Consider the following 56192-nt stretch of genomic DNA (forward strand, 5'->3'; position numbering starts at 1 on the left):
ATGGCTCCTCAAAATTCGGAGATAATGTGAAATGGGGGTATTTCCCATCCATAAGTGGTTCCTGGCGTCTTAAAGAGGAGAATTTCCTGAAACAGGTAAAAGGAATTAGCGACCTCAAACTTCGTTTAAGTTATGGAGTTACCGGAAACCAGTCAGGTATCAGCAACTTCGCTGCTAAAGGCCTTTGGTCTGGTGGCTCAGGATATCCTGATAACTCAAGTGGCGACCAACCCGGTACAACTCCCTTACAACTGCCAAACCAGGAACTGCAATGGGAAAGAACCAGTCAGTCTAATCTGGGTATTGACCTTGGACTGTTAAATGGCAGAATAAATCTGACGGCTGATTTCTATAGAAAATATACCAGCAATTTATTACTTCAACTCCCCAAAGCCGGTGTAACTGGCTTCTCATCCTATTATAGCAATGTCGGAGAAATAAGTAATAAGGGTTATGAAATAGGCATCAATACAATCAATATTTCAACTCCACATAGTACATGGACCACCAGTTTCAACATTGCAGGAAATAAGAACAGAATTGAAAAACTACCAACACCAATTTACCAATACAACAGAGATTGGATCATTATGCAGGAAGGATCTCCAATGTATTCATTCTGGCTGTACAAGCAGATAGGGGTAGATCCTCAAACAGGTAACGTAATTTTTGAAGGGGCTAAAGATGGCAAGCTTCCTGTATCTGCCCGTCAGGTTATGGGTAATGCAATGCCTGATTTTTACGGTGGATTGAGCAATACAGTTACCTGGAATGGATTTGATCTCAGCGTATTATTTACATTCCAGTATGGCAATGAGATATATAACCTGAACCGATTCTTCGGAGAGGGTGGGGGAACCAGAGATGCCAACCGTGTTTTGTTTGCCAATCAGCTCAATCGCTGGCAGAAGCCCAACGATATAACTGATGTTCCCCGCCTTACTGCCTACGGGTTAAACTATACAATTGATCAAAACAGCCGTTTCCTGGAAGATGGATCTTTCGTTCGTCTGAAATCCCTCACACTTGGATATACCATTCCTAAGTCAATCACCGAAAAATGGAAGATTCAACAACTGCGTGTATACTTTATCGGTAGTAATCTTTGGTTGCTGACTAAATATACAGGTCTGGACCCTGAGTCGAATGTTACTGGACTGCAAACCGTTCAGGGCCTCGATTTGGGTACACCACCCCAACCACGCAGTGTTCAGTTCGGAGTAAATGTTACGCTTTAAAAATTAAATAATCCATTATGAAAATATATTGGAAATATCTGCTTATTGTTGGTTTTAGTGCACTATCGGCCTGCCAGAAATTTCTGGATGTTCAACCTAGAGATGCTGTTTCAGATGAACTGACGATCGTAGACAAAACCTCCGCCAATACTGCTCTGAGAGGGGTATATAGGAAGTTGGCTGCCGATAGTTATTACGGCACTTTGTTTCAGACCTTTGGTTATCTGCCGGGAGATAATGTTCAGTGGACAGGTTCTCAGTCTGTTATTCAACAGTTCATCACGCATAAAATAAATGCAGACAATGGCAATCTGCAAAGTGTATGGACCGCTATTTATGCAACAATCAATGCAGCTAATCATGTAATCACCAAAGTGCCACTTGTACAGGATGCTACATTTTCCGCTGCAGACCGCAAGCAGATCATCGGTGAGGCATATTTCATCAGGGCTTTGTGCTACTTCGATCTGGCACGCACCTGGGGTAACGTTCAGATTACTTTAACCCCCACCTTAAGTGCATCAGACAAGAGTGATTTAAAAAATAGCACCCAGGCGCAGGTGTATACCCAGGTACTAACAGATTTAAATGCTGCTGATAGCCTATTATTGCCTCCGGCAAGCCCTAATCCTGTTAGAGCAAATCAACAAACTGCATGGGCATTAAAAGCCAGATATTATCTGTACCAGAAAGATTATGTACAGGCAGCTAATTATGCTGGTAAAGTACTGGCCGATAAAAAGACCTATTCGCTCCTTCATCCCTATAGCGCATTTTTTACACCTGCCAGTACATTGGCCACTAAGGAATCTGTTTTTGAACTCTCTTACAGTGCTACTTATACCAATGGCCATCGTAATTCATGGCAGCCGCCAGTCAACAGTGGAACCAGGCAATGGGCTCCTTCAGACGCATTTATAGCATTGGTTAATGATCCACTGATTGGTGGCAACAGAAATGCACTTGTAGCTAAAACATCTGCCGGACTGTGGTATGGGAATCTCTATTACAGAAGTAGTCCATCCGTTGATCCCAGCTATGTAATCCGTATTGCAGAATTATACCTGATACGTGCAGAAGCATTGGCACAGCAAAACAAACTCGATGATGCAAGAGAGGATCTCAACGCCATCCGCGAAAGAGCGGGTCTGTTACCTAATACAGCTACGGATAAAGAGGCTTTACTGCTTGCCATTGAAAATGAAACAAGGATTGAGTTTGCTCTGGAACCCCACAGATGGTTCGATCTGGCACGTACTGACCGTGCTGGTGCCGTACTAAATGTAACGGATAAACGCTTGTACTTATTTCCTATTCCTGCAAATGAAATCGTATTGTCTAATCATTTGCTGAAACAGAATCCCGGATACGACGAATAATTCATTCGCTAAATGCTACAACTATGAGTAATAATCAAAAAATACTATTCAAAGTAGTATTTGTCTACTTCCTCCTGCAGGCGTTGCCACTGGATTGGAAGTTTTATCAGACTTTATTTTCAATCAATTTATTGCATCTTCAGTATGAGGATATTTTCAATCTTGCTAACTATACAACAAGATTCAGCAAGGGGCCTGCGACCTTTGAAGATTGGGGAATTCTGTTCCTGATATCCATTCTGATTGTTGGAATCTGGACATTCACAAAAAGAACTATTATTCATGATTATGATAAGGCGTTCTATTGGTTGAGAACCATTTTAAGATACCGTGTGGCATTGGCTTTGCTGACTTATGGATTCCTGAAGTTTTTTGTTTTACAATCTCCTTATCCATCTATCAGTAGTCTGAATACCCCATATGGAGAATTTAACAGGTGGAAATTGTTTTCATTAAGTCTGGGTATCGTTCCATCCTATGAATTGTTTCTGGGGTTGGTGGAAATTATTCTGGCGGGTTTGCTGATTTATAGGAAAACAGCCAGTATTGCGGCTTTTATAATCCTTGTGTATTGCGGAAACATCTTTGTTTCCAATGTTGCCTATGAAGGTGGTGAAGTTGTATATAGTTTATTGTTGATCACTTATGCGCTTGTGATTATCAGTCCGGATTTGGAAAGAATAATCAGGTTGATACTATTTCAGCAACCTGCAAAAGCTAGCACATTTAAACCGGTTTATAATCGTCGGATCCTCAGAATTGTTTTGAAAGGAGTATTTGTTCTGTTTTTTGTATTGATATATGGAGTGAAAACAGGCATCAGCGCCAAATCTGATCCTTATCAGTATCCGACGGTAAAAGGACTGAAAGACGCCGCCGGATTGTACAACGTTTCTACCTTTATCAGAAATGGAGATACATTATCATACTCCTTATCCGATACTGTCAGATGGCGGAATGTAGTGTTTGAAGAGTGGAATACAATAAGTATTCTCACCAATCTGCCTGCTCCAATTAATACAAATAATGAGCATCTGGTAACAACCAACTCACAGCAACGATTATACGAAACAGAAGGAACCAACGGCAGGCATTACTATACTTATAAGAATGATGAGGCTGAGGAAAGCCTACATTTAGTGAACCGCCTTCCTGGTCTGCAATCAGATAAGTTCACCTTACATTACTTCCGCCCCGATTCATCTACAATTATATTGAATGGAGTTTCTCCGGCGAACGATACAATTCAGGTAGTATTAACTAAACTGAACAAGGCGTATTTGCTGGAAGAAGCCAGGGGTAAAAGCAGAAACAGAAAATTAAAACTTTAAAATCTATTAAGATGTCACAAGTAATAGATGAACCAGTTATTGAAGAAAGCATACAGAACCATCAACCTACCGTAGTAGCTACAAAAGGTAATCTCCCTGTATGGAAGAACTGGCAATTAATTTTATTTAGAATAGGCTTTATCTTTTTTATTGCTATTTCTATTCCTAATTCCGTTGCATGGTACCAGCAATTGGCCCAATTGAATTGGTTAAAGCTAAATTACCGCGACTTGTATGATATAGCGAGATTTGGCTCAGGAATTAACTTTCTTGGGAATACAATCTTTGGCAGCAGTCTGTTGGGATATGCCAACTGGATTACTACAGCTTTGATAGCAGTAGCAGGGGCCGCTATCTGGACACTCATCGTTAAAGTCAGGAAATTACCACGTAACGAATATTATAGTGCCTGGTATTGGTTACGCGTAGTGGTAAGATACAGAGCTGGTATAGGAATTATTGGTTTTGGATTTACAAAACTTCTTCCGGTGCAAATGCCATATCCTTCATTTGGAATCTTAAATACCAACTTTGGAGATCTTACCGCCCAGAAACTTTATTGGCTATCTATTGGCATTGTGCCCTGGTACCAGGTTTTTGCCGGTGTAGTAGAAGTGGCAGCTGGTACTTTACTCTTCTTCCGTAAAACCACAACATTAGGCTCAATTTTGCTTTTGGGTGCATTGGGCGATATTGTATATGTCAATTTTGCCTACGATGGGGGTGTGCATGTTTACAGCAGCTATTTTGTATTGCTGGCAGCGCTTCTGCTGGTTAATGATATTCCTAAAGTCTGGAAATTATTGGTACAGGAGAAAGATGTTGTACCGGTTAATTACTATCCTGATTTGTCTAACAGCTGGATTAAATATTTACGTGTTTCACTCAAATCATTTACCATATTCTTATTTCTGGGAGTACTGTTTTATCTACAATTGATCAACTTCCTGTATGATCCGTATAAACAGCCATCAGTAGCCGGAGTAAAAGAATTGAGAGGAAATTATGCAGTTACAACCTTTAAGCTAAACGGAGAGGTTATTCCCTACAATCCTACGGATTCTGTAAGATGGCAGGAAGTAACCTTTGAAAACTGGTCTACACTGACCTTTAGAGTGAATAAGCCTCACTCACTCGATTTATCTAATGGAGGAGGAGATCCGCAAAGAGATGTAAACCGGACCTTTGAAATTACCGGCTTGGCAGGAGGGCAAAGAGCCTTTCATTACTATGCAGATGAGGTAAATAAGGTGCTTTATCTGGAAGATAAATATAAACCGGTACCGGATCGCAGAAACCGTACCGCCGGGGTAGGCGGAGATGGAGGAGCTCCGGTAGATGAAGTTGCAGAACAAGCTGCTGCAAAGGAAACAGCTAAGGAGAAGAAAGACTGGATCCCTGCTGAAGCCAGGAAGAATATTGGCGATGAAGAATATAAAATCGATCCAAAAGCCTATTCTGCAAGGAGAGCCAGAGAATTTGCCAAAGCTCCGAAAGGTGAGATCAGAAAGCGGTTTGTTGTAAAATATGAAACACTTGATGGGTCACATATAATTCTGACGGGTGAAGATGAAAATAAGAATAGTCTGTATGTAGAACTGGCCAGAATAGAGAAACCGTATGCGCTTTCTCCCAGTGCTTTACAAGCCGGAAAATATTAGTGTAATGTTGCGTAGTATCTCTATTATTGGAATGCTGTTTTTATTGGTTGCCTGTAAAGGAAATAACGAAAAGTTTCCGGAGCGATATGGGTTTGGCCGGTTAGCTTCACAAGCTGAAATAGACTCTCAAAACATTTCAATCAGGCCCGATGGCCATGGATTACCAGCTGGTAGTGGCATTGCCGCTACCGGCAAAGTAATTTATCTGGCCAAATGCGCCATGTGTCATGGTCCTACTGGTACTGAACCAACAGCAAACAGACTGGTAGCTCCTTTTGGAGATACAACCAAATCAAAAACCATAGGGAATTACTGGCCTTATGCTACAACCATTTTTGATTATATCAGAAGAGCCATGCCATTCAATGCTCCTGGCTCATTAACAAATGAAGAGGTGTATCATCTCACAGCATTTTTACTCTGCAGTAATCACATTATTGATAGTACAAAGATTATTAACCAGGTTACCTTACCTGAAATAGTAATGCCAGCAAAGCATTTATATGTAGATGACGATAGAAAAGGAGGCAATGAAGTAAAATAACGTATATGGATCAGGAAAAGAAACTTCCAAGAAGGGCTATGATAAAGGCAGCTGCTATTTCAGCAACTGCTGCTTTTGTAGGAAAAGTAAATCTTCCGGCTACAGAACAGCCAACCAACGACGATCCCACTAAAATTCAGGGAACTCCGCCCGGTAAAGTTGGAACCCGCTCGCCATTTGAACAACCATCAAAGAAGGCTTCCGATATTTCAGGAAGAACGCCGTTACAGGATTTGTATGGAATTATTACCCCTTCTGATCTCCATTTTGAAAGAAGTCATGCAGGCGTTCCGGCTATAAATCCCGACAAATATGAGTTATTGATTCACGGAATGGTTGAACGTCCAATGATTTTTAAACTTAAGGATTTAAAGCGTTTTCCGGCTATTAGCCGGATTGCATTTATTGAATGTTCGGGCAATTTCAGATCCGGTAAAGAAACGATGACACCACAGGAAATCTGTGGTTTAACGAGTCAGAGTGAATGGACAGGAGTAATGCTATCTACCCTGTTTCGCGAAGTAGGAGTTAGCCCAAAAGCAACCTGGTTTTTGGCAGAAGGTAGCGATGCTGCTGTGATGACCAGAAGTATTCCGGTTGAGAAAGGATGGAAGGATGCCATGATTGCATATGGGCAAAATGGGGAGGCTATCAGGCCTGAACAGGGGTATCCGGCGCGTTTGTTTCTGCCAGGTTGGGAAGGAAATATGAACGTAAAATGGATCCGCAGAATTGAACTTTCTGATCAGCCATTTATGACCCGTGAAGAAACTTCAAAATATACAGAAACGATTAAGGATCACAAGATCAGGCAATTTAGTTTTGATATGGATGCCCGTAGCATTATTACCTATCCGAGTTATCCTCAGGAGGTAGAAAAGGGCTGGATAGAGATAAGGGGTATTGCCTGGAGTGGAAGAGGGAAAATTGAAAGAGTGGAGATATCTACAGATGGAGGAAAGCATTGGCAATATGCAAGATTGCAGGAGCCGGTTTTGGACAAAGCCCATACTTATTTTCGTTATTTATGGCATTGGGATGGCAGCCCCACGGAAATCATGAGCAGGGCAGTAGACGATACGGGTTATTATCAGCCATTTTTGAAACAGCTGATAGATGCAAGGGGTGCCGAGATGGGAGGATACCATTTAAACCCCGTTACCTCCTGGCTTATAGAAAGAGGAGGTAGAGTATTGTTTAAACCTGAAAAATGGAAATAAAGCTATTCAAAGAGGGTTAACTCGTCTCTTGTCAGGGCATGAAAAAGATTTTGCAACTGATGAACATGAACTATAGGTCTTCCATATGGTACTAATCCATTCTGAGCATCTGCCATCGGCTGAAATGTATCATTGGAAAATCGAATATGCACACTATGTAAGCGATTGTATTTGAGGGAATAAACGCTTTCATCTTCACCGTATTCTTTTTCGCCTTTAATAAATCCGAATCTTCTGAGCAGGAATAAATCCAATACAACGGGGTTAGTTTTCTCAAGGGGTAATTTGCTTAATGGTAAACCAGAATTATATACGTAGCCATCAAGAATTCCTTCTACTATAAACGCTGTTTCTTCCATGTTGTAGTCGAAATACGACACATAATTGCCTATCCTTATATCAGATTCCAGGATCATTTGTTTTTTCTTTGATCATGCAAAGATAGGGGTAGGAGAAGGCATTTTCAACATTATTGAAGGGAAGAAAATGGGAAGAATAAATGGGTTAGCAAAAGAAGGGGTATCAAGCAATTGGTTTACGTATTTTATTTTTGGACGATTGGAACTTTTAATCTGTTTCCTGATATTAATAAAGAGTCTTTAATAAAAATCAGGCTTTAGTTTAGATGTTCCAACGTCCAAAAATAATGAGTTATAGTTGACCATTACTTTCAACGGGGTTAGAAGTACTAGCCATAGCATTTTTCTTTTTGCCTCGGTTAGTACCGCCTTTCCTTCCGATTGCAGCCATATGTTCACGATTTCTGCTAACAGCTATACCACCTTTTCTACCAGCAGCACGTGCTTCTTCAGATGTGAATTTGTGGGCAACACCTTGTTGATGCGCTGCTCTACCACCTTCTCTTGAAATTGCACGCTGTTGTTCTGGATCCATAGAGGCAAATCCACGTTTACTGTGCTTTTTCGGTTCAGTACTTTTGTCGTGCATGTCGGCAACAGTAGATGCCTGATTAAATCTCATGTCTTCCATAATACTAGTTTTAAATAGTGATAATAGTTAAACACTAGCTATACTGCAAACAAGTAACATGCCACCGCAGATTTTGCTCCTGAACAATATAATATAGATGGTGGATGGTTAACCAACAGGGCAATTCATTCCACACTCCATAGAAAATTCCACACACTATGCCGCAATTTTTATTAAAGAAGTGCCGGATTTTCAATGGCTTGTAATTTGTTTTGTCATGTATTGTTATTCTTTTTTTAACCCATCTAAATTTTTTGTCATGGCAAATTATTCAAAAGCCGCACAAAGAAAAGTAGAAAAAGTAATGCGCGAAATGAATGCAGGTAAATTGAAAAGTGGTAGAAGTGGTAAGAAAGTCACTAGCCGTAAACAAGCGGTTGCAATTGGTCTTTCCGAAGCTAGAGCGGAAGGGGATAAGGTTCCGAAAAAAACATCCACCAGAAAATCTACAGTAAAAAGCAGCACCACCAGAATGGCTACAGCAAAAAAATCCCCGGCGAAAAAAGCAAGTGCCCCAAAGAAAACTACTGTTCCTAAAGCCCTTGCTAAAAAATCTACAACTAAAAAAGCTACTGCCAAAAAAGCAACAGCTAAAAGATCCAACACTGCTATAGCAGCCAGAAAAAAAGCAGCTGCTAAAAAATCCCCTGCAAAATCAACTACCAGGAAAGTTACTGCCAAAAAATCCAGTAGTCCTAAAATGACTACCAGAAAGGCTGCAACCAGAAAACCTGCGGCCCGGAAAAAAACTACCGCCCGTAGAAGAATGGCTGCAATGGCATGACACTAAACTGGTAGAACTTACGGGTTACGAATAATGGTTCCTGGTTTATACTCCCCAAAAAACTACTTGTTCGTAATCCGTAATTCAATTCGCTGTTTATGGAAACGCACAGCATTACAGTGATCATTGATGGGAAACCATATGGTTTGATCATTACAATAGATAAAATAGCCCTGGAAACCGCCTTCCAAGTAGTTCCTGACGTGAGAGAATATGTGCTGGAAGAATACCAACCCCACACCACCTCCTTTACTGCCGATCATAAAGATACGCTCGAAGGAGCCATCAGAATTGTGGAAGCAGAACAAATTGCTCGTATCATCTGGGAAGATATCCTCAATAAAATGAAATAAAAGTAAGTACCTTCGCAGCAAAGCGACTGTGTTTATTTGTTATGATGGTAACCGAAAAAACCTATAAAAATACCAATAGAAAAGAACGGATTTTCTTTCTGATTAAACTACTGATTTACCTATCTGTTGTGTATTTTAACCTGGAACACCCCGCCGGTTATGATAAATTTGTATGGCTATTCAAACTAACAAATGCCCTTTCCTTTTTCCTCGGTGCTAACCTCGTTATCTCTCTGGCCTGGTTGCTCATCCTCTCCTGGTACACCAGACGACATAAAACCAAACCAATCGAAAAAGATAATTTTGTATTAGGAATAAACCGGATTTCCTCTGTTTTAAATACAATTTTTTTACTTCTTGCAATTACCTTTTTCTTCGGCGTAAACCCACTGCAATTTGTAACCAGTATTACCATCGTTGCTGCTGCTATCGCATTATTAACCAAAGACTATATCACCAGTATCATCAATGGTCTTATTATCATGTTTTCTGATCAGCTCTCCCTGGGTGATCATATCAGAATTGGTGATAATAAAGGTAAAATCATGGATATTACCCTTACTAATCTTGTGTTACAGAATGAAGATGACGAAATAGTGATTATTCCTAACTCAGTAGTCTTTTCTACAATAGTTGTGAATCAATCCAAACAAAATATCAGAAAACTTAGTCTCGAATTCGAATTAGATCATAAACGCCCTATCACCATTAGTGGTGTAGAAGAACGCCTCAGAAATTCAATAAGCGCATTTTCCAGAAGTTATGACCTCAATAGCTTCTCTCTCAAAACAATTGAAATCAAAAAGGATTTCGTACAATTTAAAGTACAGCTGCTGATGCCACTGGCCGACAGGGAAACAGAACGGCTAATACGCCGTGCTTTAAACACAGAGATATTAGCCATTGCTGATGGAATTTAATATTATACCATTACCATTTCCTTTGTTAGAGCAGCTATAAATTCATCTATTTGCTGCTTTTCTACGCCCGGCATGCAAATAATATGGGAAATCCCATTTTCAACTGCCAGCTGAAAACGTTGACAAATCTTAGCTGATGGTGCCGGAAATACCACTGTTATTGCATTGGTATTTCTCCAGGCCGCAATTCCAATCTCATTTAATCTTGCTTCTGCATAAGCGGCGGTTTCAAGGCTCTTTTCAGCTCTTGCTCTCAGTCCGTTAATTCCCATCTTTTTTAATGCATACCAGAGAAATAACGGGCTATGCCCATTTCTGGAACCCGTAATGGTGGTGTCTAATGTTCCAATATAGGCCACAGACCTTGCTATCCTGTCTCTATGCGATTTTTTTGCTATTACAACTCCGCAGGGAATAGGGCTACCTATGAATTTATGCCCGCTAATGGCTATACTATCGATCCCGTCTTCAAAATCAAAGGCTGGTCTGGGCGTGATAAAGGCGCTGTAACTACCCGATAAGGCCCCATCTGCATGAATATAATGATGTCTTATCGCCAGTTTTTTGAGGATATTTTTAATCTGATAAACGTCATCCCTGGCTTCTGTCATGGTAGTACCAATATTAGCAAGCACAATAACAGGTAAATGCCTGTTAAGTCGTATTGCAGCCTCAAGATCCTCATAGTCAATTTCACCACCGGGCTGACTTTTAATTATAATACCAGGCAGATTTAACAGATGAATATTCTTCTGTACACTATAGTGGGTGGATTCAGAATAATATACCATGCCTTTAGGGTAAATTTCTCTGGCAAGGTATAGTCCGTATAAATTACCTTCTGATCCTCCATTGGTTACATAACCCCACCAATCGTCGGTTTGTGCCCTGAATAATTCTGCAAAGAATTTGACCACATATTTCTCCATCTCTCTGGAACCAACGGCGTAAGTAGAAGATATAAAAGGATCTCCCAGATTATTAAGTGGGTATTGAAGGAATGGTTGTAATGGGCTATAATCGAAATCTTTGGAAACTGGATAACCTAAAAAGGAATGGGTACGTTCTTCTATATTGGCTAATAAAGCAAGCATCTCTGCACTATCTTCAGCAGATATCAGATTTTCATTCATAATCGTTGTTTACAGGTGTATGACACTGCTAAATTACGGTTTAATAAATGAACTTAACTTGCATTTGGGATTTGGTAGAAAAAATATACTATTTTTGTTCGAATAGTAGTTTAATTGAACTTTTTTATATTGATAGATGATTTTTATTTAGATAAATCTTACTGATATGGATACATTAGATGCGATAGATATGAAGATTTTACAGGCCTTACAGGAAGATGCCAGGCTAAATACAAAAGAAATTGCCCACCGGATCGGGCTTTCAGTTACCCCTACCTACGAAAGGTTAAAAAAAATTGAAAGAACCGGGGTAATTAAAAATTATGTCACTTTACTGGATGGTGAAAAAATTGGCAAAACCCTGACAGTTTTCTGTAGCGTAACTTTACAATTACATTCGCAACGCCTGATCAAGCAATTCGAAACCGCTATTAAGAAAATGGAGGAAGTGATGGAATGTTACCACCTTGCAGGCACTTATGATTATATGTTAAAAATAGTGGTAGACGATATGAGAAGTTATCAATTCTTCCTGACAAATAAACTGGCTGCCGTTGAAAATATTGCACAGGTACATAGCTCCTTTGTGATGACACCCGTGAAACAAACAACTGCATTTCAACTTAAACTACCTTCTTAAAATATGTACGCCGGTAATAGGATGATCCTGTACAATCATTGTTGAATAGGTGCGCGGTCCATGTTCCGGTTCCTCCGCCCTGGGAATGGTAAAGGAGAAGCTGCTTCCCGCACCCGGATAGCTTTCGAACCAAATTTGACCATGATTACGCTCAATGAAATCCTTGGATAGATTTAGGCCAAGTCCGCAACCTTTTTCATTCTGTGTACCGGTAGTTGAATAATAGATATTGGAGAAAATACGATGCTGATTCTCAACTGGAATTCCCATTCCATTATCCTTGACAGTCACTTCCACTCTGTATTTCTGAACCTGGGCACTGATACTTACTTCTCCTCCTGAAGGGGTAAATTTAATAGCATTATTGATCAGGTTTCTTAATACCAGTTTTATCATATCAGGATCGGCATACACCATAATGCTTTGTTCGAGATGATGGGAGAGGACTACATCTTTCTGCTTGGCAAGTGTCTGTAATAATTCAAACTCCTTATTTAATAAGATAGTAAGATCGAAATCATCAGGTTTTACTCCAATGCCCTTCATCTGATTACTGGCCCATTGCAACATATTATCCATCATGTAAGCAGTATTCTTTACATCCCTCCAGAGCTCATCTGTATACTTACTGAATTGTTGCTGGTCAATTTTCTCATCTTTTAATAAGAATAACAACCCTTCCAAAATGGCTAACGGACTTCTAAGATCGTGTGAGATTACACTGAATATTTTATCTTTTACCTGGTTTAGATTTTCAAGCGTAGTGTTCTGCTCCAGGATGATTTGATTTTGGGAAGAAACCTCCCTGGTCTTATTATTCAGTTCCTGGTAGAGGTCCTGTTGTTTTTTATACAGCCTGTATACCATTACTGTAATCAGCAATAAGGCAAGAAACAGGGCAACGGCAGACATAACCAGCACTTTTTGTTGCTGAATCGTAGCCAGATGCATATGCTGTTCTTTTTTCAGCATAATGTTTTCCCTTTGCTTTTTCTCAGCTTCATATTTTTCCTGGCTTCTCGAAATCTGTTTTCCTTTTTCTGCGTTGAAATAATCGAAGCTTCGGTTACTATATGCTTTATAATTTTCAAAAGCAGCTGCGTAATCCTTTTTGGCCGAATCTAATTCATACTTTACCTTATAATAGATCATTTCATTTTTGGCATTCTTTAACATAGCATTACTGCTATCTGCCAGCCCCAGATTCCTGGCAGCATCCTTAAGATTGCCATGCATGATCTGTACTTCAGCCAGGTTCATACTGGCTTTAGCAATACCCGGGAGATTCTGGGATTCTTTATAATAATCCAGTGATAAGGTGTGAAAATGTAATGCTTCTGCCATTCGCTCCTGCATCATAGCAATCATACCCATATTTTCGTAGGTATAGGCAAGGCTTTTATGATCCTGTAGTTCTAATTTAATTTTCTCAGCTTTTTCCAGGAAAAGCATGGCCGAATCCAGCAATCCCAGGGCAATATAAGCTGATCCAATATTGTTAAGGGTTCTACCGATTTCACCGTGCTCGTTCCGTTTTTGACGGATATTTAAAGCAGTGCGTAAATAAGGTAAGGCTTCACGCGGACTATTCAGTTCTGTATAAATATTCCCGATATCATTATTTAGGACACCAATCAAAAGATCGTCGAAATTGGATTCTGCAATCCTCAGGGCCGTTAGAGTAAGTTGCATTTGCTGATCCAGGTTTCCTCTGGAGTTTTCGGTGAGTGCAAGATTTCTCAGCGCCCAGATTTTTCCTGCAGTATACTGCAGGCTATCGCTGAGGTGTAAGGCTTCTCTTCCAAAAGCACTGGCTTTCGCCGGATTTTTAGTAAAGTAGTTCCGCGACAGTTGATTCAATACGTTTATCCTGGAGGTATCCCGATCGAGCCTGACAAGTGATAATTCTAATGAATCATTAACTGATTGCTGTGCTTTCGCCGGTAAAAGCAAAAGAAAGAAGAGAGGGATAAAGAGACAAATCTTCAGAGGACTGGCAAGCAGCATAGTTGATTAGATGTTGGCTGAGAAAAGAGTGAAGCTATGGGGCTGATTCACCCTAATACCCGTTAAAAATAAAGATAATAAAGGACGATTCAAAACCAAAGCGGCAAAAAAGTAGGCAAAAGCACTCATTTTATCGGTGTATGTTATTATAAATCATGAATTAGGATCGTATCTTTCGCAAAATTATTTTTTTCTTATGATAGTCAAAAGAGAGGCAGCTCTGGGATTTATTTTCGTAACCCTGCTTATTGATATTATCGGTTTTGGCATAATTATACCCGTTATGCCTAAGCTGATAGAGCAATTAACAGGTAAGGGCTTAAGTGAAGCATCACAATATGCAGGCTGGTTAATGGCCGCATATGCCATTACTCAATTTATCATGTCTCCTATAATTGGAGGATTAAGCGACCGGTATGGCCGTCGTCCGGTGTTACTTTGTTCCCTTTTAGGATTTTGCCTTGATTACATTTTCCTGGCTTTTGCTCCTAATATCGAACTATTGTTTGTTGGCCGCGTAATTGCCGGTATTACGGGGGCAAGCATTAGTACTGCTACTGCATACATTGCAGATATCAGCACTCCTGAAAAGAGGGCTCAGAATTTTGGGCTTATCGGAGTGGCTTTTGGATTAGGGTTTATTATTGGACCGGGCCTGGGAGGCTGGTTAAGCGATTGGGGGGTACGTGCACCATTTATTGGAGCTGCTGTGCTCACTTTCCTAAACTTTCTTTATGGCTTTTTCATGTTGCCGGAGTCACTTTTACCAGAAAACCGCAGAGCTTTCAATTGGAAACGAGCCAATCCAATTGGTTCCCTGATGCATTTACGCCGCTACCCGGTAATCTCAGGATTGGTTATTGCCCTGGTAATGATCTATATCGCTGGCCATGCCGTTCAGTCGACCTGGAACTTCTACACTATGGAGAAATTTGGGTGGACAGAAAAACAGGTAGGGAACTCCTTAATGTTTGTTGGGGTGATGGTAGCAGCAGTACAGGGAGGTTTAATCCGGGTTATTATCCCTAAAATAGGGCAGAACAAGTCGGTGGTTTATGGACTAATATTATATACTATCGGCTATGTTATGTTTGCGTTTGCAAGTCAGGGTTGGATGATGTATGTATTTTTAATACCTTATTGTGTGGGTGGAATCTGCGGCCCGGCACTTCAGGGTATCATGAGTTCTCAGGTTCCGCCTACCGAACAGGGGGAATTACAGGGTGCTTTAACCAGCTTAATGAGCCTTACCATGATTATAGGACCTTTGTTTATGACCAATATTTTTGCATTGTTTACAAGAACAGGGGCTACTGTTAAATTTGCAGGTGCACCATTTATTGCCGGAAGTGTATTATTACTGATTGGAGTATTCATTGCAATTGTATCTTTGTCGGGGCGCCGGTTAGCCACAGCAAAATAGACTGTTGATTTAATATCTTCAATATATACCGATGAAACCTGTAATCACTATAGAATATTGCCCGAAGTGTGGATGGCTGCTCAGGGCAGCCTACATGGCACAGGAGCTACTAACTACCTTTTCCGCAGAATTAGGTGGGGTAACCTTACAACCTAGTGAAACCAGCGGAACGTATATTATGCGTTTAGACGATGAGGTGATATATGACCGGAGGGAATCCGGACACTTCCCGGAAATAAAAGCCTTAAAGCAATTAGTGAGAGATTTGATTTGCCCGGATAAAAGTCTTGGGCATTCCGACAGGTAAGTATATACGAATTACGAACGTCAGAACCAGTAAATTATTTTACCTGATATTCGTAATTCGTATTTCTTTACATTTGCACCCTATGTATAAAAACCTCCATATCATGGCTTTACTCCTGATCCTGGGAGTAGGAGCCAAAGCTCAGTTTATTGTTCGGGATACATCTACTGCTCCTTCTTCATTAAGCGATACAGCGTGGTTGCGTAAACGTAGTTTTTTTCCATTACCGGTTCTTGGTTACTCCCAGGAAAAAGGGCTGGAAATTGGATTAGCTATGCTTTATTCATTTTATACAGATAATAAAAACCCCGACAGGCTAACCCGTAATTCAACCTTAAGCCTTATTCCGGCTATTACTACAGAGCATCAGTTTAAAGTAGATCTCAAATCTAATATCTGGACCCAGGGCAACAAATGGCATATTAAAAGTAACCTTCGATATCATAATTTTCCTTTGTACTTCTTCGGTATTGGCGATACTACGCACTATGCCGATCGTTCCCTGCTCAATAATACCCGTTACAAAGTACAGGTGGAAGGGGAACGCCTGGTAGGAGGAAATTTCTATGTTGGTGCTTCTGTGTTATATCAGTACGACACCTATAGTAGTAAGGACAACAAAGGAATATATAATACATTGTCGCTGGTTGATAAGGATGGTGGTTATGTTACTTTCATAGGCCTCACCGGCGTATTCGACAACCGCGATAAGGAAAATTACACTCGCAGGGGCTGGTGGTTGAAACTAAATGTTGCCTATGCACCATCTTTCCTTAGCAAACAACCCTTATTTAAGCTCGATGCGCAGGGAGCACATTTTATTCCTATTTCCCGTAAAAGTACCCTTGGCCTGAATGGTATTATACAAACCTTACAGGGAGATAACCTTCCTTTTTATTTATTGCCGGAAATGGGGAATGATAATATGATGCGAGGATACTATACCGGAAGATACAGAAATCAGAATTACATGGCAGGGCAGGCCGAATACCGCTACCTGATCGACCCGAAACTGAGAGTACATTTAGGTTTTATAGATCTGAAACCTAAGTTTGCATTAGCTGCGTTTGCCGGTACAGGTACTGTTTTCGCGAATCACGACTTTCATTTCTCTGGTTTGAAGCCTAGTGCCGGAGTTGGTGTCAGATACTTTTATGATGAAAGTTCCAGGCTTACTATACGTATAGACTATGCAGTTGGAGAGAAGCATACGAATGAGCCTCGTCAGAAAGGCTTTTATCTTTCTTTGGCAGAAGCTTTTTAATTAGTGTAAGGGTGATGGTTATGTGCTAATAATTTGTTAACTTTCAAGACATTAATCAGTACACCAAAACCATCGCATATGAAAAAGGTCTTCCTTTCTTGTGCTGTTTTGTTGCTATCCGCAACTACAATTACACTCAACGCACAGGATAATAGTGGCTCATCAACCCGCCCGCATTCCAAATTTTATCTGAAAGCAGCCGGAGGTTATTTTTTTAGCGTATCCCCAGGTCAATTTCCTAATGTTGGCCCATATCCTCCCCAGGATCTTAATACGCAATTTAACCCCTTAAATCCGACGCACCCCCTGGATACTATCTCCAGAAAAGTTCTTACAGGTTCTTATGGAGCAGGTGTCAGAGGAGGTTTATCATTCGGGTATAATATCAATAAATACCTGGCTATTGAAGGTACATTTAACTACTTCCATAGCAAGAAAAATCTGATGACCAGGCAACAAACTAAATTAGCTGGTGATACCAGAATTTTAGGCTTCGTAGAATCTCATGGTTATGTTAATGCCGTTGATTTTGCTCCTAGTCTTGTTGTAAGCCCGGGTTATGAACGAATCAACCCATATGTTCGTTTTGGTTTTGTAGTACCGCTATGGGGTAGATTATATATTGAAACTGAAGCTGCTCAAACTTCCAATCCACCTGCAGGTTTGCCGGTTCCTCCAGGATCCCAGGTTTATACCACCATTAGCCGTAAGGAAGAAGTTAAGCCTAATGTAACAATTGGCTTCCAGGGAGCATTAGGTGTTTCATTTATGGTCTCCAACAGGTTCGATATTTTTGTAGAAGCAGAATACAGAAATGTTCCTGTAAGAAGCAAATCAAAAGAGATTACCAGATATAATGAAGTAAATACACTGGTAACCAGCACAGGTACCCCAATCCAGGAATTATCCCACAGAGGGGTAAACGATCTTAGCGTAGCAGAAAAGAAAACTGATTATGTTACTACGCTCGATCAGAATTCCAACACACCAATAAACCAGCAAGGTACAGTTGTTATCTATAAGGATAATAATAAACCAGCCAATGACCTGAAATCATATATCAACATTGGCGGTCTGGGTGCAAATGCAGGAGTGAAATTCCGCCTGTAATCTAATATAAACGCAATTTATTTGTAAGGAAGAAAGGGTGTCTCAATACAGAGGCACCCTTTTAGTTTGTAAATAATTCAAGTGGATATCCGAAAGCAACTTCCAAATACCAATAATATTCTAAATAAGAGGTGTTGTTACTTTCTAACTGAACAGCCCTTCTGTAACTCAATTGTTAGCTTTCTAATCCTCCAATAGGTCTTGAGTAACCCTGAATTCTATGTGTTGTTAATAGGCACTGCAGGAGCTATACGTATTGCCACCTCAGGAGCATAATTAGTCCTAATATGCACTGGCATTATCAAGTAACTCAATAGCCTCAGCATTCAGATTCAATTGCACTCCAGCAATTAACTCTTCCAATTGCCTGGTGTTTGTAGCACTTGCAATAGGAGCAGCCACAGTCGGACGGGTTAATAACCAGGCAAGCGCTACACTACCCTGAGTAGTATTATACTGGGCCGTTACCTGATCCAGTGCATTTAAAATACGCATTCCTCTTTCATCCAGATACCCGGCAGCTTTCTGACCTCTCGCTTTACTTTTTGCTATATCTTCTTTACTCCTGTATTTCCCTGTTAGGAAACCACTGGCCAATGAATAATAAGTGATAGCGCTGATGTTATTTTGAACACAGATAGAAGCGTATTTCTCTTCATACCCTTTTCTATCATATAAATTATATTCGGGTTGAAGCGTTTCATATCTGGGATAGTGATGCGTTTCACTTGCTTTCAGGCTATCCAGAATACGTTTAGGGCTCATGTTGGAGGTACCGATAATTCTTACTTTACCCTCCTTTACCAACTGCTCATATGCCGAAAGTGTTTCTTCTACAGGGGTTGCTTCATTATCGTAATGCGTTTGATACAGATCAATATAGTCTGTTTGCAATCTTTTTAAAGAAGCTTCTGCTTCTTTAATGATATATGCTTTGGTTACATTGATGCCATCTCCCATGTCGGCACCCACTTTTGTAGCTACAACAATCTTATCGCGTTTGCCACTGGCTTTAATCCAATTACCAATGATTGTTTCTGATTCGCCACCTTTATTTCCTGGTACCCATTTGGAATAAACGTTGGCCGTATCAATAAGATCAAAACCTGCATTAACAAAATGATCTAACAATACAAACGAAGTGGCCTCATCAACAGACCATCCAAATACATTTCCACCAAAAGCAAGTGGAGCAACTGCTAACCCTGATTTTCCCAATAATCTTTTTTCCATAATTTACTTTTTATTGATTCATTAAATAGGGGATTGTACATCCTAATTTACCTACTTTATAAATGCAGAAACCAGATTAAAATTTGGTTAAAAAAATTATGACTGTTATCTTACAACCCGAGGTATTGAATATCTTTAGCTATAGATGAAATTGTTTAGGCATATACTTTTCCTGTTGGTTGTTGTATTGGTATCACCGCAATGGCGTGCCAGTAAGGATTCTGTGCCTGATCATCCTCAATTTAATCTTAAGCATCTCAACCATTTCTATTCCCACGCATGGGTTAAGCCATTACGTTATAAAGTTACCCTAACAAGATTAAAACGACGTCCTGTTGGGCTGAACGATTATTATAATCACGATCGCTGCTTAACTCCATTAACTACTAATATTCCTTATTTCATTCCTTCAGATGATAAAGTTCTGAACGGATATTATTTTAATCCTTACTTAAGCGTTCCCGTTGCCCTTCGTAGCTGGAGAGGCCCACCCACAGCCTGATTTAATATATTAATTTTTTATTTAATTTATTTTTTCTGGCGATTTTATGAACAAACATATTATCGCGGGGAAGCTGTGTTGTGCGTTGCTATGCCTTTTTATTTACACATCTTCTACCGCACAAACCGTAGCGGACAGCTTTTCGCTGCACCGGGCCATCGCGCTTACCTTAGAACATTACCCGGCTATTCAGGCTAAGCTCTCACAAGTGAAAGCCGGAGAGGCAAATCTTATAGATGTAAAACACAACTGGTACCCTTCAATGCGCTTGCATGAGCAGGTAGATGTGGGAACCGACAACAGCATCTATGGTTCCTACTTTACTATGGGAATAATCCCATCTACTTCCGGCGGTATCAGAGCTGCTAACAATAATGCTCTTATGAGCGGTAACATTGCGATGGCAGCCATGCAATGGGAGATTTACAATTTCGGTGCCTACGGTAGCCAGCAAAACGAAGCTAATAAAGCATTGCAGGTTACCAGGTCGGATCTGAGTAACCTGACCAACCAACTAACGGTAACGGTTATACAACAATATCTCGATCTTCTGCGATACAGCGCATTGCAGCAAATTGCTGCAGACAATGTACAAAGAAACGCAGCTGTTGTAAGAGCCGTAACAGCTATTGTATTGCATGGACTTAAACCAGGAGTAGATAGCGCCGTAGCAGGAGCTGAACTTTCAAAAGCAAGATTAAATCTGCTCGATATAAACAATAAATATCAGCAGGTAAGAGTGCAACTCTCTACTCTTACCGGCCTGGATACATTGGAGATCAAACCCGATACACTTAATACCGGCAGGCTAATAACCTTGTTAAAACATCAGTTGGGCGATACGGTTAGTCAGCATCCCATGCTCCAGTACTACAAGTCCATCCTCCTGCAACAACAGGCAAAAGAAATAGTTATCCGGAAATCGACCTTGCCTAAACTGAACCTGATGGCTGCAGGATGGATGAGAGGATCGAGTGGTTCGTTCAACGATATTTATGATAAGAACCTCTGGAGCGGTTTAGGATATAGCAGGTATAACTATCTCCTGGGTATGGGTATTACCTATAACCTGGTAGATCTAAAACGTACAAAGGAAAAAGTAGCAGTTCAGCAATATCAGTCTGAAACAGCTGCTAAACAACTGGAAACTGTTAAGACTAACCTTAATGGGTTGCTGCTACAATCACTGACCGACTTACGTACTTCAGAAGAAAAGCTTAAAGAACTTCCTGTGCAGTTGTCTGCAGCTCAGGCCGCGGCAAAGCAGAAAATGGCTTTGTATAAGGGGGGGCTCACAAATATCATAGATGTAACTACTGCCTTATTTGTTCTGAACCGGGCAGAAACTGATCTGATCCAGACCCGCGATGCTGCATGGAAAGCACTATTTAGTGCTGCTTACGCCAGTAATAGCATAGAACAACTTTTACCGGAATTGAACTAAACGTTTTATTATGTCTCTTGTCTCTTCAGCATTGAAAAAGCCAATAGCTGTAATAGTTATTACAGGTGGGCTTCTGCTTTTTTCAGTGCTCTCAATATTTAAAATTCCTATCGATATCTTTCCAAAGCTCAACCTCCCAACCATTTATGTAATTGAGCCCTACGGTGGAATGTCGCCTCAACAAATGGAGGGCTTTTTTGCCACCCGTTTACAGGACCAGTTTTTATATGTGAATGGAGTAAAGAATATTTCTACCAAGAATATTCAGGGGTTAACACTCTTAAAACTGACATTCTATGAAAATACAGATATGGCGGAAGCCTCAGCCCAGGTAGCTTTGCAGGTAAACAGGGCTATGAAGTTCTTCCCTCCGGGTGCTTTACCCCCACAGGTAATGCGCTTCGATGCCTCTTCTTTACCGGTTGGAGAACTGGTATTCAGTAGCCCGAATAAATCCTTGAAAGAGATCTACGATCTGGCTGCCACACGTATCAGGCCAATGTTTGCTTCCGTACCCGGACTCTCAGCTCCTCCGCCATTCGGAGCTAATTCCAGATCTGTTGTTGTGAATGTTGATCCGCAAAAGCTGCGAAGTTTTAATCTCAGTGCCGATGAAGTAGTGGAAGCCATTGCCAAAAATAATGTAATGACCCCTTCCGGTAACATTCGTATCAATAATACAATGTATGTAACTACCATCAACTCCCTGGAAAAACAGGTTGCAGATTTTGGTAATATTCCTATCGTTACAAATGGCAATAACACTGTCTTTATCCGTGATGTGGCGAAAGTGGCCGATGCTGCTGACGTAACAGTCGATTATGCATTGGTGAACGGTAAACGATCTGTATATATTCCAATCGTGAAAACTGCAGATGCCTCAACCTGGGATGTTGTAAAAACACTGAAATCGAAGATCCCGGAAATGCAAAGCCTTTTACCGGACGATGTAAATATCTCATATGAATTCGATCAGTCTGTTTTTGTAATCAATGCTGTAAAAAGCCTGATTACTGAAGGGGCTTTAGGAGCTTTACTTACCGGCCTGATGGTACTATTATTCCTACGTGATCTGCGAAGCTGCCTCGTAGTTGTTGTAACTATTCCGGTGGCTGTACTTTGTGCCGTAATGGGATTAAAGATGGCTGGTCAGACTATCAATATCATGACACTTAGTGGTCTGGCATTAGCCATTGGGATTTTAGTAGACCAGGCAACGGTAACGATTGAGAATATTCATCAGCACATGGAGATGGGAAAAAATAAACGCCGGGCAATCTATGATGCCTGTGAAGAAATTTCATTTCCGTTAATCCTGATTTTGCTTTGTATCCTGGCAGTATTTGCACCGTCCTTTATCATGAATGGGGTGCCAAAAGCGATGTTCCTGCCTTTATCGTTATCTATCGGCTTTGCGATGATAGCCTCTTTTTTTGCTGCTCAAACTTTAGTTCCGGTAATTGCAAACTGGTGGCTCAAAGATGTTAAACATGCACATGCTGGCTTAGCCCTGGATCATAATGAAGTGGTGGAGGTAAATCAACACCTGAAGCATGAACACCAGCATAATTTTAAACCATCCGGATTTGAACGCTTCAAACTATGGTTTATGGATGTTCTGGAAGGTGGAATGAAAAGGGCCAACCTGGTAGTAATAGTTTATCTGGTAATAGGACTTGGTTTAGCGGGGGGATGCTACTTCTGGATTGGAAAAGATCTGATGCCTCATGTGAATACCGGCCAGTTTCAACTACGATTGCGAATGCCTGATGGTACAAGGTTGGAAAGAACCGAAGAAGGTTTGCATCAGGTACTGAATATTGTAGATAGCACGGTAAATGGCCATGTTGCTATTTCCTCTGCATATGTTGGGTTAATTCCCAGTAGTTATGGTACCAGTAACCTGTATATTTTCAATAGTGGTACTCACGAAGCTGTTTTACAGGTAAATCTGGAAGAAGATTATAAGGTTGATATAGAAAAATTGAAGGATGCTTTGCGTAAAGCTATTCACGACAAACTTCCGGAAATGCGTATTTCTTTTGAGCCGATAGATCTGACAGAAAAAATTATGAGCCAGGGGGCCGCTACACCTATAGAAGTCAGGGTAGCCGGTAAAGATATGAAGCAGATATCGGGGTATGCCGATAAGTTGGTGAATGCACTCAGTGAAGTACCTTTTCTGAGAGATGTTCAAATTGCCCAACCTTTGCATGTTCCGGTAATTAGTATAGAAATAGATAGATTGAAATTGGCACAAATGGGATTGAATATCTATCAGGTAGCCCGTTCTGTTACTGCCTCTACGTCTTCCAGCCGGTTTACTGAGAAAAATCAATGGTTGGATGAAAAAGTAGCTTATACCTACCAGGTGCAGGTTCAGGTGCCGGAATATAATATGACAGCCATCAATGATCTGAAGGAAATTCCTTTGGTAAAGGGGCAGTCGAGGCCTGTGCTTGCCGATGTTGCCACGTTTAAACTAACGGAAATGCCGGGAGAATACGACAGGGTTGGTCCGCGTAGGTTCGTTACCGTTAGTGCAAATATTAAAGATAGGGATCTGGGTGCTGCAACAACAGCAGTGCAGGCAGCAATCAAAGACCTGGGAGATCCGCCCAAAGGTCTGATAGCTGAATTAAAAGGGGCTTCCAGCCTCCTTGTTGAGACATTGGATAGTTTGCAAAATGGATTGTTGATTGCTGTAATAGTTATCTTCCTGTTACTGGCAGCCAATTATCAATCGTTTAAACTTTCTCTGGTTGTACTTACTACTATTCCGGCAGTAATTGCCGGAGCATTGATAGCCTTATTGCTTACCGGAGCTACTTTAAACCTGCAATCCTATATGGGAATGATTATGTCGACCGGGGTTTCGGTGGCCAATGCAATCCTGATTGTAACGAATGCTGAAAAGTTGAGATTAGAATATCAGGATGCGCATAAGGCGGCAGTAGTGAGTGCGGGGATACGCCTTCGCCCAATATTAATGACAAGCCTGGCTATGATAGCGGGAATGATTCCCATGGCAAGTGGTTTAGGGGAGGCTGGCGATCAGACTGCCCCGCTGGGGAGAGCTGTAATTGGTGGCTTAATAGCATCGACCCTGGCGGCTTTGCTAATTCTTCCACAGGTATATGCTATTGTACAAAGAAAGGCAAAATATGAATCCCCGTCTTTAATGCCGTCAGATGAAAATTCAGGAGAACATAAATAGTAAGAAAATGAAGTCTATAAACTATATAATAAACATTACACTGGTTACTATTGGTATTGCTGCTTGTAATTCTGTAGCATCAACAGAAAAGAAAAGAAAGAAAGATGCAGTAAATAATTACAAACTGGCAACAGTGGTACAACGGCCGCTTGGAGGAAGTATACGCCTTCCGGGATCCTTGGCAGCCTATCAGAAAGTAAGCATTTACCCGAGGATCAATGGATTTGTGCAGCGAATAATGGTAGACAGGGGTTCTAAGGTCAGAAAGGGGGAGGTATTGCTGGTACTGGAAGCACCGGAAGTTACCCAGCAATATTATGCGGCCCAATCGAAATTCATTCAGGCTGCTGCCATGTTTGCTTCCAGTAAGGATAATTTTGAAAGAACCCTGGCTACCAGTGAAACACCTGGAACTATTTCTCCGCATGACCTGGCTCTTTCAAAAGCTAAAATGTTGGCAGATAGCGCTTTAATGAATAGCGAGCAGGCCAATTTCAAGGCTCAGGAGGTAAACTTGTCATATCTTACCGTTACAGCGCCATTTGATGGGGTAATAACAGAAAGAAACATCCACCCGGGAGCATTGGTAGGACCGGATACGAAAGTGGACGATAAACCAATGCTGCTGCTGGAGCAGGAAGATAAGTTGCGCCTGGTTTTACAGGTTCCTGAAATGTATAGCGCGCAGCTGGCTGATAAATCTACGATATCCTTTGAGGTGAATGCCATCAGGGGCCAGACTTTCCAGGGAGTAATATCGAGGCAGGCCGGAACATTAAATGACAAGTATCGTTCTGAAGCTGTGGAAATAGATGTACAGAATGCGAACCGCCTACTTAAGGCCGGAATGTATACGGAAGTACTACTTCCTTTAAAAGGGTCGGCACAGGCCTTATTAGTGCCTTCCAATGCCGTAGTTACTTCCACTGAAAAGAAGTATGTAATTGTGGTCAGAGATCATTATACCAAATGGGTAGATGTAGAGGAGGGGAACCATCATGACGATTCTACCGAAGTGTTTGGGCAACTGCATGTAAATGATCAGGTAGTATTATCGGCAACAGATGAGATAAAGGAAGGAGTTAGAGTTCAGTAGTTGTTGGCCTGGGTTCCGGCAGTGTTTTTGATGCAGTTCTCAGAAAGTAGTATGACAAAAAGGAAGTTTTCACAGGAAGAAATTCGCAAACAGGAAACTACTAAGCGTAGCAATCAATCTCTCAAGCCAGCAAAGAATGGTGGCAAGGAAACTCGAAATGATGATGGAAATAATGTGCAGGAGGGATATGATGAACAGCAGTATACTTCTAAAGAAATCAGAAATGCAAAACGGAGCACCGGCAAATAAAAAAATTGCCGTCCCGAAGATTCGGGACGGCTTTTCTGCTAACTGTTCCGTCTATATTGATTTCTTTATGTTCCGATTAAAAAAAGAGAACAAATAACATCCACCTAGTAATCAATAACGGATTTACCTGTTGTTCAACTAAAAAAATCTTTTGTATAGGCAATAATTTTTCCGTCACGTATTACGTGTTAATATTTAGTTTTTAAATGTTAACAGGATTAGATTTTTGGATTGTTGTCTGTCGCTCTAGACAACATAGTGGATTAGCACTATGTAATGGGTGGCAATCCAGGTTATGATCTGATGATCGTGTCTTTCTTTTAAAGTTTTCTATTTTAAACTTATTAACACGAATTAATTTCAAATTGTTCTGAAAAAAAAGCCTAAAAATTTAAAAGTTCCCTGACTCCAAGCGCAAATAGTTGAACACCAATTACAGCCAGAATTAGCCCCATCATTTTTGTTATTACCATCATTACATTGGAGCCGATTACTTTTACGATTCTTTGTCCACCAATGAAAAGGAGGTAGGTACCGTAGCAAATTATTGCATAAACAGCGATTACAATTCCCATATGTATCAGGTCCTTAGCTGCCGAATAGCTCATGGCTGTCGCAATAGTACCTGGCCCAGCTAACAATGGCATTGCCAGTGGGGTCACTGCGACACTGATTCCCTGGTCGGCTTTTATAGGTTGTGTACCTAATTTGGGGTTCTCAGACTTATTCGTATTTCCCTGAACCATTTCATAGCCGACTACAAACACCAGGATACCGCCGGTTACCCTTAAGGCTGCGAGTGTAATACCGAACACATGGAAGATTAGTTTGCCAGCCACACTAAATATGGAGATAATACAAAAGGCTATTAAAACCGATTTGGTGGCAATGTTTCGTTTTCCCTTCAGGTCCATATTGGAAGTTAACTCAAGGAAAACAGGGATAGCCGAAATGGGGTTTACAATAGCCAACAAACCCATAAAAACAGTGGTGGCAAATGCAAAATAGTTATCGAATAAAGCCTTCATATTACCAATTTAATTAAAAAACTGATATAAACGCTATCCTCTTAATCTCGGGAATTGCCAGTTGTAGTGCAGACTTACCAACCTGATTGCCACTATAACGGCAATGGATATACTTTGAACAACATCTGAGGATATTCCGGTATAATGCCCTGCCAGTACGTATATTGTACCTCCTGCAATGGAGGCAGCCGCATAAATTTCACGGGTAAAGAGTATGGGTTGTTCTCCGCAAATCACATCCCGTAACAATCCTCCAAATGCACCGGTAATTACTCCTAAAGCAATACAAATAGGAATAGGAAGTCCTACAGCTACACCTTTGTTAATTCCTGTTATAGTAAATAAGGCTAACCCTATTGCATCAAATATATTCAGGAGCCGCGTCAGCTTTTTCACATACGAAAAGAATAGTGCAGCAATTATTGCTGCTGCTATAATTGCTGTATTACTAAGCTCATTGGTCATCCAGGCTACTGGTGTTGCGCCAATCAGAAGATCTCTGATAGTACCACCACCAATAGCTGTGATGAACGACAATGATAATAATCCAATAATATCGTATGATTTGTTGATCGCCGCTGTTGCGCCAGAAACAGCAAATGCAAATGTGCCAATTAACTCCAGTGTCTGAACAAAGGTGAGTTGCATCCTCCTTACTTATTTTTGACTAAGGTAAGGATACTTTATATTACAGTGAGCTATTTAATAATCGTATGCCGATTCGCCACGTAAGGTGCGCTCTATCTGGTTCTGTAAATCATGGCTAAATCCTTCTACTTCAATTTTTGGATGGTGATCCAGGTAAATATAAAATCGACCTGCTTCCTGCATCACACGATCATAAATGTCTTCCAATAAGGCACATAGTAATATACGAGTGGTTTCCGCTATCTGGGCTAATGAGCTGTCGTCGAATTGTTTGTACTCGCGGTTCTTATAAGATAAGGTAATCTGTATCATAAAAAATGGTTTTCCTTAGGACTCTAATGTGTAACCAATTGGTTATCACCTTTTAAATTGGTATTTCAAGCATAAAAATAGAAAAAAAGAATTTGTTTTATTCAAACTAAAGGGTGATTTTATTCGTTGATAAAAAAAATATTACAGGCACTTTAACAGTACCAAAATAGAATTGTTCATTTTTTTCTTTAATAATTTGGCTACCATTGCAAATTATTTGCAATCTCATGATAAAGAAACTTACCCTATTAATAGTATGCCTGATCTGGCATTGTTATCTACTCCAGGCACAACCCGGAAAAAGCACCCAATGGAGTGCTAACGGACAAGGATATTATAAGGCAGATAAATCGGGTATAGTGCTCGTTCCCTTTGATGGTAAAGGATCTCAGGTCAAAGTGCCTGCCAGCACCTATCATGATATGCCCCTGAAAGATTTTAGCTTTTCCGCTGATGAAAAAAGGGTTTTATTGTATACCAATTCCAAAAAAGTATGGCGTTATGAAACACGTGGCGACTACTGGATTTTGGATCTTTCTACCGGGAAATTGCAACAATTGGGCAGTGATAAACCAGTTTCCTCTTTAATGTTTGCAAAAATTTCTCCCGACGGCACCAAAGCCGCTTTTGTTAGTGAACATAACATTTTTGTGCAAGACCTCTCAACCGGGGTAACCACACCTCTTACAACTGATGGCACCAGAAGAATGATTAATGGAACTTTTGATTGGGCTTATGAAGAAGAATTTGGATGCCGGGATGGATTCCGCTGGAGCCCCGACAGCAAAAGTATCGCCTACTGGCAAATTGATGCTACCAAAATTCGCGATTTCCTCTTAATCAATAATACAGATTCAATCTACTCATTTACTATCCCTATCGAATATCCAAAAGCCGGGCAAAGCCCTTCTGCTTGTCGTATAGGCGTTGTAGATATTAATAGTGCTAAAACAACCTGGATGCAGGTGCCAGGGGATCAGCAACAACACTATATACCACGCATGGAATGGGTTCCATCAACAAATACCCTCATCATCCAACAACTAAACAGAAAACAAAATGAGAGCAAAATAATGTTGTGTGATGCCGCAACTGGCAATACCAGACCATTATACCAGGAAAGTGATAAAGCATGGATTGATGTGAAATCGAGATGGGATGATGATAACATTGCCGGCTGGGATTTTATCAATCATGGTAAATCCTTTATCTGGGTTAGTGAACAAGACGGATGGCGCCATTTATACAATGTAAATATTGCCGATGGAAAGGCATCCATCATAACCTCCGGAAACTATGATGTAATTAATATCAGAAAAATTGATGAAGCCAATAAATGTATCTATTATCTGGCCTCTCCTGAAAATTCTACTCAACAATATTTGTATAAAATTGCATTGGCCGGAGGCAAAACTGTCAGGCTTACACCAGCATCCGAACCAGGTACCCACGACTATAAAATTTCTCCAAATAGCTCCTGGGCTATCCACGATTTTAGTAATGCCAATACTTATCCGGTTTCAGAAATCATACAACTTCCATCTCATAAAAGCACAGGAAACCAGGTAGCAACTGCTTTGGCAAACAATGACAACAATGCCAATAAACCAAAGTTTTTCAGTGTTACAACTGTCGATGGGGTAAAAATGGATGGTTGGATGAGTTTACCTGCCAACTTCTCTCCAAATAAGAAATATCCTGTTGTATTTTACGTATACGGCGAACCTGCAGGGGCTACCTCACTAGATGCAATCGGAGCCGGTAGAAACTTCCTGTATGATGGAGATATGGCTTCCGATGGGTATATCTATATTTCAATGGATAACAGAGGTACTCCTTTACCTAAAGGCAGGGAATGGAGAAAATCGATCTATCAGAAAGTCGGACTAATCAATGCCCGTGATCAGGCAATGGCTACCAAAGCATTGCTGGAGCAATATCCATATATGGATCCGGAACGTATTGCTGTTTGGGGATGGAGTGGTGGTGGCTCTATGACGCTTAACCTGTTATTCCAATATCCGGATATTTATAAAACAGGTATCGCAATTGCCGCTGTAGGAAATCAACTGACCTACGACAATATTTATCAGGAACGCTATATGGGATTGCCTGAAGAAAATCGTGAAGATTTTATTAAAGGATCGCCAATTACCTATGCAAAGAACCTTAACGGAAATTTGCTCTATATCCATGGAACAGGAGATGATAATGTTCATTACCAGAATGCAGAAATGTTGCTGAACGAGTTAATCAGGTACAATAAACAATTCCAGTTTATGGCTTACCCTAACCGTACCCACAGCATCAGCGAAGGCCAGGGTACTTTTGAGCATTTATCAACTTTATATACTAATTATTTAAAGAGTCATTGTGAACCGGGAGGGAAGTAATAGTTATTGTTGTACTTTCGCATTCCAAAATGAATATTAAGATGTCTAGAACGGCTATAATTGGAATACTGGCAGCAGTCCTGGTAATAGTATGCGCTTTTTTGCCCTGGTCTACGATTGAGACCCGACAATTGGTTTTTACCGGATTAAACGGAAAAGGCTCCAATTACGGAGAACCCGGTAAAATGAACATATTCCTATCAGTTGCAGCTATATGCCTGTTTCTTCTTAGAAATCGCTGGTTGGCAATTGCTAACCTGTTCATTTCAGGATTTCTGGCTGCATGGACGTTTAGAAATTTATTACTCTATTCCCGTTGCGAAATAGGTCAGTGTCCAACTGCCGGAATTGCGTTGTATGTTTCATTTATAGCAGCATTGGTTGTATTTGGTTGTGTGCTGTTTACAAAAATGCCGTCAACTCCTAAACGCTAAAACTTTATTCAGATAAAATCAAAAGGTGCCTCTGCAATGTAGAGGCACCTTTTGATTTTACGGAGTTTTATTTTGTCTTCTGCCCCCTGTTGGATAGAGGGGTCGGGAGAAGTTATAAAATCGTTTTATGAAGGATCCAAACACAGATCAGAATACCTGCACCCATCAACCAATAGCGAAGCAGAATTGGTAAGGGGCGTTGGGCAGTTACCTTAGCTTTGATAAAACTAAAGATCGTTAGTCCAAGGAACACCAATAAGGTACTGGTTTGAGAAGCTGCATTAAAGTTTTCATTTGAGAGATAAGGGCCAAACGATAATGCTCCGCCAATCAGGTAGAAGAAGCTGGTAAGGATAGCGCTTTTAATGGCCTGGGCTTTACTAAAATGAGCTTCATGTACCTGTTCTTTCTCCAGAATCATATCCCAGTTTTCAGCATCCTTTTTCATTTCAGATTCGATTTGTGAAATCGTTTGCTGATTTATATCGAGGTGTTGCAGTTTTTTTCTTTCCTGATCGGATAGTAAAGCACTATCATGCTGCGAATCCCCTTTATTAGCCTGATAGGCGCTGAATAAAACGAGGATGGCACCTATTCCCCAAATACCTAAATGAATATTATAAAAGGTTTGTACATCGAGGGGAAACAACTGAATTACCTGGGTGGCAAAGAATAATAAAAAAAGTCCGTCTGGAAACCCGATCAGCAGATCAGTTTTCCAGCCGGAACTACGAATAGCTTTATGTGATGCTGTCATACAAAGATTAAACAACTAGCTGAAAGCCTGTTCAAGGCTCTTTTTTATGATCTGTACACAATCATTGATTTGTGCAGCAGTAATATTAAGGGGTGGGGCAAAGCGGATTTTATCTCCATGCGTTGGTTTTGCCAGCAGGCCATTTTCCTTCAGGGTGAGGCAAAGGTCCCAGGCCGCTTCGGGATCAGAATGTTTGATAACGATGGCGTTTAACAGTCCTTTTCCGCGCACGATAGAGATAAACGGAGATTGTAGTTGCGAGATACCATCTCTTAACAACTGCCCCATTGCTTCTGCGTTTTCGGCCATTTTTTCGTCTTTCAGTACTTCCAGGGAAGCAATAGCTACTTTACAGGCCAGAGGATTTCCTCCGTAGGTAGAACCGTGTTCACCGGGTTTTATGGTGAGCATGATTTCATCATCAGCAAGAACTGCACTGATGGGCAAGGTACCACCGCTGAGCGCTTTACCGAGGATCAGAATATCAGGTCTTACATTTTCATGGTCACAGGCAAGCATTTTACCGGTTCTTGCCAATCCGGTCTGAATTTCATCAGCAATAAATAGTACGTTGGCATCGCGGCAATACTGTGCTGCTTTGGCCAGATAACCTTCATCAGGAACAACAACACCAGCTTCTCCCTGAATTGGTTCAACGAGGAAGCCTGCCACATTTTTATCTTGCAACGCCTGTTCGAGGGCCGTCAGATTATTGTAGGGAATGATTTCGTATCCTTCCATGTAAGGTCCGAAATTCTGGCGGGCAACGGGGTCTGTACTAAATGAAATTACATTTAAAGTTCGCCCGTGGAAGTTATTGGAGCAAACGATGATCTTAGCTTTGTTTTCCGGAATCCCTTTTACAAGATATGCCCAGTGGCGACAAAGTTTTAACGCTGTTTCCACGGCTTCAACGCCGGTATTCATCGGTAATACTTTATCGTACCCAAAATAATGGGTGATATAGTGGGCATATTCGCCCAATAAATTATTATAGAATGCTCTGGAAGTAAGAGTAAGTTTTTGCGCCTGTTCTACAAGGGTAGCTATGATGCGCGGGTGGCAATGCCCCTGGTTAACTGCCGAATATCCGGATAAAAAGTCGTAATACCTTTTGCCGTCAACATCCCACAAAAAAACGCCTTCGCCTTTCTCTAAAACTACTGGTAAGGGATGGTAGTTGTGTGCCCCGAATTGTTCTTCCAGCTCAAGATAATGCCGTGATTTCTCGCTTATTGTAATTGAAGGTATCATACCTCAAAAATACAAATTTAGCAACAGATGGATATAGGAAATTTAAGATTTGCCTATTATCCATCTGTTAATAATTTATCCTTTCAATCTTTTAACGAGATCTATATATTCCTGCATGGCAGTTTCTTTGGATTTCCCTTTCAGTGCTTCCCATGCCTCATATTTTGCCTTTGCAACAAAATCGAACGGATTCGAAGGTGGATCTGTATCTACATCGCCTGTGCTGCCTTGTTTATAGAGCGAATAAAGTTGCAGTAATATTTCGTTGGAAGGCTTTTCGGAAAGTGTTTTACTGTCTGCTACTGCCTGTTCAAATTCTTTAACAAGTTCCATGGGTTCAGATTTTATCGTTTTATTAGGAATCGGTATCCCTATAAAGTTGAGGATTATCTATTAATATATCAAAAAAAGCTTCTTTCATCGCTTCATCTCCCTAAAAATCAAACTTTAAAACATATTCAACAAACGCTTTAACTATGAACTAATTTCAATACCTTTGCGGGCTGAATGGAGCATAACGGAATGCCTATGCCCCTAAGGATCAGTAAAACATCATATGAAGAATATTCGCAATTTTTGTATCATTGCCCATATTGACCATGGTAAGAGTACCTTGGCAGACCGTTTATTGGAATTTACTAAAACAATATCAGACCGCGATATGCAGGCCCAGGTATTGGACGATATGGATCTTGAAAGGGAGAAAGGTATCACTATCAAGAGCCATGCAATCCAAATGGATTATACTGCAAAGAACGGCGAAAAATATACTTTCAACCTGATCGATACTCCCGGCCACGTAGATTTTTCCTACGAAGTTTCCCGTGCACTGGCAGCCTGCGAAGGTGCGCTCTTATTAGTAGACGCCGCTCAGGGTATCCAGGCTCAAACTATCTCCAACCTTTACCTCGCTTTAGAAAACGATCTCGAAATCATCCCGGTTATCAATAAAATTGATATGCCCGGAGCCATGATCGAAGAAGTGAAAGATCAGATCATCGATCTGATTGGTGTAAAAGACGAAGAAATCTTATTGGCATCTGGTAAGGCAGGTATCGGAATTGAAGAAATTCTCGAAGCAATTGTTACACGTATCCCTGCCCCTAAAGGTAGCAACGATGCTCCACTGCAGGCACTTATCTTTGATAGCGTATTCAATTCTTTCCGTGGAATTATTGCTTATTTCCGTGTTTTCAATGGTACTATCAAGAAAGGAGATAAAATCCGCTTTGTAAATACTGGTGAAGAATACGAAGCTGATGAAGTGGGTATCCTTAAATTAGGTCTGGAACCTAAAAAAGAAGTGAAGACAGGCGACGTAGGTTATATTATTACCGGTATTAAAAGTGCTAAAGAAGTAAAAGTAGGGGATACCATTACCCTGGCTAATAATCCTACCACTGAAAGTATTGTTGGTTTCCAGGAAGTGAAACCAATGGTATTTGCGGGTATATTCCCTGTTGTAACCGAAGATTTTGAAGAGCTTCGCGAATGCATGGATAAATTGCAGCTGAACGATGCTTCTCTGACATATGAGCTGGAAACATCCCAGGCCCTTGGTTTCGGTTTCCGTTGCGGATTCCTCGGAATGCTGCACATGGAAATCATTCAGGAACGTCTGGAAAGGGAGTTTAACCAAACGGTAATCACTACCGTTCCGAACGTAGGATTTATTGCACATACCACCAGGGAAGGTGTAATAAATGTAAATAACCCGAGCGAAATGCCGGACCCTACAAAGCTCGAAAGAATTGAAGAACCGTTCATTCGCGCACAGATCATCACCAAACCTGAATATATCGGTAATATCATGACCCTTTGTTTGGGTAAACGTGGTATTCTGTTGAATCAGAGCTATCTGACTACCACCCGTGTGGAGCTGATCTTTGAATTGCCATTGACTGAGATCGTATTCGATTTCTATGATAAACTGAAGAGCCAGACCAGAGGTTATGCTTCCTTCGATTATTCACCAATCGGATTCAGAGACAGTGATATCGTGAAAATGGATATTCTGCTGAATGGAGATAAAGTGGATGCACTGAGTGCCCTGATCCACCGTAGCAGAGCTCAGGACTTTGGTCGTAAGCTGTGTGAGAAACTGAAAGACCTGTTGCCTCGTCAGCAGTTCCTGATTGCCATCCAGGCAGCTATCGGAGCTAAAATCGTAGCACGTGAAAATATCAGTGCGATGCGTAAAGACGTTACCGCCAAATGTTATGGTGGTGATATCTCCCGTAAACGTAAACTCCTCGAAAAACAGAAAGAAGGTAAAAAACGTATGCGCCAGATCGGAAACGTAGAAGTACCACAGGAAGCATTCCTGGCCGTACTGAAACTCGACGATTAGGTTATTATACCTTTTAATATAACTAGCTGTCTCTATCTCATAGAGGCAGCTTTTTTAATTTTATTCAGCTACCTTAGCAAGTAAATTGATCGTGTATGCGGCTACGTAATTGGATTGTCATTTTCAGTTTAATACTTTGTTCAACCGTCTCCCTGGCGCAACAAAAACTCCCCACTGCAAAAAATATCGTTGCAGAAGCTAAAACTGCAGCTACAAAAAATAATAAGAAAATTTTTATCATTTTTCATGCTTCCTGGTGTGGCTGGTGCCATAAATTGGATACTGTTATGAATGATGCAAGCTGTAAAAACCTGTTTAATTCCCAATTTGAAATCCGACATATTGATGTAATGGAACACGGAGAAAAAGCCGTACTGGAGAACCCCGGCGGACGTGAATTAATGGCTCAATATGCCGCAGGCCAGGGTATCCCATTCTGGATAGTATTAGACAAAAAAGGAAACTTGTTGGCCGATAGCAGAATGCCCGCAGCCGACGGTAAAAAGGTAAATGTAGGATGCCCAAGTACACCAGAGGAAATAGATTATTTCATTAGTGTTTTACAGAAAACTACCTCTTTGTTGCCCCGGGAACTAACAATTATAAAAGATAGATTCTCTCTGAAAAAATCATAACTATGTGTATAGACTTCTCCATATTGAGGCAGAAGTTGTACCGATGTATCTATACATATTAGCATATTCACCTATTAACCACAATATTAATTTGTGGCATGGGAATGGTTTTTATGGAACGGTGAACTGTTTAACAGATTAACTGTTATACGATTTAAACTGTTTCCGTATGCGAAAATGGCTCAAGATATCTTTGATTACCCTTGCTTCTTTAATCCTGCTATTGGTATTATTATCGTTGGGCCTTACCTGGTATATTCATGCTAACAAAGCAAGATTTTTACAGCAAATTACAGATAAAGTCAACGATCATATCAATGGTACGCTTACTGTAGGCGACATGGAGTCGTCGGTTCTCAAAAATTTCCCCAATGTAGCTATTGGGCTGCAACACGTGGAAATCAAGGATAGTTTATGGGCAATGCATAAACACAGTATTGTAAATGTCGACTATCTTTTCGTACGTGTAAATCCGTTATCTCTGTTGGGTAAGCATATGGATATTAATGAAATTACCCTGCAGGACGGAACGATATACCTGTTCACCGATTCTCTGGGTTATTCAAATTCAGATGCCCTGAAATCGACAACAGAATCTCCCAAAAAGCAAAAGTCGAAAGATGCTGATATAAAGAAACTGACTTTTCAGCATATAGATTTCATTATCGATAATCAGCAGAAACATAAGCTATTTAATCTGGCAATAAGTCAACTTACCGGTAAGATCAACGTGATAGACAGCATTATTCATTTTACTATGAAATCTGAAATGCTGGCTAAAGATTTTGCCTTTAATAGCAATAAGGGAAGTTATTTGAAGAACAAGACCCTGGAGCTGAACCTTTCCGTAAAATTCAACAAGCATACAAAGGTACTGGAAGTGCCGCAACAGATAATAAGGATTGATAAAAAGCCTGTGAAAATTGCGGGTACTTTCAATTTCAGCGAAAAGCCCCCGCCATTTACCTTACGTGTGAATGTGGAGCAGGTATTGCTGAAGGAAGCCGCATCCTGGCTTTCTCCCAATATTTCTACAAAGCTGAATACTATCACACTCACCAAACCATTGGATGCTGAAGCCGTATTGGTTGGACATATGAAATACCTGGATACTCCTCATGTAGTTGTTACCTGGAAAACAAAAGCAAATGAACTGGTTACTAATTTAGGTATCTGGGATAAGTGTAATTTTGAAGGTAGATTTAATAATGAAGTTTTACCAGGAAATGGGCATACAGATGAAAATTCTGCCGTTTCTATTTTCGGTTTACGTGCCGATCTTGAAGGAATACCCCTTGCAGCTGATACAATCAGAGTGGTAAATCTGAAACAACCCTTGCTGCATGGACATTTCAAATCCAGGTTTTCAATGGCTAATCTGAATGATTCGACCTCCGGCAGTCCAATTTACTTTAAATCGGGAAATGCGGATGCCGATCTGTACTACACCGGACCGTTAATGAAAAACGATAATACTCCCTCTTCGCTGCAAGGAAAGGTGGCCATACAAAATGCCGATTTCACTTATCTGCCGCGTAGTTTGTCTTTCCACCATGCTAATGCAACTCTTGTATTTACTGGCCAGGATTTGTTATTACAGAATATAAGTGTGCAGACAGAAAAAAGCACTTTAAAGATGAGCGGTGTAGTTAAGAATCTGTTGAATCTCTATTTCACTACTCCGGATAAGATTGATATTAGCTGGATTATTCAAAGTCCGCTGGTTGACCTGAATGAATTCACAAGTTTTCTGGCTCCCAGAAAAGAGGTTACAGTTACGAGGAAACTGCAGAAAGCCAGAGCAAGCAGGGTTTCGAAGCAACTGGATGTTGTATTGGCGGCAAGTAATGTGAGTATGCAGATAATGCTGGATAAAGTAAAGTACCGCAGGTTTGAAGCACAGCAGGTAAAAGCAGGAGTAGACCTAACTAAAACGGATATACTGTTAAAACAAATTTCTCTACTGCATGCCGGGGGGAATGTACAGATGTCCGGAAACCTGCATCAGCAGGGTAACGACAACCTCTTTAAAGTAAACTCAACTATTAAGAATGTGAACATTAGCCAGTTCTTTTATGCATTCGACAACTTTGGATTAACCTCACTTACCTCTAAAAATCTGCGTGGTAGGGTTTCTGCTAAAGTAAATCTAACGGGAAATGTACTGGATGATGGTTCACTTGCTAAGCATTCATTATTTGGTAGTCTGAATTTTGACTTAAAAGATGGGGCGTTGCTGGATTTTGGCCCGGTAGCTGATATTGGGAATTTCTTCTTTAGGAGAAGGCGTTTGGATAGCATTACATTTGAGAATCTGAATAGTACCTTCCAGGTAGAGGGAAATAAGATTATTATTCCGCCGATGCGAATTGCGTCAAGTGCCGTAAATATTGATCTGCAGGGAGTTTACGGGCTGGATGGAGGAACTGATATTAAGATGGATGTACCTTTAAGAAATCCGGCTAAAGACTCAGCAATTACAGATAAGGAGGAAAAAAGAAGACGTAGCCGCAAAGGTATTATCCTTCATTTTCATGCAGTGTCGGAGAAAGATGGGAAAGTGAAAATGCGACTTGGAAGAGGAGATTAATTAAAAGGATTTCCCGCAGACAACGGGAAATCCTTTCAACATAAAAATTATAGAGCAGCAAAAGCCTGTTCAAAATCTGCTTTAATATCACTAATGTGCTCAATACCTAAAGACACACGCAATAAACCTGGTTCCACACCTGCTTTCTTTTGTTCTTCTTCACTTAACTGCTGATGCGTTGTGGTTGCAGGATGAATGATCAGTGTTTTAGCATCCCCAACGTTAGCCAGGTGATATACTAACTTCAACGACTGAACGAGTTTATCTGCCGCTTCTTTTCCGCCTTTAATCTTAAAGCTCAATACACCACCAAATCCATTGCGGAGGTATTTTTTAGCAAGTTCATGGTATTTATTACCTGGTAAGCCAGGGTAGTTAACCGACGCAACCTGTGGTTGCTGTTCAAGCCATTGTGCTAATGCAATTGCATTATCTACAGTTCTCTGAACTCTCAAAGAAAGAGTTTCCAGACCCTGAATAAACAGAAATGCATTTTGAGGAGCAAGAGCAGGACCCCAGCTACGTAAGCCGGCAACACGTGCACGGATAATGTAGGCAATATTGCCGAATGGGCTGTGAGAACCGAAAACTTCCCAGAATTTCATTCCGTGATAAGCGTCATCTGGCTCGCTGAACTGTTGGAATTTCCCATTACCCCAGTTGTAATTACCACCGTCGATAATTATACCACCGATGCTGGTACCATGTCCGCCAATCCACTTGGTTGCAGCTTCTACAACTACATTGGCCCCGTGTTCAATTGGTCTGAAAAGGTAGCCGGCAGCTCCGAATGTATTATCTACTACCAGCGGAATATCGTATTTACGGGCAATAGCGCTGATTTTCTCAAAGTCAGGAATTGCAAAGCCCGGGTTGCCAATAGTTTCAACATAGATAGCCTTTGTATTGGCATCTATCTGCTTTTCAAAGCTCTCAGGATTATCAAGATCTGCAAACCTCGCATCTACGCCTATACGTTTAAAGCTAACTTTAAATTGATTGTAAGTTCCTCCGTATAAGTAGGATGAGGTAACAAAATTATCTCCTGGTAACAGAATATTGTGTAATGCAATAAACTGTGCTGCCTGTCCGGAAGCTACAGCCAATGCACCTACACCGCCTTCTAATGCAGCCACTCTTTTTTCAAATACATCGGTAGTCGGATTCATAATCCGGGTATAGATGTTTCCGAACTGTTTCAGTTGAAACAGATCTGCAGCATGTTCAGCACTGTCAAAAGTATAAGAAGTGGTCTGATAAATAGGTACTGCTGCTGAATGGGTAGTAGGATCGGGCTGGTAACCAGCGTGAACCTGCAATGTGTCGAAATGTAATGGACTCTGTGACATAACCAGGGAATTTTAAAAAATGTAATAACAATCAGTCCACAAATATAGTAGACTAATTTGGATATCAAAATTTTATTAGAAATGAATTGTTAATAAAAGAATAATTATATATTTGCAACCTTGAATTTTTTTTTGAAGATTTGTTAACCAATGTTACTTACTATTAAATCTACACGGTATCCCGCTACCGATCTCGGATATTTATTGCATAAGCATCCCGCAAAAGTTCAGTCAGTTGCTCTTTCAGCCGGAACCGCTCATATTTATTATCCTGAAGCTACAGAAAACGCATGTACAGCGGCACTATTACTGGATATAGATCCCGTTGGCCTGGTTCGCTCCAAAGGGTCCAATAGTTTTAGCCTGGATCAATATGTCAATGATCGCCCTTATGTAAGTGCATCATTTATGAGCCTTGCTATTGCTCAGGCTTATTCTTCTGCTATGAACGGCAGATGTAAGGACAAACCTGAGCTGGTAGATGTACCATTGCCATTGGAAGTGCAACTAACTTCACTCCCGGTTAAAGGAGGAGAGGCATTGCTACGCCAGTTGTTTGAACCCCTGGGATATGAGGTAACAGCAAAAACTGCTTTACTGGATGAAACATTCCCGGAATGGGGGGTAAGCAGATATTTTAATGTTACCCTGCGAAATACTATTTGTTTGAAGTACCTGCTCCGTCAGCTCTACGTGCTTATTCCGGTGTGCGACAATAATAAACACTATTTCGTGGATAACCATGAAATGGAAAAGTTATTGGAAAAGGGAACCGGCTGGCTGGAAGAACATCCGCTTAAAGAGCTGATCACCCGTCGTTATCTTAAGAATATCGGCCCCTTAACCAACGAGGCACTTGAACGGTTATTAAAAGAAGAAAAAGCAGTTGAACCTGAGGCTGCATCCATAGACAAGAAAAGATTGCATGATATCAGGTTAGAAGCCGTAAGAGATCTGCTGTTAACGACTGATGCTTCTACTGTTATAGATCTTGGGTGCGGAGAAGGTAAGCTGCTGCGTTTACTTAAAGAGTATAAAAGTTTCCAAAAATTAACGGGTATGGATGTAAGTTTTATGAGCTTACAACTGGCATCAAAGAAACTGAAGCTCGATCAGTTAAATTCAACCGCTAAGGAAAGAATTACCCTTCTCCATGGTTCTCTAACGTACATGGATCAACGTTTAAAAGGCTATGATGCTGCCGTACTGGTGGAAGTTATTGAACATTTGGACGAGCCCAGACTGGTAGATTTGGAGAGAACTGTTTTTCAGTTTGCCCGCCCTCAGCATGTCATTATTACTACGGTGAATGCTGAGTATAACGCCAATTATGGAAACCTGCAATACGGTAATTTCAGACATTCTGACCATCGGTTCGAATGGACCCGCGCAGAATTCGAAACATGGGGTAACCGGGTGGCCGAACAATTCAGATATTCCGTATCTTATCAACCAATTGGTGAAGTAGATGAGAATTTAGGAGGGCCAAGTCAGCTGGCTATTTTTAAACGTAACTGATCAATCATGCACTCAAGAATATTAGAGCAACTTGCTGCATTGGAAGAAACTAATGCTGTTAAAATACTATTTGCCTGTGAATCCGGAAGCCGGGGATGGGGTTTTGCATCTACCGACAGCGATTTTGATGTTAGATTTGTATACGCCCGACCAGCTTCTACCTATCTGAGTATTAAAGAATACAGGGATGTGATTGAATTACCTGTAGATGAAGTACTGGACATCAATGGCTGGGATATTAAGAAAGCCCTTAAGTTATTTTATAAATCAAATGCTCCTTTTTATGAATGGTTACAGTCGCCAATTCTTTATAAAGAGACAACTGATTTAAGGCAAACGCTGCTTAGTTTAATGGATCATTATTATTCTCCACGTGCAGCCTGTCATCATTATTTATCGATGGCTCATAATACCTGGACAAATGATCTGCAAGGGGAACAAGTGAAGCTGAAAAAGTATTTTTATGTGCTGCGTCCTTTGCTGGCTTGTGATTGGATTGCCATGGGAAAAGGAGTTGCGCCAATGGAGTTTAAGGATTTAAGGACTACCATAGAAGATAATAAAGTGCAGAAAGCAATCGACGAATTGTTGATAGTAAAAATGAAGGCAGATGAAAAATCTGTCTGGCATGCAGATCCAAGACTAATGGATTGGATAGGAGAAAAAATTAGCACACTACGGGCTCAATCAGCGGAGTTTCAGGACAGGCCCCCTATAGCAATTGATAGTCTGGATGCTGTGCTTCAGAAATATGTAAACGTATGACTTTAGAATATTTACAACAGAACAGGTCTTTACTGCTGCTCGAATGTATAAGTGGCAGTAAAGCCTATAATCTGGAATTACCAACTTCAGATACAGATCTGAAAGGTGTGTTTGTTTTGCCCCGTAAAACGCTATATGGAATGACTTATACAGCCCAGGTAGCCAATGAAAAAAACGATGAGATTTATTATGAAGTGAAGCGGTTTCTTGAATTATTAGAGAAAAATAACCCCAATATTCTTGAGCTTCTTAGTACCCCCCAACATTGTATCCGATTCAGGCACCCATTGATGAACTTGATAAAACCTTCAGATTTCCTCTCAAAACTCTGTCAGGATACTTTTGCGGGCTATGCATCAGCTCAGATTAAAAAGGCACGGGGCTTGAATAAAAAAATTAATCAATCGTTTCCTGAGAAGCGAAAAAACATAATTGAGTTTTGCTATGTAGTAGATGGATTACAAACAAAACCTTTAGTTACCTGGTTGGAAAGTAAAGGGTACGAACAGTCGGATTGCGGTTTAGCCAGATTAGACCATTTTAGAGATCTTTATGCTTTGTTTCATAATAGTCAGTTTCCTGATGTCTCATTTAAAGGAATATATTCGGGAGATGAAGCTAATGATGTACAACTGAGTAGTATTCCAAAGGGGATTATCCCCCTTGTTATTCTTGAATTTAATAAGGATGCATATTCGGTTTACTGTAAGGACTTTGCATCTTACCATGAGTGGGTTGCTAAAAGAAATGAGGCGAGGTACGCACATAACAAACAATTAGGAGCAGACTACGATAGCAAACATATGATGCATACATACAGGTTACTAACTATGGCCGAAGAAATAGCATTGTATAAGGAAGTCAGAGTTTGGAGAGATGATCGGGATTTTCTTTTGAGAATAAGGAACGGAGAATTTAGTTATGAACAATTATTAGAAATGGTAGAAGAAAAAATGACGAATATGACAAGGTTGTATGCAGAATCGGATCTACCTGCCAGCCCCGACCCAACATTGACAGAACAAATTTTAGTCAGAATCAGAGAAGAGTTTTATGTCTAGACGAAATAGTAAATTAGCACATATATCAATACCAGAACTATCCCTGGTTTTATTAATCGGACCATCCGGTTCCGGAAAATCCACGTTTGCCCGCAAGTTCTTTAAGCCAACTGAAATAGTTTCAACAGATACCTGCAGGGCTTTGGTAAGTGATGATGAAAACAATCAAAATGCTTCAGCAGATGCCTTTGAATTGGCCCGTTTCCTGGTTGCCAAGCGATTGAAAAGAGGATTACTCACAGTAGTAGATGCAACTAATGTACAACCTGAATCACGCCAGGATTGGATTAGACTGGCAAGAGAATATCATGTACTCCCGGTTGCAATGATTTTAAATGTATCGGCCAATGTTTGTAACATTAGAAATGAACAGCGTAAAGACAGGAGACTAGGTGGGCACGTTGTGCCAAACCAGATCAGCCAGCTGAAGAAAGGATTGCGGGGATTGCGCGAAGAAGGGTTCAGGCAAATATTTGAATGGCAATCACCGGAAGATATTTCAGCGGTTGAAACTATTACCAGAAATCCATTATACAACAATAAGAAAGACGAACATGGACCCTTCGATATTATTGGAGACGTTCATGGTTGTTATGATGAACTATGCACCTTATTAACCACCCTGGGTTATGAAATTGATAAAGAGAATGCCACTCTTATTGCTGCTCCACTAGGTTTGGGAAGTGATGGAAATACCCGTTACCGTAAGCCTGTGTTAGTGGGCGACCTGGTAGACCGTGGACCAGCTTCACCTCAAGTTTTATCCCTTGTCATGAATATGGTGAGTAATGGCCAGGCCTTATGTGTGCCTGGTAACCATGATGCTAAATTACTTCGATACCTGAATGGGAAGAATGTAAAATTGAGGCATGGTTTGGAGAAAACGGTTGAACAACTGGCAGATGCCACTCCAGAGTATCTTGAATCTGTGAAGCGTTTCATAGATGGACTCGTGAGTCATTATATTCTTGATAATGGGAAACTGGTTGTAGCGCATGCCGGACTAAAAGAAAGTATGCAGGGCCGGGCCTCAGGCGCGGTTAAAGAGTTTTGTTTGTTTGGAGAAACCACCGGAGAGATCGACGAATTCGGACTGCCGGTCAGATATAACTGGGCAATTGAGTATAGTGGAAAAGCAGCTGTAGTGTATGGTCATACCCCGGTACCTACAGCGCAATGGCTGAATAATACCATCGATATAGATACTGGTTGTGTATTTGGAGGCGCATTAACTGCTTTACGATATCCTGAAAGAACGCTGTATTCTGTTCCTGCCAAAGAGCAGTATGCCGTTCCTGCACGCCCAATTGGTTATAATCATGCAAGCGCTGTAAGTGCCAATCAACAGGTTGAACAGGTAATTGATGTTGGTGCATTGCTGGGCAGACAAATACTAACTACAAGGTTTAGTCATAGCATTACAATCCGGGAGGAAAATAGCATTGCTGCGCTGGAAGCAATGAGCCGTTTTGCCATTGATCCGCGTTGGCTGATTTACTTGCCACCAACTATGTCTCCGACCGAATCGAGCAATGAGCCTGGCTATCTTGAGCATCCGGTAGAAGGACTAAGGTACTTCAGAGAGGCTGGTATTAAAGAGGTTATTTGTGAAGAAAAGCATATGGGCTCCAGAGCTGTGGTAATAGTATGTAAAGATGCAGAAGCCGCTACTAAAAGCTTTGGTGTTGTAAACCAGGGCATCGGTGTGGTATATACGCGCACTGGCAGGAGCTTCTTCACCGATAAGAAAATGGAAGAGGCATTTATTGAAAGAGTAAATGTGGCATTAATTAAAACCGGCTTCTACGAAAAGTTTAATACAGACTGGGTATGCCTGGATGCAGAGCTTATGCCATGGAGCGCCAAGGCGCAATCGCTGCTCGAACAACAGTATGCGGCAGTAGGTGCAGCTGCTACACAGGCTATGCCGGAAGTAATAGCTTCACTTGAAATGGCTGTTAATAACAACGTGCCAGCAGAAGCGCTGTTGGAAAAATATCGTCGCCGGGCTCAGCAAACAAAAGATTATGTAAAAGCATATCAACAATATTGCTGGCCGGTGAATTCATTAGACGATTATAAACTGGCTCCATTTCATATTTTGGCAACTGAAGGGAAAACATATATCGATAAGCCACATGAATGGCATATGAAAGAGATAGCCGAAATATGTGCGGGCGATGAACAATTGTTGCATCTTACTCCTTATCGTTTGGTGAAAGTAGGTGATGTGGAAAGTGAGCAGCAAGCAATTTCCATGTGGTTAGACCTGACAGAAAAAGGTGGAGAAGGAATGGTAATGAAACCAGCTAATTACCTGACCACCGACGAAAAAGGGTTGATTCAGCCAGCAATCAAGATCCGGGGAAAAGAATACCTGAGAATTATATACGGACCGGAATATGACGCGGAAGAGAACCTGGAAAGACTTCGTCAACGCAAGCTTTCAGGGAAAAGGTCTTTAGCCCTCAGAGAATTTGCACTTGGACTAGAATCGCTGGAACGATTTGTTGCCAAAGAATCATTACAACAGGTACATCAATGTGTATTTGGTATCTTAGCGCTGGAAAGTGAACCTGTGGACCCAAGATTGTAAACATCCGTTCATTAAAAAATAGAAATTATGAAAGCCGTAGCTGTATCGAAATTTAAGGAGATCCCAACATTAATGGACCTTCCAATTCCTACTGTCAGACCTCACGCTGTGCTTATTAAAGTATTTGCTGCAGGTATGAATCCGTTCGACTGGAAGCTGACAGATGGAATTATGGATGATGGAAAAATGAAGCATCAGTTTCCGTTAATCATGGGAGTAGATGGTGCCGGCGTGGTGGAAGAAGTTGGAGAAGGGGTAACCCATTTTAAAAAAGGAGATAAAGTGTTCGGCCAATTTATACATTCTCCTATTGGAGAAGGCTCGTATGCGGAGTTTGCTATCGTACCTGAAAAAGCATCAATTACTCATGCTCCTTCCAATATTTCTGCAGCTGAAGCTGCGGCAGTTCCCACCGCTGGTATGACAGCTCAACAACTCTTGGAAACAGCCGGACTAAAGAAAGGAGATGTTTTATTAATTAATGGTGCAACAGGGGGAGTAGGATCTTTTGCTACTGAGCTGGCATCGGCACAAGGAATAAAAGTTATTGCCACAGTATCTGATGAAGCTAATGCCGAAAGAATGAAGCGATTGGGTGCTGAGGTGATTATCAATTATAAGGAAAAACCATTGGCAGAAACTGTAAAATCATTGTTTCCTCAAGGAATTGATGGTATACTGGATATGGTAAGTAATGCCAATGATTTTTCAGCAAATCTTGCTCTTCTTAAAAAGGGTGGAGTTGCACTCACTACCACATTTGTGGCTGATGATGCTGCAATCAAAGATAAAGGCTTCAGAGGTGGAAATTTTGAAACTCAAGGTAGTGCTGCCTCTTTGGATGCTTTGAAGAAGATGATTGAAGCGGGTAAACTCACTATTCCTGTTGAAAACAGAATTACCCTGGCAGAGGTACCTGAAGCTATTGCACTGAGCAGACAAGCAAAAGGCAGAGGTAAAACAGTAATAATAATCGCATAAAAGAAAGAGGATGTATCTGTTGTTAGCAGGTACATCCTCTTTCTTTTTAAGTATTTTTCCTATAAACCAGCAGTTGCTTTAAAGAGCAATGCTTCAGTAGAAGAAGTGATCTCGTAGTTTGCCTGATATTCAGTAAACACAGATTGTCCTTTATGTAAATCTATAGATGTTTCTTCATTGCTAACCTTAGCATCTCCCGACATCAGGATAATAATCTCACCAGATTTAGCCTGATGCTTATAAGTCTGACCCGCTTTCAATTCGATTTTACTTACTTCAAAATCAGGTGCAGGCGTTGGGTAGATACGTTCCAGTCCATCTGCGCTTAAGTTTCCTTCAATTATTTTAGGAACAACGGCTTCAAAGCGCGTATGCTTTAATAATTCAGGAACATCAACATGCTTAGGAGTTAATCCTCCTCTGAGTACATTATCTGAATTAGCCATCAATTCTACGTTCTGGCCTTCCAGATAGGCATGCGGCATACCTGCATCCTGGAACACAGCACCACCCGGAGCTACCTTCATAATATTGAAGAAGTAGATAGAGAAAATACCTCTGTCTAACTTGGTGTTGCTTTGCGGATCGTTTACTACAGCACGGGCAGCCCAGAAAGCTGGAGTTGTTTTCTGTAAATTGTTTGCATTGTAGTCAGGAACCAGTCTGTTGGCAAGCGGTCGAAGAATGGTTTCTACGTCTGCTTGTGGCATTTCCATTACATGCTTGTATAAACCAAAGTATCCGCTATTTTGGAAGATGGATATTAAAGATGCAAATTCAGGAGTAGCTTTTAAAATATCGAGTAATTTATCTTCAGACAGGAATCCATGCAATAAATAAAACTCGCTTAAGGCAACCATAATTTCAGGTTTATGGTTATCGTCTTTATAGTTGCGGTTTGGTGCATTTAATGGAATACCTTCAGCATTTTCTCTTGCAAATCCTTTTTCAGCTTCGATTTTAGTTGGGTGAACCTGAATGGAGAGCATATCTTTTACATCCAGAATTTTAAAGAGAAAAGGTAGTTCCTTAAATTTTTCCCAAACAGACGGGCCAACAGCAGCTACAGGAGCATCCTGAATCAGTTTATTCAATTGAGTGGTTCCATCAGCCAATGTAATAGTGGAAGGTGCGCTGGGATGCGCGCCCATCCAGTATTCAGCACTTGGCTGATCAGTAACTGGTAGTCCTAATAATTCCGGGATATATTTAAATCCTCCCCATGCATAATGTTGGACTTTACCTTCTAGTCTAAATAATTTCATATATGGGTGTTATATTTTTACTGATGATTAACCTGGATCAAATAACTTTATCAACGCTGCAAAAATAGGTTGTATACCTCTAAATAGCTATAGTATTAAATAATTGTTTGTTAATCTTAAATATAGAAGAAATGCCTCAGCATCTTACAATTGGCCAGCTTGGTGAGAATATTGCCGGTGAGTATGTTTCCCGTTACTGCAGGATTCTACATAAAAACTGGAAGTATGGGAGAAAGGAGATTGATATTATTGCGGAGAATAATGGTGTTATATATTTTATAGAAGTTAAAACGCGAAGTTCTGATCAATTTGGCTGGCCGGAAGAATCTGTTAACTATCAGAAGCAGGAACATATACAATTAGCAGCAGAAGCTTATCTGTTTCAAAATGATCTAACCCCATCAACTATCCGTTTTGATATTATTTCAATTATTTTAAATAAGGAAAGTTATGAGCTAATGCATTTTAAAGACGTGTTCTGAGAAGATGGACGTGTAGAAAAAAATCTTTGAAAATGCAGATAAATATTGGGTTTTCTGTTGATTGTAACTATCTTTGCAGCGCATTTACAACCTGCCCGCATTTTCATTATAACCACCGGGATTTTTCCGGTCATTCCCTCTTAACAAACTAAAATTCTGGCATCGCCGATATTGGCGTTGTTGCAAGGTGCAGGAAAAAAATTAATACAACGGGATGTTGTACCTACGGGTCGATGTCCGCTCTTTGAGTGAAGCATTGATTGCTTTCGAGAGTAATTAATATCCAAAGGGCAGAGATCATTTCTCTGCCCTGGATATTTATAATATTATGCCCACAAACCGGTGTAGTTATGAGGGGTAATTGCTTTCAACTCTTTTTTCAATGCGGCACTAATTTTTAAGCCATCAATAAATTTATGGATGGTTTTTTGAGTGATCTGTTCTCCACCTCTTGTCAATTCTTTCAGTGCTTCGTAAGGTTGAGGATAATTTTCTCTACGCAACACTGTTTGAATAGCTTCAGCCACCACAGCCCAGTTGTTTTCCAGATCTTCCTTCAGCTTGGCTTCATTAAGGATCAGTTTAGATAATCCTTTACGTAAAGATTTAGTAGCAAGGATGGTATGACCGAAAGGTACACCCAGATTACGCAGAACTGTAGAATCGGTAAGATCGCGCTGTAACCTCGAAATCGGAAGTTTGGCACTTAAATGCTCAAACACTGCGTTGGCAATACCCAGATTACCTTCAGCGTTTTCAAAATCGATTGGGTTTACTTTATGTGGCATTGCAGAAGAACCAACTTCGTTTTTCTTGATTTTTTGTTTGAAGTAGTCCATTGAGATATAAGTCCATACGTCTCTGCTGAAGTCGATCAGGATAGTATTGATTCTCTTTAACGCATCAAATTGAGCGGAGATGTTATCATAATGCTCGATCTGGGTAGTATACTGCATACGTTGTAATCCCAGGACGTTGTTAACGAATTTCTCGCCAAACTTTTCCCAGTTGATTTTTGGGAAAGCAACGTGGTGAGCGTTGAAGTTACCGGTTGCTCCGCCGAATTTTGCGGCAAAAGGAATCTGACCAAGCAGGCTTATTTGTCCTTCCAGGCGCTCTACGAATACCAGGATTTCCTTACCCAGAATAGTAGGAGAGGCTGGTTGGCCATGTGTACGGGCAAGCATTGGTATTTTCATCCAGGATTTGCCTAATTGCTTTAATTCCAGGATCAGGTTAGCCAAAGCTGGCATATACACGTGTTCGATGGCATCTTTCCAGAAAAGTGGAGTAGCTGTATTATTAATATCCTGAGAGGTAAGACCGAAATGCACCCATTCCAGTTTATCTTCCAGGCCCAGGTTTTTTAATTCGTTTTTGAGAAAATATTCCACAGCCTTCACATCGTGATTGGTAATCTTTTCAGTGTCTTTTATCAGTTGTGCATTCTCGATGGTGAATTCCTGGTAGATCTTGCGCAGGGCGGGAAGTTTAGTCTTTGGTAAAGTGAATATTTTTTGCTCAGCCAGGGCAATGAAGTATTCTACTTCTACCATTACACGGTAACGAATCAACGCAAATTCAGAAAAATAATTGGAAAGCTCTTCCAATTGATTGCGATAGCGCCCGTCCAGCGGTGAAATAGCAGTTAGTGGTTGTAGTTGCATAATATATATATTCCGATATTATAATTAACATTGTTATTGGTAACAAGTTCCATTTACACCCTGAAACCAGGGGTGGAATTATTCATTTGGAATTTGTTAACAGGGATTTGTTTACTTTTGCAGCCTCAAAAGTACTGAAATTGGAACGGAAAGTAAAAGTTGCGGCTGTAAGTTATTTGAATACAAGGCCATTATTGTACGGATTTAGGAATCACCCGGTGATGGAAATGATTGATCTGTCTACAGATTATCCTTCCAAAATAGCTCAACAATTGATTGACGGCGAGGTGGATGTTGCGCTGGTACCAGTAGCTACTATTCCTAAAATGAAGGAATATCATATTATCTCCGATTATTGTATAGGGGCAGAAGGCCCGGTTGCTTCTGTTTGCCTGTTTAGTGAAGTGCCTTTAAATGAAATAAAACGCATATATCTGGATTATCAAAGCCGCACTTCTGTTGCTTTGCTAAAACTATTGGTGAAAGAATACTGGAAACTGGATGTTACGTTTATAGAAACTTCAGGTCAGTACCAGGAAAACATAAAAGGTACCGATGCCGGATTAGTGATAGGTGACAGAGCGTTGGAACAACGGAAAATTTCTCCGTTTATCTACGATCTTGCAGAACATTGGACTCGCTTTACCAGCTCTCCTTTTGTTTTTGCTGCCTGGATCGCCAATAAATCATTACCCGGGGAATTTATTCAACAATTCAATGATGCCAACAGCATCGGGGTAAAGAATATATTGCCGGTAGTAGCTGAAAATCCATATGAGATCTACGATCTTACTACTTATTATACAAGAGATATCAGCTATCCTTTTACCCCGGCGAAACGACAAGGGATGCAGAAGTTCCTCTCATATCTTCAGCAAGGATAAATTTTAAGATTGATCATCAATCTATAAGTCCACAATTTTAACTAACTTCATGACCTTCACCATTAACTGAGGGTCATGAATATTGGTATCCTAGGAAGCGGTCCTGTAGGTCTAACTTTAGGCAAAGGATTGATGCAAACAGGACATTATATTACTATTGGCACCCGTAACCCCGCACGGGAATCCTTGCAACAATGGGCCAGAAAACAAGGCAAACAGGCTTTGATCGGAACTTTCCGGCAGGCTGCCGAATTTGGCGAATTACTCCTTATCTGCACCAGTTGGCAAGGCACCAAAAAAGCCATAGAAGCCGCAGGAATCTGGAATTTTAAATCCAAGACCGTCGTGGATGTCACGAATCCACTCGATGGAAGAGGCCCCGATGAACATGGGCGACTCACTTTTACTATTGGTCATACTAATTCGGCGGGCGAACAAATTCAGGCCTGGCTTCCTCCGGATGCTAAAGTCGTAAAGGCGCTTAGCTGCGTCGGACATGAACGAATGTTATTGCCAAAATTCAAGGAAGGAGCCCCCACTATGTTTATTGCCGGAAATAGCATGGAAGCGAAACGTGAAGTTATTAATCTGCTTCACCAGATTGGATGGAATGATATTGCAGATATGGGAAGAATAGAAATGAGCAGAAGTATTGAACCGCTTTCAATATTATGGGCTGCTTACGGCTTTCAGAACGATAGCACCAAACACGCCTTTAAATTATTAAGGGACGTTTAAAACGCCCCTTAATAAAATGCTTATTTTACTTTCTTTACATTAATATAAAAGTTCTTATCAACATCCAACTCCTTTACATTATCAAGGGTATAATTAGTGGTATGCCATAAGGTTCCGGGATAAATCAGTTTATATCCATTCTCATTGAGCTTCACTCTTACAGGCATATTGAAATCCTTTACATCACTTACCCAGCGGAATTGCAATTGCTGGCCGTTAAAGCGATATTCCAATGTAGGTATAGTGGTATGTCTGAGGTATTGATCAAATACTTTCTCCAGATTCATACCAACAAACCGACTCATATATTCTTCGATCTGCTGAGTAGTTACGGTCTGGTGGTAGAAGGTTTTATTCATACCACGTAGCATATCCCTGAAGGCAACATCATTCTCCATAATCTGACGAATCATGTGAATCATATTAGCTCCTTTATAGTACATATCTCCGCTGCCTTCGGCATTTACTCCGTATGGTGCGATGATAGGAACATCATTTTTGATGTTTTTGCGAATTCCCTGAACATATTCTTCCGCTGCTTTTTTACCATACTGGCATTCTGTAAACAAAGTTTCAGAATAGTTGGTAAAGGACTCATGAATCCACATATCAGCAATATCCTTACTAGTTATGCTATTACCAAACCATTCGTGCCCGCTTTCATGTACAATAATGAAATCCCATTTCAGGCCCCAACCAGTGCCGGATAGATCGGTTCCTTTATAACCCATCTGATAATTATTGCCATAGGCAACAGCACTTTGGTGTTCCATTCCTAAATAAGGTGCATCTACCAGTTTATAACTATCTCTGTAGAACGGATACTTACCAAACCAGTATTCGAGACTCTTCAACATAGGCTTTACAACAGCGAAATGTTTTTTTGCTTTTTCCTGATTATAATCCAGAACCCAGTATCCGATATCCAGTTTGCCACCTTCGCCGGAGTAGGAATCCTTCATTTCGATATAATGACCAACGTTGAGGGCTACGTCATAATTATTTATAGGGCTGTTTACTACCCATACAAATGTTTTGGTACCATCCGGGTTGTCGATAACCTTTTTCAGACGGCCATTTGATACGTCTGTAAGGTCATTAGGTACGGTAACGCTGATCTGCATTTCATCCGGCTTATCGCTCTGATGGTCTTTATTAGGCCACCATAGACTTGCCCCGATATGCTGAACGGCAGTAGCCATCCATAATCTGTCTTTCTCGTCTTTTGTCCATACTACACCACCGCTCCAGGGTGCATTGGTTGCACGGTGAGGTTTACCACTATAGAATACTGTGAGTTGTTTAGATTTTCCTTTCGTTTGAGGAGCTACCAGATTAATAAACCAGGCATTACTGTCGCGGGTCCAGGTAAGAGATTTCTTATCCTGTATCACGCTGTCGATTTGCATAGGGTATTGTAAATCGATTTGTAAAACCGAATCCTGTTTTAGGACCTTATAGGTAATGGTATTAAAACCGCTGAAAGTACTATCTTCCGGGTTAACGGTAACGTGTAAATCATATTTGGTAACATCCCACCAACTACGTTGAGGGGTAATGGTGCCTCTAAGGGTATCGGCTCTGCTAAAGTTCTGCTGACCAATTACTGAAGTAGACAGCAATAAAGCCAAACATAAGACGAATGCTCCTCGCATAATTAATTTTTTCTCTGATTTAACCGGAAAGATATTAATTTACTATCAAATGAAATGTTATTATTGTCAAGCGGTTAGAATGAAAGGTTTGATATTATTTTTATCAGGCTGTTGGTTTTTGCTCTCTTGTGGAGCGAAAAAGGAACAGGAGCTTTCCGTATTTCGTTACAACAGTACTTACTTAATTGCAAGTCTTGACCCCGCCTTTGCTAAGAGCCAGGAAGTTATATGGGCTGTGAAGCAATTGTATAATACACTGGTAGAAACAGACAGCAGCTTATCTATTCGTCCATCCCTTGCCACATCCTGGGATGTATCGCCGGATCATCGCACCTATACCTTTCATTTACGCACCGATGTATACTTTCATGATAATGAGGTATTCCCGGGAGGAAAAGGGAGAAAATTGGTTGCAGCGGATGTTGTTTACAGCCTGAACCGGTTAATTGATCCTGCAACAGCATCAACCGGTGCCTGGTTATTTAACGGGCGTTTAGCACCGGAAAATGGATTATTGGCCTTAAACGATTCTACATTTCAGCTTTCCCTGACCCAACCATTTCATCCTATCATGGGTATTCTGAGTATGCAATACTGCAGCATTGTACCAAAAGAAGTGGTAGAGAAATATGGAAAGGATTTCAGGAATCACCCTTGTGGTACCGGACCGTTCCAGCTTTTTCTCTGGGATGAATCACAAGCCCTGGTTTTGCATAAAAACCCAAGATACTTTGAAACAGATAGTACCGGAGCCAGATTGCCCTATTTAGAGGCAGTTCAGGTTAGCTTTCTGGAAAGTAAAGCTTCTGAATTCCTTTTGTTCAGGCAAGGACAATTGGATTTTATGAATGATATTGATGCTTCCTTTAAAGATGAAGTGCTTACAAAACAGGGAGCTTTAAGAAAAGAATGGGAGGGGAAGATGGTATTAAGTAAACATCCCTATTTAAATACTGAGTACCTGGGATTTCTGATGGATAGCAGTAATCCGTTAGTGAAAAACAGTCCAATCAAAATAAAGAAAATCCGCCAGGCTATTAATTATGGAATAGACCGGATAAAAATGATGACTTACCTGCGTAACGGAATTGGTACACCTGCTATTTCAGGATTTGTGCCTGCCGGCTTACCATCCTATAATCCGGATATCGTTAAAGGATACTCGTACCAGCCAGGTAAATCGAGAGAGCTTTTGCGGGAGGCAGGATTTCCTGATGGGAATAACCTGCCGGTAATTAAATTATTATCGATTCCTATTTATGCAGATCTGGCCAACTATGTGGCGAACCAGCTCCAGGAAGTAGGGATTCGTATTCAAGTTGAAGTTATTCAGAAAAGTTTGTTGCTCGAGCAGACGTCAAAGTCGCAGGCCTTATTTTTCAGAGGAAGCTGGATTGCAGATTATCCGGATGCGGAAAGTTATCTTACTGTTTTTTATGGTAAGAACCCTGCACCACCCAACTATACCCGCTATCATAACCCACAATTCGATAAACTATATGAAGCTTCATTACAGGAGAATAATGATAGTATCAGGTATAAATTGTATCAGGAAATGGACAGGATGGTGATAGATGATGCAGCTGTTGTTCCTCTATTTTATGACGAAGTGGTTAGGCTGGTGCAACCGAACGTTCATGAATTTTTTAATAATGGAATGAATTTGCTAGAGTTACGCTGGGTAAAGAAAACTAAACTATAATTATTTTTTTAACATTTCATTCACCTATCCGACATCAATTTTTATGATATATCCGCATATTTAGCCTTACCTTTGACGTTTATTTGTCACTTTTCAAAAGCAATAAATGGCCGTAATCCTCATATTCTTCTGTGTGCACTGGTTTTTTTCGTTATTCTTTCACACGTTTTACCTACACAGATACGCGTCTCACCAGATGTACACTACCAGTAAATTCTGGGAACGTTTCTTTTATTTTTGTACCTGGTTGTTTCAAGGGTCATCTTATCTGATTCCAAGAGCGTATGGTGTAATGCACCGTATGCACCATGAATATAGCGATACCGAAAAAGATCCGCATTCTCCGCATTTCTTTAAGGATGTATGGACGATGATGGTGCAGACCCGTAAGATTTACAATGGTTTCGTATATAACACCAGTGAGGTTGATCCGCAGTTTACTGCAGAACCTTTGCCGGAATGGAATGCATTGGACAAATTTGGTGATAGTAATTATACCCGTTTGGCCTGGATAGCTGCTTACATTGCATTTTATGTAGCATTTGTTCCTGCAGGTATGTGGTATTTATATCTGTTATTACCTATCCATTTCCTGATGGGTCCTGTTCAGGGAGCTGTTGTGAATTGGTGTGGTCATAAATATGGTTATCAGAATTTCGATAATGGTGATCATTCCCGTAACACTTCTCCATGGGGTATTGTATTAATGGGCGAGTTATTCCAGAATAACCACCATAAATTTAAAGACAGCCCTAACTTTGCAAAGAAGTGGTACGAATTGGATCCTAGTTACCAGGTAATGAAGTTTATGAATTTCATTGGCATTATTAAATTAAAGCCTGCCATGGTAACAACCGCTGCTCAAATAAAGAAAGTAAATGCGGCTTAGTTAGTACAATCAATCTGTTACAATAAAAAAAGTGCCTTACCAATTGGTGAGGCATTTTTTTTTGTTTCTCGCAAAGGCGCAAAGATTAATATTAAGAGTCAAAGGTTTTTATTAAGATTAATAAGGAATAATAAGGATTAATCTATGTTGTTTAGGATAATAATTGATTTCTGTAATAATTTAAAGTAGCGGGA

Annotated in this window: 49 protein-coding genes (1 of these 49 only partly in view); 34 read left to right on the top strand and 15 right to left on the bottom strand. The window is 40.7% G+C overall.

The window, feature by feature from the left end; all coding sequences use genetic code 11:
- The 6 genes in view from DVR12_RS24685 to soxC are tightly spaced (at most 23 nt apart) and all read left to right on the top strand, a layout consistent with a single transcriptional unit that may run on beyond the window.
- Positions 1-1238 carry the 3' end of a SusC/RagA family TonB-linked outer membrane protein gene (locus DVR12_RS24685; RefSeq protein WP_199417199.1) on the top strand. 1897 nt of this gene lie to the left of the window's left edge, so the window shows 1238 of its 3135 coding nt (coding positions 1898-3135); its start codon lies off the left edge, out of view; the stop codon is at positions 1236-1238.
- A 17-nt stretch (positions 1239-1255) separates the two neighbouring features.
- Positions 1256-2617, top strand: coding sequence for a RagB/SusD family nutrient uptake outer membrane protein (locus tag DVR12_RS24690; protein WP_116978486.1), 1362 nt, complete (start codon positions 1256-1258; stop codon positions 2615-2617).
- 23 nt (positions 2618-2640) lie between these two features.
- Complete coding sequence (locus tag DVR12_RS24695; protein WP_116978487.1) at positions 2641-3948, top strand: DoxX family protein; 1308 nt, start codon at positions 2641-2643, stop codon at positions 3946-3948.
- An 11-nt stretch (positions 3949-3959) separates the two neighbouring features.
- Positions 3960-5609 (top strand): hypothetical protein, encoded by a 1650-nt coding sequence (locus DVR12_RS24700; RefSeq protein WP_199417200.1) that lies wholly within the window; start codon positions 3960-3962, stop codon positions 5607-5609.
- A gap of 4 nt (positions 5610-5613) precedes the next feature.
- Complete coding sequence (locus DVR12_RS24705) at positions 5614-6153, top strand: c-type cytochrome (RefSeq protein ID WP_233522460.1); 540 nt, start codon at positions 5614-5616, stop codon at positions 6151-6153.
- A 5-nt stretch (positions 6154-6158) separates the two neighbouring features.
- On the top strand, positions 6159-7373 hold the full coding sequence (gene soxC, locus DVR12_RS24710; RefSeq protein WP_116978489.1) for a sulfite dehydrogenase: 1215 nt from the start codon (positions 6159-6161) through the stop codon (positions 7371-7373).
- Between the two features lie 2 nt (positions 7374-7375).
- Here the strand turns inward: soxC and DVR12_RS24715 are convergent, their stop codons facing one another.
- Both DVR12_RS24715 and DVR12_RS24720 read right to left on the bottom strand, forming a co-directional pair.
- Positions 7376-7789: a hypothetical protein gene (locus DVR12_RS24715; RefSeq protein WP_116978490.1), complete on the bottom strand. Its 414-nt coding sequence runs from the start codon at positions 7787-7789 to the stop codon at positions 7376-7378.
- A gap of 235 nt (positions 7790-8024) precedes the next feature.
- Positions 8025-8363, bottom strand: coding sequence for a KGG domain-containing protein (locus DVR12_RS24720; protein WP_199417201.1), 339 nt, complete (start codon positions 8361-8363; stop codon positions 8025-8027).
- A 259-nt stretch (positions 8364-8622) separates the two neighbouring features.
- On the opposite strand from DVR12_RS24720, the gene DVR12_RS27960 reads away from it, so the two are divergent.
- From DVR12_RS27960 to DVR12_RS24735, 3 genes are all read left to right on the top strand, one after another.
- The gene (locus tag DVR12_RS27960; protein ID WP_233522461.1) at positions 8623-9147 is read left to right on the top strand and encodes a DUF6496 domain-containing protein; all 525 of its coding nucleotides are present in this window, start codon (positions 8623-8625) and stop codon (positions 9145-9147) included.
- Between the two features lie 98 nt (positions 9148-9245).
- Complete coding sequence (locus DVR12_RS24730; protein WP_116978491.1) at positions 9246-9500, top strand: hypothetical protein; 255 nt, start codon at positions 9246-9248, stop codon at positions 9498-9500.
- A 41-nt stretch (positions 9501-9541) separates the two neighbouring features.
- The gene (locus DVR12_RS24735; protein WP_116978492.1) at positions 9542-10420 is read left to right on the top strand and encodes a mechanosensitive ion channel family protein; all 879 of its coding nucleotides are present in this window, start codon (positions 9542-9544) and stop codon (positions 10418-10420) included.
- Positions 10421-10422: 2 nt separating this feature from the next.
- Here the strand turns inward: DVR12_RS24735 and DVR12_RS24740 are convergent, their stop codons facing one another.
- On the bottom strand, positions 10423-11553 hold the full coding sequence (locus DVR12_RS24740) for a histidine decarboxylase (protein ID WP_116978493.1): 1131 nt from the start codon (positions 11551-11553) through the stop codon (positions 10423-10425).
- 166 nt (positions 11554-11719) lie between these two features.
- On the opposite strand from DVR12_RS24740, the gene DVR12_RS24745 reads away from it, so the two are divergent.
- Positions 11720-12193 (top strand): Lrp/AsnC family transcriptional regulator, encoded by a 474-nt coding sequence (locus tag DVR12_RS24745; RefSeq protein ID WP_116978494.1) that lies wholly within the window; start codon positions 11720-11722, stop codon positions 12191-12193.
- On the opposite strand, the gene DVR12_RS24750 is transcribed toward DVR12_RS24745, so the two are convergent.
- Positions 12182-14200 carry an ATP-binding protein gene (locus tag DVR12_RS24750; RefSeq protein ID WP_116978495.1) on the bottom strand — a complete coding sequence of 673 codons (2019 nt, stop codon included), beginning with the start codon at positions 14198-14200 and terminating at the stop codon, positions 12182-12184. The two genes, DVR12_RS24745 and DVR12_RS24750, sit on opposite strands and share 12 nt — an antisense overlap.
- Before the next feature lie 196 nt (positions 14201-14396).
- Here DVR12_RS24750 and DVR12_RS24755 point away from each other — a divergent pair, with 196 nt between their 5' ends.
- The 4 genes from DVR12_RS24755 to DVR12_RS24770 all read left to right on the top strand — a co-directional run bounded on the left by DVR12_RS24755 (position 14397) and on the right by DVR12_RS24770 (position 18304).
- Positions 14397-15623, top strand: a complete 1227-nt coding sequence (locus tag DVR12_RS24755; protein ID WP_116978496.1) for a TCR/Tet family MFS transporter — start codon at positions 14397-14399, stop codon at positions 15621-15623.
- Between the two features lie 31 nt (positions 15624-15654).
- Positions 15655-15930, top strand: a complete 276-nt coding sequence (locus tag DVR12_RS24760; RefSeq protein WP_116978497.1) for a SelT/SelW/SelH family protein — start codon at positions 15655-15657, stop codon at positions 15928-15930.
- Between the two features lie 103 nt (positions 15931-16033).
- On the top strand, positions 16034-17194 hold the full coding sequence (locus tag DVR12_RS24765) for a BamA/TamA family outer membrane protein (protein WP_158563365.1): 1161 nt from the start codon (positions 16034-16036) through the stop codon (positions 17192-17194).
- Positions 17195-17272: 78 nt separating this feature from the next.
- The gene (locus DVR12_RS24770) at positions 17273-18304 is read left to right on the top strand and encodes an outer membrane beta-barrel protein (RefSeq protein WP_116978499.1); all 1032 of its coding nucleotides are present in this window, start codon (positions 17273-17275) and stop codon (positions 18302-18304) included.
- Between the two features lie 282 nt (positions 18305-18586).
- Here the strand turns inward: DVR12_RS24770 and DVR12_RS24775 are convergent, their stop codons facing one another.
- Positions 18587-19537 carry an aldo/keto reductase gene (locus tag DVR12_RS24775; RefSeq protein WP_116978500.1) on the bottom strand — a complete coding sequence of 317 codons (951 nt, stop codon included), beginning with the start codon at positions 19535-19537 and terminating at the stop codon, positions 18587-18589.
- Between the two features lie 145 nt (positions 19538-19682).
- On the opposite strand from DVR12_RS24775, the gene DVR12_RS24780 reads away from it, so the two are divergent.
- Genes DVR12_RS24780 through DVR12_RS24800 form a run of 5 tightly spaced genes read left to right on the top strand, consistent with a single transcriptional unit; the run spans position 19683 to position 26045 of the window.
- Positions 19683-20039 carry a hypothetical protein gene (locus DVR12_RS24780; RefSeq protein ID WP_116978501.1) on the top strand — a complete coding sequence of 119 codons (357 nt, stop codon included), beginning with the start codon at positions 19683-19685 and terminating at the stop codon, positions 20037-20039.
- 46 nt (positions 20040-20085) lie between these two features.
- Positions 20086-21483 (top strand): TolC family protein, encoded by a 1398-nt coding sequence (locus DVR12_RS24785; protein ID WP_116978502.1) that lies wholly within the window; start codon positions 20086-20088, stop codon positions 21481-21483.
- A gap of 10 nt (positions 21484-21493) precedes the next feature.
- A complete protein-coding gene (locus tag DVR12_RS24790) occupies positions 21494-24700 on the top strand; it encodes an efflux RND transporter permease subunit (RefSeq protein ID WP_116978503.1) in 3207 nt (1068 codons plus the stop codon).
- 7 nt (positions 24701-24707) lie between these two features.
- The gene (locus DVR12_RS24795; RefSeq protein ID WP_158563366.1) at positions 24708-25796 is read left to right on the top strand and encodes an efflux RND transporter periplasmic adaptor subunit; all 1089 of its coding nucleotides are present in this window, start codon (positions 24708-24710) and stop codon (positions 25794-25796) included.
- Positions 25797-25847: 51 nt separating this feature from the next.
- Positions 25848-26045, top strand: a complete 198-nt coding sequence (locus DVR12_RS24800) for a hypothetical protein (protein WP_147323537.1) — start codon at positions 25848-25850, stop codon at positions 26043-26045.
- Between the two features lie 383 nt (positions 26046-26428).
- Here DVR12_RS24800 and DVR12_RS24805 read toward each other — a convergent pair whose 3' ends face one another.
- From DVR12_RS24805 to DVR12_RS24815, 3 genes are read right to left on the bottom strand one after another with little or no spacing between them, the layout of a single operon-like run.
- A complete protein-coding gene (locus DVR12_RS24805; RefSeq protein ID WP_116978506.1) occupies positions 26429-27073 on the bottom strand; it encodes a MarC family protein in 645 nt (214 codons plus the stop codon).
- 33 nt (positions 27074-27106) lie between these two features.
- Positions 27107-27721, bottom strand: a complete 615-nt coding sequence (locus tag DVR12_RS24810; protein ID WP_116978507.1) for a trimeric intracellular cation channel family protein — start codon at positions 27719-27721, stop codon at positions 27107-27109.
- Between the two features lie 54 nt (positions 27722-27775).
- Complete coding sequence (locus DVR12_RS24815; RefSeq protein WP_116978508.1) at positions 27776-28033, bottom strand: hypothetical protein; 258 nt, start codon at positions 28031-28033, stop codon at positions 27776-27778.
- 227 nt (positions 28034-28260) lie between these two features.
- Here DVR12_RS24815 and DVR12_RS24820 point away from each other — a divergent pair, with 227 nt between their 5' ends.
- Positions 28261-30426, top strand: coding sequence for a S9 family peptidase (locus DVR12_RS24820; RefSeq protein ID WP_116978509.1), 2166 nt, complete (start codon positions 28261-28263; stop codon positions 30424-30426).
- A 41-nt stretch (positions 30427-30467) separates the two neighbouring features.
- Positions 30468-30860: a hypothetical protein gene (locus DVR12_RS24825; protein ID WP_116978510.1), complete on the top strand. Its 393-nt coding sequence runs from the start codon at positions 30468-30470 to the stop codon at positions 30858-30860.
- A 112-nt stretch (positions 30861-30972) separates the two neighbouring features.
- On the opposite strand, the gene DVR12_RS24830 is transcribed toward DVR12_RS24825, so the two are convergent.
- The 3 genes from DVR12_RS24830 to DVR12_RS24840 all read right to left on the bottom strand — a co-directional run bounded on the left by DVR12_RS24830 (position 30973) and on the right by DVR12_RS24840 (position 33204).
- Positions 30973-31617 carry a VIT1/CCC1 transporter family protein gene (locus DVR12_RS24830; RefSeq protein ID WP_116978511.1) on the bottom strand — a complete coding sequence of 215 codons (645 nt, stop codon included), beginning with the start codon at positions 31615-31617 and terminating at the stop codon, positions 30973-30975.
- Between the two features lie 15 nt (positions 31618-31632).
- Positions 31633-32871, bottom strand: a complete 1239-nt coding sequence (gene rocD, locus DVR12_RS24835; RefSeq protein WP_116978512.1) for an ornithine--oxo-acid transaminase — start codon at positions 32869-32871, stop codon at positions 31633-31635.
- Positions 32872-32946: 75 nt separating this feature from the next.
- Positions 32947-33204, bottom strand: coding sequence for an acyl-CoA-binding protein (locus tag DVR12_RS24840; RefSeq protein ID WP_116978513.1), 258 nt, complete (start codon positions 33202-33204; stop codon positions 32947-32949).
- A gap of 223 nt (positions 33205-33427) precedes the next feature.
- Between DVR12_RS24840 and lepA the strand changes: the two genes are divergently transcribed.
- From lepA to DVR12_RS24855, 3 genes are all read left to right on the top strand, one after another.
- Positions 33428-35221, top strand: a complete 1794-nt coding sequence (lepA, locus tag DVR12_RS24845; RefSeq protein WP_116978514.1) for a translation elongation factor 4 — start codon at positions 33428-33430, stop codon at positions 35219-35221.
- A gap of 95 nt (positions 35222-35316) precedes the next feature.
- Positions 35317-35856: a thioredoxin family protein gene (locus DVR12_RS24850; protein ID WP_116978515.1), complete on the top strand. Its 540-nt coding sequence runs from the start codon at positions 35317-35319 to the stop codon at positions 35854-35856.
- 169 nt (positions 35857-36025) lie between these two features.
- Complete coding sequence (locus DVR12_RS24855) at positions 36026-38446, top strand: AsmA family protein (RefSeq protein WP_116978516.1); 2421 nt, start codon at positions 36026-36028, stop codon at positions 38444-38446.
- A 47-nt stretch (positions 38447-38493) separates the two neighbouring features.
- Here the strand turns inward: DVR12_RS24855 and DVR12_RS24860 are convergent, their stop codons facing one another.
- A complete protein-coding gene (locus DVR12_RS24860; RefSeq protein ID WP_116978517.1) occupies positions 38494-39795 on the bottom strand; it encodes an O-acetylhomoserine aminocarboxypropyltransferase/cysteine synthase family protein in 1302 nt (433 codons plus the stop codon).
- 150 nt (positions 39796-39945) lie between these two features.
- On the opposite strand from DVR12_RS24860, the gene DVR12_RS24865 reads away from it, so the two are divergent.
- From DVR12_RS24865 to DVR12_RS24885, 5 genes are read left to right on the top strand one after another with little or no spacing between them, the layout of a single operon-like run.
- Positions 39946-41313, top strand: coding sequence for a 3' terminal RNA ribose 2'-O-methyltransferase Hen1 (locus DVR12_RS24865; protein ID WP_116978518.1), 1368 nt, complete (start codon positions 39946-39948; stop codon positions 41311-41313).
- A 6-nt stretch (positions 41314-41319) separates the two neighbouring features.
- Positions 41320-42078 carry a nucleotidyltransferase domain-containing protein gene (locus DVR12_RS24870; RefSeq protein ID WP_116978519.1) on the top strand — a complete coding sequence of 253 codons (759 nt, stop codon included), beginning with the start codon at positions 41320-41322 and terminating at the stop codon, positions 42076-42078.
- A complete protein-coding gene (locus tag DVR12_RS24875; RefSeq protein ID WP_116978520.1) occupies positions 42075-43139 on the top strand; it encodes a DNA polymerase beta superfamily protein in 1065 nt (354 codons plus the stop codon). The genes DVR12_RS24870 and DVR12_RS24875 overlap by 4 nt, the downstream gene beginning before the upstream one ends.
- Complete coding sequence (locus DVR12_RS24880) at positions 43132-45735, top strand: polynucleotide kinase-phosphatase (protein ID WP_116978521.1); 2604 nt, start codon at positions 43132-43134, stop codon at positions 45733-45735. Before DVR12_RS24875 ends, DVR12_RS24880 begins: the two co-directional genes overlap by 8 nt.
- 27 nt (positions 45736-45762) lie before the next feature.
- Positions 45763-46716, top strand: a complete 954-nt coding sequence (locus DVR12_RS24885) for an NADP-dependent oxidoreductase (protein WP_116978522.1) — start codon at positions 45763-45765, stop codon at positions 46714-46716.
- 59 nt (positions 46717-46775) lie between these two features.
- On the opposite strand, the gene manA is transcribed toward DVR12_RS24885, so the two are convergent.
- A complete protein-coding gene (manA, locus tag DVR12_RS24890) occupies positions 46776-47981 on the bottom strand; it encodes a mannose-6-phosphate isomerase, class I (protein WP_116978523.1) in 1206 nt (401 codons plus the stop codon).
- A 107-nt stretch (positions 47982-48088) separates the two neighbouring features.
- On the opposite strand from manA, the gene DVR12_RS24895 reads away from it, so the two are divergent.
- On the top strand, positions 48089-48463 hold the full coding sequence (locus tag DVR12_RS24895) for a YraN family protein (protein WP_199417202.1): 375 nt from the start codon (positions 48089-48091) through the stop codon (positions 48461-48463).
- A 326-nt stretch (positions 48464-48789) separates the two neighbouring features.
- Here DVR12_RS24895 and purB read toward each other — a convergent pair whose 3' ends face one another.
- Complete coding sequence (gene purB, locus DVR12_RS24900; RefSeq protein WP_116978525.1) at positions 48790-50130, bottom strand: adenylosuccinate lyase; 1341 nt, start codon at positions 50128-50130, stop codon at positions 48790-48792.
- Between the two features lie 140 nt (positions 50131-50270).
- Between purB and DVR12_RS24905 the strand changes: the two genes are divergently transcribed.
- Together DVR12_RS24905 and DVR12_RS24910 are read left to right on the top strand one after the other, a co-directional pair.
- Positions 50271-51014, top strand: a complete 744-nt coding sequence (locus tag DVR12_RS24905) for a menaquinone biosynthetic enzyme MqnA/MqnD family protein (protein ID WP_116978533.1) — start codon at positions 50271-50273, stop codon at positions 51012-51014.
- 75 nt (positions 51015-51089) lie between these two features.
- A complete protein-coding gene (locus DVR12_RS24910; protein WP_116978526.1) occupies positions 51090-51752 on the top strand; it encodes an NADPH-dependent F420 reductase in 663 nt (220 codons plus the stop codon).
- Between the two features lie 20 nt (positions 51753-51772).
- Here the strand turns inward: DVR12_RS24910 and DVR12_RS24915 are convergent, their stop codons facing one another.
- Positions 51773-53407 (bottom strand): M1 family metallopeptidase, encoded by a 1635-nt coding sequence (locus DVR12_RS24915; RefSeq protein WP_116978527.1) that lies wholly within the window; start codon positions 53405-53407, stop codon positions 51773-51775.
- A gap of 79 nt (positions 53408-53486) precedes the next feature.
- Here DVR12_RS24915 and DVR12_RS24920 point away from each other — a divergent pair, with 79 nt between their 5' ends.
- Both DVR12_RS24920 and DVR12_RS24925 read left to right on the top strand, forming a co-directional pair.
- The gene (locus DVR12_RS24920) at positions 53487-55109 is read left to right on the top strand and encodes an ABC transporter substrate-binding protein (RefSeq protein WP_116978528.1); all 1623 of its coding nucleotides are present in this window, start codon (positions 53487-53489) and stop codon (positions 55107-55109) included.
- Positions 55110-55215: 106 nt separating this feature from the next.
- Positions 55216-55998, top strand: coding sequence for an acyl-CoA desaturase (locus tag DVR12_RS24925; RefSeq protein ID WP_116978529.1), 783 nt, complete (start codon positions 55216-55218; stop codon positions 55996-55998).
- Positions 55999-56192 lie beyond the last annotated feature (194 nt).

Origin of the sequence: Chitinophaga silvatica (genome assembly GCF_003419895.1) — a bacterium.
Lineage (GTDB): Bacteria > Bacteroidota > Bacteroidia > Chitinophagales > Chitinophagaceae > Chitinophaga > Chitinophaga silvatica.

Bases quoted from the DNA above. Each gene is read 5' to 3' on its own strand.
- DVR12_RS24690 (WP_116978486.1), top strand. From the start codon at position 1,256: ATGAAAATATATTGGAAATATCTGCTTATTGTTGGTTTTAGTGCACTA.
- DVR12_RS24720 (WP_199417201.1), bottom strand. From the start codon at position 8,363: ATGGAAGACATGAGATTTAATCAGGCATCTACTGTTGCCGACATGCAC.
- DVR12_RS24745 (WP_116978494.1), top strand. From the start codon at position 11,720: ATGGATACATTAGATGCGATAGATATGAAGATTTTACAGGCCTTACAG.
- DVR12_RS24695 (WP_116978487.1), top strand. From the start codon at position 2,641: ATGAGTAATAATCAAAAAATACTATTCAAAGTAGTATTTGTCTACTTC.
- DVR12_RS24775 (WP_116978500.1), bottom strand. From the start codon at position 19,537: ATGGAAAAAAGATTATTGGGAAAATCAGGGTTAGCAGTTGCTCCACTT.
- DVR12_RS24730 (WP_116978491.1), top strand. From the start codon at position 9,246: ATGGAAACGCACAGCATTACAGTGATCATTGATGGGAAACCATATGGT.
- DVR12_RS24735 (WP_116978492.1), top strand. From the start codon at position 9,542: ATGATGGTAACCGAAAAAACCTATAAAAATACCAATAGAAAAGAACGG.
- DVR12_RS24785 (WP_116978502.1), top strand. From the start codon at position 20,086: ATGAACAAACATATTATCGCGGGGAAGCTGTGTTGTGCGTTGCTATGC.
- DVR12_RS24885 (WP_116978522.1), top strand. From the start codon at position 45,763: ATGAAAGCCGTAGCTGTATCGAAATTTAAGGAGATCCCAACATTAATG.
- DVR12_RS24850 (WP_116978515.1), top strand. From the start codon at position 35,317: ATGCGGCTACGTAATTGGATTGTCATTTTCAGTTTAATACTTTGTTCA.
- DVR12_RS24820 (WP_116978509.1), top strand. From the start codon at position 28,261: ATGATAAAGAAACTTACCCTATTAATAGTATGCCTGATCTGGCATTGT.
- DVR12_RS24805 (WP_116978506.1), bottom strand. From the start codon at position 27,073: ATGAAGGCTTTATTCGATAACTATTTTGCATTTGCCACCACTGTTTTT.
- DVR12_RS24795 (WP_158563366.1), top strand. From the start codon at position 24,708: ATGAAGTCTATAAACTATATAATAAACATTACACTGGTTACTATTGGT.
- purB (WP_116978525.1), bottom strand. From the start codon at position 50,130: ATGCAACTACAACCACTAACTGCTATTTCACCGCTGGACGGGCGCTAT.
- DVR12_RS24855 (WP_116978516.1), top strand. From the start codon at position 36,026: ATGCGAAAATGGCTCAAGATATCTTTGATTACCCTTGCTTCTTTAATC.
- soxC (WP_116978489.1), top strand. From the start codon at position 6,159: ATGGATCAGGAAAAGAAACTTCCAAGAAGGGCTATGATAAAGGCAGCT.
- DVR12_RS24700 (WP_199417200.1), top strand. From the start codon at position 3,960: ATGTCACAAGTAATAGATGAACCAGTTATTGAAGAAAGCATACAGAAC.
- DVR12_RS24830 (WP_116978511.1), bottom strand. From the start codon at position 31,617: ATGACAGCATCACATAAAGCTATTCGTAGTTCCGGCTGGAAAACTGAT.
- DVR12_RS24780 (WP_116978501.1), top strand. From the start codon at position 19,683: ATGAAATTGTTTAGGCATATACTTTTCCTGTTGGTTGTTGTATTGGTA.
- lepA (WP_116978514.1), top strand. From the start codon at position 33,428: ATGAAGAATATTCGCAATTTTTGTATCATTGCCCATATTGACCATGGT.
- DVR12_RS24755 (WP_116978496.1), top strand. From the start codon at position 14,397: ATGATAGTCAAAAGAGAGGCAGCTCTGGGATTTATTTTCGTAACCCTG.
- DVR12_RS24815 (WP_116978508.1), bottom strand. From the start codon at position 28,033: ATGATACAGATTACCTTATCTTATAAGAACCGCGAGTACAAACAATTC.
- DVR12_RS24915 (WP_116978527.1), bottom strand. From the start codon at position 53,407: ATGCGAGGAGCATTCGTCTTATGTTTGGCTTTATTGCTGTCTACTTCA.
- DVR12_RS24880 (WP_116978521.1), top strand. From the start codon at position 43,132: ATGTCTAGACGAAATAGTAAATTAGCACATATATCAATACCAGAACTA.
- DVR12_RS24825 (WP_116978510.1), top strand. From the start codon at position 30,468: ATGTCTAGAACGGCTATAATTGGAATACTGGCAGCAGTCCTGGTAATA.
- DVR12_RS24920 (WP_116978528.1), top strand. From the start codon at position 53,487: ATGAAAGGTTTGATATTATTTTTATCAGGCTGTTGGTTTTTGCTCTCT.
- DVR12_RS24750 (WP_116978495.1), bottom strand. From the start codon at position 14,200: ATGCTGCTTGCCAGTCCTCTGAAGATTTGTCTCTTTATCCCTCTCTTC.
- DVR12_RS24865 (WP_116978518.1), top strand. From the start codon at position 39,946: ATGTTACTTACTATTAAATCTACACGGTATCCCGCTACCGATCTCGGA.
- DVR12_RS24840 (WP_116978513.1), bottom strand. From the start codon at position 33,204: ATGGAACTTGTTAAAGAATTTGAACAGGCAGTAGCAGACAGTAAAACA.
- DVR12_RS24910 (WP_116978526.1), top strand. From the start codon at position 51,090: ATGAATATTGGTATCCTAGGAAGCGGTCCTGTAGGTCTAACTTTAGGC.
- DVR12_RS24760 (WP_116978497.1), top strand. From the start codon at position 15,655: ATGAAACCTGTAATCACTATAGAATATTGCCCGAAGTGTGGATGGCTG.
- DVR12_RS24770 (WP_116978499.1), top strand. From the start codon at position 17,273: ATGAAAAAGGTCTTCCTTTCTTGTGCTGTTTTGTTGCTATCCGCAACT.
- DVR12_RS24860 (WP_116978517.1), bottom strand. From the start codon at position 39,795: ATGTCACAGAGTCCATTACATTTCGACACATTGCAGGTTCACGCTGGT.
- DVR12_RS24715 (WP_116978490.1), bottom strand. From the start codon at position 7,789: ATGATCCTGGAATCTGATATAAGGATAGGCAATTATGTGTCGTATTTC.
- manA (WP_116978523.1), bottom strand. From the start codon at position 47,981: ATGAAATTATTTAGACTAGAAGGTAAAGTCCAACATTATGCATGGGGA.
- DVR12_RS27960 (WP_233522461.1), top strand. From the start codon at position 8,623: ATGGCAAATTATTCAAAAGCCGCACAAAGAAAAGTAGAAAAAGTAATG.
- DVR12_RS24800 (WP_147323537.1), top strand. From the start codon at position 25,848: ATGACAAAAAGGAAGTTTTCACAGGAAGAAATTCGCAAACAGGAAACT.
- DVR12_RS24765 (WP_158563365.1), top strand. From the start codon at position 16,034: ATGGCTTTACTCCTGATCCTGGGAGTAGGAGCCAAAGCTCAGTTTATT.
- rocD (WP_116978512.1), bottom strand. From the start codon at position 32,871: ATGATACCTTCAATTACAATAAGCGAGAAATCACGGCATTATCTTGAG.
- DVR12_RS24705 (WP_233522460.1), top strand. From the start codon at position 5,614: ATGTTGCGTAGTATCTCTATTATTGGAATGCTGTTTTTATTGGTTGCC.
- DVR12_RS24790 (WP_116978503.1), top strand. From the start codon at position 21,494: ATGTCTCTTGTCTCTTCAGCATTGAAAAAGCCAATAGCTGTAATAGTT.
- DVR12_RS24870 (WP_116978519.1), top strand. From the start codon at position 41,320: ATGCACTCAAGAATATTAGAGCAACTTGCTGCATTGGAAGAAACTAAT.
- DVR12_RS24810 (WP_116978507.1), bottom strand. From the start codon at position 27,721: ATGCAACTCACCTTTGTTCAGACACTGGAGTTAATTGGCACATTTGCA.
- DVR12_RS24925 (WP_116978529.1), top strand. From the start codon at position 55,216: ATGGCCGTAATCCTCATATTCTTCTGTGTGCACTGGTTTTTTTCGTTA.
- DVR12_RS24740 (WP_116978493.1), bottom strand. From the start codon at position 11,553: ATGAATGAAAATCTGATATCTGCTGAAGATAGTGCAGAGATGCTTGCT.
- DVR12_RS24875 (WP_116978520.1), top strand. From the start codon at position 42,075: ATGACTTTAGAATATTTACAACAGAACAGGTCTTTACTGCTGCTCGAA.